Source organism: Campylobacter sp. CFSAN093249 (assembly GCF_011067895.1).
In the GTDB taxonomy this organism is placed as follows: Bacteria; Campylobacterota; Campylobacteria; order Campylobacterales; family Campylobacteraceae; genus Campylobacter_D; species Campylobacter_D jejuni.
This window is the reverse complement of record NZ_JAAMWM010000004.1, coordinates 230,007-287,677: the sequence shown is the minus strand read 5'-3', so window position 1 is coordinate 287,677 and position 57,671 is coordinate 230,007. Positions and strand designations below refer to the sequence as shown.

The window sequence follows — 57,671 nt, the reverse complement described above, 5'->3', positions numbered from 1 at the left end:
AGTTACTGATTTTTCTAATGGAGATTCCTATAAATTACATGCTTATGATACTATTAAAGGCGGAGCTTATTTGGTAGATCAAGACGCGGCTTTAAAATTTTGCGAATTAGCTGGAAAGGCTATTTTTAATATGGATTTTATAGGAACCTTGTTTTCAAGAAATGAGCAAGGTGGAGTAGCTCAGCGTTTAATGGGAGGAGCTTCTAAGAAACGCTGTAACTATTCTGCAGATAAAACAGGTCATATTTTAATGCATTCTTGTTTAGATGATGCTATTAGTAGTGGTGTGAAATTTTTAATGGATCATGAACTTTTGGATATAGGTGTTGTGGATGGAAAATGCGAGGGTGTCGTTTTAAGAGATATACAAAGCGGTGGAATTTATCCTGTGTTATGCAAAGCTTTGGTGATTGCTACAGGGGGATACACAAGGATATTTTATAATAGAACTTCAACTCCTTTTATTGCCACAGGAGATGGTGTGGCAGCTGCTCTTAGAGCAGGACTTGGTTTTGAAGATCCTGAGATGATACAATTTCACCCAACAGGAGTTGCAAATGGTGGAACTCTTATTACAGAAGCGGCGCGCGGTGAAGGGGGATATCTTTTAAATAATCGTGGTGAGCGTTTTATGAAAAATTACCATGAAAAAATGGAGCTTGCACCGCGAGATGTGGTTGCGCGTGCCATAGAAACAGAAATTCGTGAAGGTAGAGGTTATGGCGAGGGACTTGGAGCTTATGTTTTGTGCGATGTACGCCACTTAGGAAAAGAAAAAATTTTAAAAGATTTACCAAAAATTCGTCACACTGCAATGCTTTTTGAAAATATTGATTTAGTAGATACTCCTGTACCTATCCGTCCAACGGCGCATTATTCTATGGGTGGAATTGAAGTGGCTAAATTTGAAGATATGAGTACTAAAATTGCTGGAATTTATGTAGGTGGAGAAGCTTCTTGCATTTCTATACATGGAGCTAATAGACTAGGGGGAAATTCTTTAGCCGATGCAGTTGTAACAGGGCATTTAGCAGGCATTGGTGCGACAAATTATGCTAAAGATGCAAGTTTTGGAAAAGGGACAAAAACTCATGAACTTGCTCAAAAATGGCAGGTTAGATTTAAAGAAATTACAAATAATGGCGGAAATGGTCAAGAAATGTATGAATTGCGAGAAGAGCTAGGAAGTCAAAATTGGGATAATATGGGGATTTTTAGAACTCAAGAAAAACTCGATCTTCTAGCAAAAAATTTAGAAGATATACAAGCAAGATATGAAAAAATTCGTATTCCAAATCCTAATGAAGTGATGAATACTGCTTTTACAGATTATGTAGAGCTTGGCAATTTGATTTTACTTTCTCGCTGTGCTTGTTTAGCAGCTAGAAATAGACTTGAAAGTCGTGGGGCTCATACTAGAGAAGATTATCCAAAGCGAGATGATAAAAATTTCTTAAAACATAGCATTGTAAATTTAGAAAATGATGAATTAAAACTTAGTTATAAAGATGTCGTGGTAACTGAGTTTTCACTTGATGGAAGGAGAGTACAATGAAAATCATCATAGATCGTTTTAATGGCAAGGAAAAATATGAACAAAGTTATGATATTGATGATAAGGATATACAAGGAAAAACTCTGCTCTCTCTTTTGCTTTTTATTAAAAAAACAAAAGATATTACTTTAAATTTTACCGCCTCTTGTCAATCTGCGATTTGTGGGGCTTGTGCAGTTCGTGTGAATGGGCATTCTTATCTTGCTTGTGATACTAAAATGCAAGATTTGTTAAAAGAATATGATAATCCTTTAAGTATACGCATTTCTCCGCTTGGAAATTTTAGAGTAATTTCTGATTTAATTGTGGATTGGGAGCCTTCTATAGAAAATTTAAGAAAAATTCGTCCTGCCATGGTGGCAAAAAATGAATTTTCAGCGGAAAAGGGCTGTAAACAAAGTCAAGAAGAATTTGATCGTATTAGCAAGCAATGGGATTGTATTTTATGTGGTAGCTGTGCTTCAGAGTGTAATAAATTAGAAGCAGATAGTAGCGATTATATGCAACCTTTTGTTTTTACTCATGCTTGGCGTGCAGCGGCAGACTCTCGAGGTAAGGATCCTATGTTGCATGTAAAACCCAGCGTAATGAATGGACTTTGGCTTTGTGTTCATTGTCAAGAGTGTGCTGATCGTTGTCCAAAGGGTATAAGTTCAGTAAGCGATATAGCAAATTTAAGAGTGATGGCGATTAAAAAAGGTTTAAATGAAGGCTTAGGGCCTGATCATGCTGAAGCTTTTTATAAAGATTTAGTTGAAGGTTCAGGACGCTTGAATGAAATTTATCTTGCTTTGCGTTCTGAGGGTGTTATAGGTTCTATGGGTAAAACAGATATAGCTTTTAAACTTATGCGCGCAGGAAAAATGAATCCTATGCATGTTTTTGGCGAGAATGAAATAGAAGGGCATAAAGATTTGGTTAAAATGATAAAGGCAGCACAAGAAGCTGCTGTTAAGGAGTAAAATATGCAAAAAGAATACGCTTTTTTTCCAGGTTGTGTTTTATCTCAAGCTGCAAAAGAATCTAAAATTTCACTTGAAGCTATTGCACCTATTTTGGGTTGGAAGTTGAATGAAATTAAGGGATGGAGTTGTTGTGGGGCTTCTCAAGCGCAGTGTGTTGATCCTATTGCGACTTTGGTAGCTAATGCAAGAAATATTGCTTTAGCGGAAGAGATGAAAATGCCAATACTTACAACTTGTAGTACTTGTATGCTAACTTTAACTAAAGCAAAAAATACTCTTGATAAGGGTGCAAAAGAACGCATCAATACTTTTTTAGCACAAGGTGGAATGAAATATCAAGGTTCAACGCCTATTACAAGTCTTTTGTGGGAGCTTTATGAGGATTTGGATAATTTAAAAAGTAAGGTGAAAAAGCCGCTTTCAAATTTAAAAGTAGCTTTATTTTATGGTTGCCATAGTTTAAGACCTGAAGATACTTTCGGTAAAAAAGAAAGTTCAACCAATCCAAAAAGTTTTGAAAGTGTAGTAGAAGTTTTAGGGGCTAAAATAGTTCCTTTTGAAAAACGCCTTGATTGTTGTGGTTTTCATGCTTCTTATCCTGCAGAAAAATCTGTGAAAAAAATGTCTAGTCAAATTGTCAATAATGCAAGTGAAAATCAAGCTGATTGTGTTGTAACACCTTGTCCACTTTGTCAAATGCAGCTTGATATCTATCAAGAAAGATTTCAAGATTATACTAATTCTAAAGCAAGATTGCCTATTATTCATTTATCACAATTAGTAGGACTTGCATTAGGACTTTCTAAAGAAACGGTTGGTTTAGATTATAATATTATTGATGCAAGTAAAATTGCATAAAAACATGGGCAAAAAGCCCATGTTTAAAGATTTAATTCCATTCTTAAAGAATGCTCCCAAAAAGCCACTTCCAAGCGTGTTACAGTATGAAAAATTTCGCTGAGTTTTTGGAATTTTTGTGCACTAACACTTGAAGTATAAGAATTAACAAAATCTTCAAATTCTTTAGCTTTATTTTGAAAATTTTCACTTCCATAGGTCAAAATCCATTCCTTGTAAGGATGATCTTTTAAATTTTCATTTTTTAAACGATTTATAATTTCAGCACCTATTTTTGCATAACCTATAGCGCAAGCACTAAGAGCAACTAACATATCTAAAAAATCTCCATTTTCACCTACGCTTAACATATAACGCGAATAGGCTATATTGACTAAACTTTCATCTTTTATATCGAGTTCATCTGCATTAATGCCAAGAGATAAAATTGCACGATGAAGCTCCATTTCTCCTTCAACTATATAATTTTGAAATTTCATAGCAAAACGAAGTTCTTTTGCGGTATTTGAGTTAAGTGCTAACCTTGCGTAGCATTTTGCGTAATTAAGCAAATAAATATAATCTTGCTTGAGATAAAAAAGAAAATTTTCTTGCTTTAGGCTTTTATCTTCTAATTTTTTAACAAAATCATGATGTAGATAAGCATCCCAAATTTTTTGATTTTCTTTGATTAAATTAGAGAAAAGCATCATTTTTCCTTTATGTTTTAATATTTTATTTTCAAGTATAATGAAAAACTATAAATATTTTAAGCTTTTTATAGTAAAATACGCTTTATTTTAATTTTTTGAAGGAGAACAAATGGCAACATTTGATGATGTAAAAGCAGTAGTAGTAGAGCAATTAAGTATTGATGCAGATGCAGTTAAAATGGAATCAAAAATTATTGAAGATTTAGGTGCTGATTCTTTAGATGTTGTAGAGCTTATTATGGCTTTAGAAGAAAAATTTGAAGTAGAAATTCCAGATAGTGATGCTGAAAAATTAATTAAAATTGAAGATGTTGTAAATTATATTGACAATCTAAAAAAATAATTTTTTTTCTTGCAAGGAGCTTATTCTTGAAAAGAGTTGTAGTTACAGGTATTGGTATGATCAATGCCCTTGGTTTAGATAAAGAAAGTTCATTTAAAGCAATTTGCAATGGAGAAAGCGGAGTAAATAAAATTACTCTTTTTGATGCTACGGACTTTCCTGTTCAAATTGCAGCTGAAGTTAAAAATTTTGATCCATTAGAGGTTGTTGATGGCAAAGAAGTAAAAAAAATTGACCGTTTCATACAACTTGGAATTAAAGCAGCAAGAGAAGCAATGCAGGATGCTGGATTTAGTGAAGAATTAGATAAAGAAGAATTTGGCATTGTTTCGGCTTCTGGTATTGGAGGTTTGCCTAACATAGAAAAAAATTCCATTATTTGTTCCGAGCGAGGTCCGCGTAAAATTTCCCCTTTTTTCATACCTTCAGCACTTGTAAATATGTTAGGAGGTTTGATTTCTATAGAGCATGGACTTAAAGGGCCAAATATTTCTTGTGTTACAGCTTGCGCAGCAGGAACTCATGCTATAGGAGAAGCTTATAAAAGTATAGCTTTGGGAAATGCTAAAAAGATGTTAGTCATAGGTGCAGAAGCTGCGATTTGTCCTGTAGGTATAGGTGGTTTTGCTTCAATGAAAGCTTTATCAACTAGAAATGAAGATCCACAGCATGCTTCAAGACCATTTGACAAAGAAAGAGATGGTTTTGTCATGGGAGAAGGTGCTGGAGCTTTAGTTTTTGAGGAATATGAAGAGGCTAAAAAACGCGGTGCTACGATTTATGCTGAATTAATTGGATTTGGAGAAAGTGCAGATGCGCATCATATTACTTCACCAACTTTAGATGGGCCTTTAAGAGCTATGAAAAAAGCTTTAAATATGGCAGGGAATCCAAAGGTAGATTATATCAATGCACATGGAACTTCAACCCCTGTAAATGACAAAAATGAAACAGCAGCAATTAAAGAGCTTTTTGGCAATAATATCCCGCTTATAAGTTCCACCAAAGGACAAACAGGTCATTGCTTGGGTGCTGCAGGTGCAATTGAAGCAGTTGTTAGTGTTATGGCTTTAAGAGATGGGGTAGTTCCACCTACAATCAATCAGCTTGTAAAAGATGATGAATGTGATCTTGATTATATTCCAAATATATCAAGAAAAGTAGATTTAAAAGTGGTGATGAGTAATTCTTTTGGTTTTGGTGGCACAAATGGCTGTGTTGTATTTAAAAAAGTAGATTAATATGGCTTCTTATTTAGATTTTGAAAAAAATATTCAGCAAATTGACGAGGACATTATCAATGCTCAGATTAAAGGAGATACTGAAGCTGTATCGATTTTAAAGAAAAATCTTGAAAAAGAAATTTCTAAAACTTATAAGAATTTAAGTGATTTTCAGCGTTTGCAATTAGCGCGTCATCCAGATCGCCCTTATGCTCTTGACTATATTGAACTTATTTTAAATGACGCTCACGAAATACATGGTGATCGTGCCTTTAGAGATGATCCTGCTATTGTTTGTTTTATGGGTTATTTAGGAGAGAAAAAAATAATTGTAATTGGTGAGCAAAAAGGACGTGGAACAAAAGATAAAATCGCTAGAAATTTTGGGATGCCACATCCTGAAGGATATCGCAAAGCCTTAAGAGTAGCAGGACTTGCAGAGAAATTTCAAATTCCTATTTTATTTTTGATAGATACTCCAGGTGCTTATCCTGGAATAGGTGCTGAAGAAAGAGGACAAAGTGAAGCTATCGCTAGAAATTTATATGAATTAAGTGATTTGAAAATACCGACCATTGCTATAGTTATCGGAGAAGGCGGTAGTGGCGGGGCGTTAGCTATAGGGGTTGCAGATAAACTTGCAATGATGAAAAATTCTGTTTTTTCAGTAATTTCTCCTGAAGGTTGTGCTGCAATACTTTGGAATGATCCTGCAAAAAGTGAAGCTGCAACCAAGGCTATGAAGGTAACGGCTGATGATTTAAAATCTCAAGGTTTAATTGATGATGTTATAGATGAGCCTACAAATGGTGCACATCGCAATAAAGAGGCTGCAGCAGTAGCTATTGCTGATTATGTAAAAAAATCTCTAAATGAACTTGAAAATATTGATGTACGAGAACTTTCTGCAAATCGTATGCAGAAAATTTTAAAGCTTGGAGCCTATCAAGAGGCTTAGGCTTTTACTTCGCTTTTTTAAATAATTTTATTATTTATAATTGTTATCAAAATTAAGTTAATTAAAAGTATTCTTTTTTTATACTTCAAAAATGATTTTAAATATCAAAATAATTATTTTTAAAGGAATTAATTTGACTCAAATCAAAAATATAAAATTTAAAAAAAGTTTACTGTGTTTTTTAATTTTATCTGGAGCTTTGTTAAAAGCAGAAGAAAAATATCAACTTAATGATGTTGTGGTTAGTGCTAGTGGTTTTGAACAAGATTTGGTTGATGCGCCTGCTAGTATTTCTATCATTGCAAAAGAAGAGCTTGAAAAAAAGCCAATTAAGGATATAGGAGAGGCTATAGGAGATATTCCAGGTGTAGATGTGACTATGAATAAAACAGGCACTTATGATTTTAGCATACGAGGTTTTGGTAGTTCTTATACTCTAGTTTTAATTGATGGAAAACGTCAAAGTGTTGCAAATGGGTTTTATGATAATGGTTTTAGTGGCAGTGAGTCAGGATATCTGCCACCTTTGTCTATGATAGAGCGTATTGAGGTTATATGTGGTCCAGTTTCTACACTTTATGGCAGTGATGCTGTAGGCGGTGTGATAAATATTATCACTAAGAAAAATCCTGATAAAATCGAAGCAAATATAGAATTTAATACTCTTTTACAACAGCACTCTAATCACTATGGCAATGCGGGCGGTTTTAATGCTTATGTAGCAACCCCTTTGATTGAAGATACATTATCAATTTCTGCAAGGTTGAAGCATTATGATAAGGCAGCTTCTGATTTAAAATGGCCTACACCGGTTTGGAATAGTAGTCAACAAAGACCTGATAATTATCAAATTGCTAGTCATAGCCCAGGTGCTTTTACTAGCTTGGGTTTTGGTTCTAGGCTTAATTGGACAGTAGATGATAAAAATAATATATATTTTGATATAGAACGATATATTAATGAAATTTCAGTGAATTCTACAAGTAGTAGGGCTATTAAAAGTGAAAGACAACTTTTTAAGGATAATATTGTTTTAAATCATGATGGTAACTATGATTTTGGTTCAACTAACTCATATTTACAATATGGTAGCACTAAGGATAAGGAGCTGCATAGCCAAATTTGGGTAGGAGAAGGTAAGGTTGTTTTACCTTGGAATTTAGGTCAATACGGTAATTTAGTAAATACCTTTGGTGCAAGGATTGATTATGAGATATTAAAAAATGATCAAGCAAGCGCAGGTAGTCAAATAAGAGGTAAAAATCTTGATCAAACCACGGTTGCACTTTATGGGGAAATGAGTATTTTATAACCGATGATTTGATTTTTACTACAGGTTTGCGTTATATTTATAGCGATTTGTTTGATTCTGAATTTACGCCTAGGGTTTATTTGGTTTATCACTTAAATGATAATATAGCCTTGAAAGAAGGTGTTTCAAAAGGCTATAAAACTCCTGCTGCCAAGCAGTTGACAAATGGATATTATAATTATGCCAATAATAATGCTTATTTTGGAAACCCTGACTTAAAACCAGAAGAAAGTATAAATTATGAATTGGGTGTTGATTTTATGGTATTTGATTTTGCACATTATTCTATTACAGGATTTATTACTGATTTTACAAATCAAATCAGTAGTGAAGATTTAACAGGTATGCAAAATGATATTAATTGTAGCAATGGCATTGTTTGTAAGCGTCCTATTAATCTTGGAAAAACGCAGACTAAAGGTATAGAATTTGCATTTAATACCAAAACTTACAATGGCTTTAGCCTAAATTCAAGTTATACTTTTATGGATAATCGCTACAAAGATGGTCAAAAAAATTGGTTTGGTGGTGATAGAATAGAAAATTTACCAAGACATATAGCAATGTTAAAATTAAACTATGAGCGAGGTAAATTTAGTTCCTATATAAAAACACGAGCAAGACTTGATACTATAGCTAAAGCAAAAGGTGGCGGTAATGGTAGTCTGCCATGGCAAAAATATAAGCCTTTTTATATAGTAGATTTAGGGATAAATTATAAAATCAATAAGCAATCTAGCTTAAGTTTTGCAGTGCAAAATCTTTTTGATAAAAATTTCTTTGATCCGCAAGTTACAAGATGGGATGGGGCTAATCCTGCTGGATATGCAAATCGCTATCAAGATTATACAGAAGGAAGAAGTTTTTGGTTAAGTTATAAATATGATTTTTAATTTTTTAAGGCTTTAATCACCTTTATATTTTCAAAAAAGCAAAAATAAAGTACAATGTGAAAAATAAATAAAAGGTTTTATTATGGCGTTTAAAAATTTAAAAGAACTTTCTTTTGAAAAATCAAATTATATTAAGCCTAAGAGATTTGCTTATGAAAGTAATGGTAGGCTTTGCACTTGGGATTTTATAGAATCTAAAGATAGTGTTTCAGTGCTTTTGTATCATAAAGAATTAGAAAGTTTTATTTTTGTACGCCAATTTCGTATACCACTTTGGTATCATCAAATGCATGATAAAGATTATGTAAAAGATGATGATATGGGCTATACTATAGAGCTTTGTTCTGGGCTTGTGGATAAAAAATTATCTTTAGAGGAAATAGCAAAAGAAGAATGTATAGAAGAACTAGGATATGCTCCTAAAAATTTAGAAAAAATAGGAGATTTTTATACAGGGTTTGGTTCAGGTGTAAGCAAGCAAAGCTTTTATTTCGTAGAAGTTGATGAAAAAGATAAAATTTCTTCTGGAGGTGGAGTTGATGATGAAGAGATTGAAGCTGTTTATGTTAAGGTGCAGGATTTTGAAAAAAAATGTAAAAATATGATAAGAACGCCTTTGCTTGATTTTGCTTATATGTGGTTTTTAAAGGAAAAGTGGGGAAAATTAAAGATTATTTAGGTTAAACCTTAAAAAGGTTCAACCTAGGATTTTAATGATCTGACTCATCAAGCATTTCTTTAAATACATTGAAAAGATCAAGCGATGCATTTTCAGCAACTTCGCATTTATTAATTATGCTGTGTTGAGTAATATCTTTGCTAATATCTTCTGTATTTGCTATTGTTATAGCATTATTCATATTTTCATGAACTTTTTCATGTGGCTCGTTAATTTTTAAGAAGCTTTTATTTTGCCCAAATCTTTCTTTTCCTGTGCTAGCAAGCCATTTTCCTAAGCGACAAGATGTATGATCGGCTAATTGCTTTCCTGATTTGGAAAAAATTTCTTTATAACCATTTAATTTAAAAGCTATATGATCTAGTTTTGCTAAAGATACGAAAGCTTCTGAAGCGATACCAACTGCATTTGAATTAGTAGAATGCGCTTCATTTACTAAGTGAGTAAATTTTTCGGAAAAACTCATAATATGAGCATTAGAATCTATAGAAATTTTTTCAACTTGCTCACTTTGAGTATACATTTCATTTGCATTTTGCTTTAGAAGGTTGATATTCATTTCAACTTCTGTGGTTGCTTTTTGTGTTTTTTCAGCTAGTTTTCTTACTTCATCGGCAACAACAGCAAAACCACGCCCATGTTCACCTGCGCGTGCAGCTTCTATGGCAGCGTTAAGAGCTAAAAGATTGGTTTGATCGGAAACATCTTTAATTAGATTAATTACATTAGTAATTTCATCTACACTTCTATGCAATGTTCCTGCAACATCTCTTGTTTTATTGGCTGATTCTGTAATATTTCCCAAAGAGGCATTGATAGAATTAGCAATATGGTTAAGTTCATCCATTTCAGCAAGAGAAGTTTTAGAATAGCTAGAGATAACTTCTGCCTTATTTACATTTTCTAACATATCGCCTTGAATAATAGTAATATTTTTTAAAACCCCAGTTAATAAAACATTTAAAAGATCTGTTTTAAGTTTAGACTCTAAAGCCGCTTGTTCTAATGATGTAATTTTATTTTTTAATTCTAAATTTTCCGATTGAAATTTTTCAATTTTATGTGTAAGATTTTTATTTTCTTCTTCAAGTTTTTGAAGATCAGAATGGTTTATTTTACTTCCAAACATTGTTTTGCCTTATTTTTTATAATTTGCTAGATATTGGCTAAGTTCATCTTTTACATGAAGCTTTTCTTTTTTTAAAGTTGAAATTTCCATGCTGCTAAGAGAAGTTCTACCTTCTTCTGCATCTTTAATCATGTCATCAAGTTCATTATGACGATCAAATAGTTTATCAAAATGAGCATCTTTACCTTTTAGCTCTGACATTAATTCTCTATATTCATGTAGCATAAACTCTCCTTGTATTAGTGAAATTTAAAATTCATTTAACAAGGTATTTTACACTATTAAAAGATATTTTTGGCTTAAAAAATAATAAAATTAATAATAATTTTTAAATGTGTGTTATATAAGTGATTTATTAAAGTTTATTTTTAAATTGGAAATTTTAAAATTGAGGAATAAATCCTCAAAATTATTTAGAATTTTGTTTTTTTAGAGTTCTCAGAGTAGAAGCTGCGATTCTCATTTTTCTCGTGGTGCCATCTTCTAAAGTTACACGAACTGTTCTGAGATTAGGTAAAAAGCGTCTTTTTGTTTTATTGTTAGCATGGCTGACATTATTACCCACCATTGGACCCTTGCCTGTGATTTGACATACTCTTGCCATTTTCTTGTCCTTATGAAAATTTTTAAATGAAGATTCTATCAAAATTAAGCTTAAAATATTCCATAATTTATAGTTTTTTTAATATATAAGTCGATAAAATATTATTTATCACATTTATATATAGTTTAAGGTTTTGATCATGTATGTAGCTCCAAGTTTATTGTCTGCAAATTTTTTGAAATTAGAAGAAGAAGTTAAAGCTATTGAAGCTGCAGGTGCAGATCTTTTGCATATTGATGTAATGGACGGACACTTTGTTCCAAATTTGACTTTCGGACCTTGCGTGATCGAAAAAATTTCAACTATTAGTAAGTTGCCATTAGATGTGCATTTAATGGTTAAAGATGTAAGTAAATTTATAGATCTTTTTATCCCTTTGAAACCAAAATTCATTTCTTTTCATATGGAAAGCGAAGTTCATCCTATAAGGCTTTGTGAATATATAAGAAGTCAAGGAATCCATCCTGCTATTGTTTTAAATCCACATACTCCTATTGATTCTATTAAACACATGCTAGAATTTGTAGATATGGTGCTTTTAATGAGTGTTAATCCTGGATTTGGTGGACAAAAATTTTTACCTTTGGTACATGAAAAAATCAAAGAATTACGCCAAATGATTGATAAAAAAAATGCTAAAGTTTTTATAGAGGTTGATGGTGGTGTTAATGGTTTAAATGCTAGCGATTTAGAGGAATCCGGAGCTGATATTTTGGTGGCTGGAAGTTATATTTTTTCTTCCAATGATTATAAAACTGCAATTTCATCTTTAAAGCTTGAATTTTGAGTTTACAGCAAATTGATCAGATTATTTCTATATTAAACAAGCAAAGCAAGCCTTATGATTGGGTGATGCAAGAGTTTGCCAAAGTTGAAGAATTAAAAAATTTTGATTTAGATTTGGAAACTTTTGAGCTTTTGGGTTTGGGCTTAACTTTGAATAAAGATAATATTTTTATCCTTAAAACACGCACAACAAAAATTAAAGATGAAATTTTTTGTATAGTAGATATAGAAAGTACTGGCAGTGTAAGTAAGGGGGAAATTTTAGAAATTGGAGCAGTAAAAATTCAAAATTCTAAAGAAATTGGACGCTTTCAAAGTTTTGTTAAAGTAAAAGAAATTCCAGAAAATATAACCGAACTTACGGGTATTACTTATGAGATGGTGGAAAATGCTCCAAGTTTAACAAAGGTTTTAAGTGATTTTAGGCTTTTTTTAAAAGACAGTATTTTTGTAGCACATAATGTGCGTTTTGATTATAGTTTTATTTCTAAGGCTTTAAATGAGTGTGGTTTTGGCATTTTACTTAATCGTCGTATTTGTACTATAGAATTTGCACAATGTTGTATAGAAAGTCCAAAATATAAACTAGAGGTTTTGAAAGAATTTCTGGGCGTGGAAAATACGCATCATAGGGCTTTAGACGATGCTTTGGCAGCTGCTGAAATTTTTAAATATTGCCTTGGAAAACTTCCCTATCATATAAAAACTACAGAAGAACTTATAAATTTTACAAAGACTGCCACGCATAAAGCAAAAATAAATATTTAAAGAGTATAATTAAGACATAAATGACGGGAGCTTGTGTAACAGGCTGAGAGTAAGCTAAAAGCTTAGACCGAACCGGATCTGGATAATGCCAGCGTCGGGAAGATTTATAAATTTCAATACTTTAAAAATTTATACTCACCCTTCATTTATCCAAATTTTTTAAAGGATAAATTTATGAAAACTCAAATGAATTATGCGAAAGAAGGTATTTTTACTAAAGAAATGCAGATTGTTGCACAAAAAGAAAATTTAAGTAAAGATTTTTTGCTTGAAAATATTGCTTGCGGTAAAATTATTATCCCTGCAAATATTAATCATAAAAGTCTTGATCCAAATGGTATAGGTTTTGGACTGCGTACTAAGGTTAATGTAAATTTAGGAGTTTCAAATGATTGCGTTGATTATAGCGAGGAAATGAAAAAAGTAGAGCTTGCTCATAAATTTGGCATAGAAGCGATTATGGACTTAAGCAATTATGGCAAAACAAGTCGTTTTAGAGACGAGCTTGTTAATGTTTCAAAAGCTATGATAGGAACAGTTCCTGTATATGATGCAGTAGGATTTTTAGAAAAAGATTTAAAACAAATTGGTGCTAAAGACTTTTTAGATGTTGTATATCATCATGCTAAAAGTGGGGTTGATTTTATGACAATTCATGCAGGTATTAATTCTCGCGCAGCGCATATTTTTAAACAAAGTAAAAGACTTACAAATATAGTTTCAAGAGGAGGCTCTGTACTTTATGCTTGGATGATGATGAAAGATGCTGAAAATCCTTTTTTTGAGTATTATGATGATTTGCTTGACATTTGTTTAAAATACGATGTAACTTTATCTTTGGGCGATGCTTTGCGTCCTGGCTCTACTCACGATGCAAGTGATGGGGCACAAATTTCAGAACTTATAGAATTATCACTCCTTACTCAAAGGGCTTGGGATGTTGGGATTCAAGTAATGATAGAAGGTCCAGGGCATATGGCTATTAATGAAATAGAGGCAAATATGCAATTAGAAAAGCGTTTATGTAAAGGAGCGCCTTTTTATGTCTTAGGACCTTTGGTAATAGATATTGGCGCAGGGTATGATCATATTAGTGGTGCTATTGGAGGAGCTGTGGCTGCAGCTAGCGGTGCTGATATGCTGTGTTATGTAACACCTGCTGAACACTTAAGACTTCCAAATTTAGAAGATGTTAGAGAGGGTATAGTTGCGACTAAAATTGCAGCTCATGCAGGAGATATAGCTAAACTTCCAAAAGAAAGAGCAAGAGATGATGAGATGAGTAAGGCTAGGCAAGAGATAGATTGGGAGAAAATGTTTAAACTTGCTATTGATGGAGAAAAGGCCAAAAAAATGTTTAATGAGCGTCGTCCTGATGATTTAAACTCATGTTCTATGTGTGGAAAAATGTGTGCAATGAATACTATGAATCAAATTTTAAAAGGCGAAGATGTGAGTTTAGCTTGAATAAACTTTGAGAGTAAGATCTATAGAGATACCTTGCTCTCCTGCTTTAAGATTAAGTGGATAATCAAGCTTGATTAAGTTATTATAGTTTTTTAGAGCATCAATAAAATCATAAAGCCTTCTAGGATTGTTCATTGTCGCTTTAATGGCTAAGCGGTTTTTTAGATATTTTTCTTGTTTTTCGGGCTTAGTTTCTTGAATTTTTACATTTTGAAAATATTTTTGTAAAAAAATATCAAAATTTCCTATATTAAAATTTTGCTCAAATTGCTCTAAACTTTTGTTGTTTTCGCTTCTTAGAGTTGATATTTTATCTTCACTAAAGTCAAATTTTAATTTAGCGGCTTTTAAGATAGCAAGTTGTGAATTTTCTCTAAGATTTGCTTGTTTATAATTTTTTAATGTCGGTAAAAGTAAAAATAAGATCAAGGCTGTGCAAACGCTTATAAAACTTAACGCGCAAATGATAAGCTTTAATAAATCAATTTCTTCTAGACTTTTATCTTTCATCTGCAACTCCTGGAATTTGTTTACTAATACTAACAAAACGATACCACCCATTATCTAAGCGATAATAGGTTGTATAGCTTTGATCAAAGATGCTTTTTAAAGGGGTTTCTAAAAGTAGAGTAAACATTTCTCTTGTAGGAGTGACTCCGATAAGTTTTAAGGAATATTCGTCTTGTTCAACACTTTCAAGAGTAATATTATCAGTTTTTACAATAATATCAAATAGATTTTTTAAGCTTTCTTTAACAATTTGATTTTGAGTGTTAAAATTTTTCGCTATTTGGCTTTGATCAAATAAAATTTCATAAAGCATTTCATTTTGCTTAGTTTGATTTTGAAGCACTATAACTTGTTGTTTTTCATCATCGATAGAGCTATTGATTAATGCAATTTTTATTGTATATGTAAAATATACTAGCAAGATAAATAATATACTAAAACCAAAAAGTCCTAGCCAAATTTTATCAAAGAGTGTGAAAATAGGTTTTTTTCTTGGCTGTATGAAGCTATAAGTCATTTAAGCTCCTTTTGCATCAATTCTATCATAAGATCTAAGGTGTTGATTTGTTTCGTTTTTATCTCTAAAAAAGTTTCACTTTCTAAAAAATCAATAGCACTTATGTTAATATCTGATTCACTATATAATAAAATACCATTGATAAATACCCCAGCATATTTATCATCATTATAAAATTTTTCAATGCTCGTAATAATATAACGGCATAGTTCCATATCATTGCTAAATTGATTTAATTCATCAAGATTAAAATTATCATTATTATTCAAAGTTTCAAGATTATTTTCTTGATCAAGTAGATCAAATTTATTATTTAAGGCTTCATTGAAGTTATCTAGGGTAACTTCAGTATCATTGTTGTTGTTTTCAATTTCTTGATTATCTTCTGATGGAAGTTCAAGCTCTAAACCTAATTCTTGCTCAAATATTTTAAAATCACCGTATAAGATAGTATTGCCTTTAGCAACAATAATTGCCAAAAGATGTCCTTGCTTAAATCCATAAAGTAAAATTTGGTCATCAGGCTGTTTTTCTTTTTGTATATTGTAGTAAAGAAGAGCAAAAGGGGAATATAAAAAATCTAAACCTCTATATTCTTCAAAAAGCTCGCTATAATATTCCACATGTTCGGTAGCCGTATAAACAAGGCCATTATTAAACAAAATATGCTGTAAGCTGATTTTTCCTATATTAAAGTGCTCACAATCTTGAATATTTGTACTAGGTATTAATCCTTGTTCTTTGGCATCTAAAAATAAAGCAGTGTGGTAAAATAAGAAATGCTTGCTTAAATTTTTTATGTATTCTAGTAAATTTTCGCTTTTATCAAAAGTTTTTTCATTGCTACTGATTAGTTTATTTCCTCTATAAATAGAAGCTTTTACAATATTTTTTTTATCTTCTAAAATAATACTAATAAAAAGTTGTGGAAATATTTTTTTAAGTAAAAATAACATTTCATTCCTTAAATTGATCAGCTAAGCTAATTTTATCAAATTGTTTCATTAGAAATTCTTTAGCTTTTTCTTTATCTAAAGATAAAATATCCAAAGGTTCACTTAGACTATAAGTAATCTTACTAAAAGGTTTTGGCAAGATCATCTTATCCCAACTTTTAAATTTCCAAAAACGATTTGCTTCATAGTTTAAAATTCTTATCTTTAGTTCTTTTTTTTGAGCCAAAATGATAGAACCATCTGAAATACTATGATAAGGCCCTCGTGGACCATCGGGCGTGATAACTATATCGTCATTTTGTTCTAAAACTTTAAATGCAGCTCTAAGTGCACTGCTAGCACCCCTTGAAGTGCTTCCTCTTACAGTATCAAGACCGAAAAGCTTGATGATTTTTGCAATTTGTTCTCCATCTTTATGGTGGGAGATCATGACATAGGCTTTTTTATTTTTTTGTCTATAATGTCTAAACGCAAAAGGCATGAGTGCTAATTTTCCATGCCAAAAAAGTATCACACCAGCTTTACGGTCAACTTTTTCACCTTTATAGTGCTTTTTACAGCTTAAAAAAATAAGCCATTGCAAGATGAAAATTATATATGTTAAGCAATGGATTTTAAACGATTTCCCCATATAAAACCATACGCTTTGCATTAGTTATTTTTACTTCTTTAAATTGCCCTAAAAGTTCTTCGCTACCTTCAACTTGAACTAAAAAATTATTATCTGTTCTTCCAGCAATGCTATTGCCTGCTCTTAATTCTTCAAATAAAACTTTAAAAGTTTTATTTTCTTGTTTTTTTACAATTTCATCTAAAATTTCACTATGACGATTTTGTAAGGTGCTAAGTCTTCTTGAAGCTGTTTCTTCATCGATTTGATTAGGCATGGTTGCGGCTTTTGTTAAAGGGCGTTTGGAGTATTTAAAAGAAAAAATTTGTTCAAAACGCACTTTTTCCAAAACATCCATAGTTTCTTCAAAATCTTTTTCACTTTCCCCTGGAAAAGCTACAATAATGTCTGTAGAAATGCTAACATTTGGACAAAGTTCTCTAAGTTTTAAAGCTCTATTTAAATACCATTCTTTAGTATAGCCACGCTTCATAGCTTTTAAAATTTCACTTGAGCCGCTTTGTAAAGGCATGTGCATGGATTTGCAAACTTTTGGATTATTGGCAAAAACTTCTAAAAATTTATCATCCATATGCAAAGGATGTGGACTTGTAAAGCGAATGCGTTCTAAATCTTCTATGGTGCTAAGTTCTTCTAAAAGATCTGAAAAGTCCATTTTTTTATGCTCGTTTCTAAATCTTTTGCCGTAGTTATTGACATTTTGTCCTAGCAAAAAAATCTCTTTAGCACCTTTTTCAACAGCTTTTTGAGCTTCTTTGTAGATAATGTTAAAAGGTATGGAAATTTCATCTCCTCTAGTATGTGGCACTATACAATAAGTGCAGTGTTTATCACAACCTATGGAGATATTAATATAGGATTTATAAATACTATTTCTAAAATCTGCAAAAGCAAATTCACTTTCATCATAGTCTATGTCCACGCCCATAAATTTTGGAGTTTTTATAGCTTGAGTGATTTTGGAAATATTTCTTGCTCCTAGAACAAAATCCACATAAGGAGCACGTTTGAAAATTTCATTTCCTAAATGTGATGCAGTACATCCACAAACTCCTATTTTAGCACCTTCTTTTTTAACTTTTTCAAAACCACCTACTTCTGAGAAAAGTTTATGCACAGGTTTTTCACGCACTGAACAGGTATTGATAAGAATAAGATCTGCTTCTTTGATATCTTCTGTTAGTGCGTAATTTTCTTTTTGTGTTAATTCTGCGATCATATGCTCAGAATCTCTAACATTCATCGCACAACCTAAAGTTTGGATAAAAAGTTTTTTAGCACTCAAAGAATATGTACCTCATACATAAAATCATTATCATCAAGTCCGTATTTTACGGTTCTATGATAAATGCTTACTCCTTTTTTTTCAAAATGATTTACAAGGGCAATGAGTTGTTTGTGTGTATTATCTTTATCAAAATAAAAAAACTTTTGTCCTTCTTTTTCTATAGCCTCTTCGATTTTTTCTAGGCTAATATTTTTAGGTTTTTCATTAATCAAAGTTCTTGCCAATTTTAATTCCATAGCTAAATCCTTAAGAATTTTCATTTTAATCTATAATTTTAGCAAATTTTACTTTTAATTAAACTTATTAAGGATATAATTTTTATCTACATTTTTAAATTTCCCACAAAAAAGGTTTTATAAAATATGGAAAAGATAGCAGATATTATCGAATCTATTGCTAATGAAAAAAATTTAAACTTAGAGAATGTAAGAGAAAAGGTAGCTACCGCTTTAATCAATACTGCAAAAAGAATTTATGGACAAGAATATGAGTTTTTTGTGGATCCTAAAAATTTAAATCTTTATCAAAAAATTACCATAGTAGCAGATAATGACGAGAGATTGCAAAATAAAAGTGAGAGTTTTATCGCGTTAAGTAAGGCAAAATCAGAAGCTCCAGATGTTGAAATAGGAGATGAATTAACCTATGAATGTTCTTTGGAAAATTTAGGAAGAACTGCGGTAAATACCTTGCATAAAGAACTTGAATATCATATACAAAAATTATTAGAACAAACTATTTTTGAAAAATATAAAAACAAAGTAGGGCAAATGGTTTTTGGTACAGTTGTTAGAGTGGATAATGAAGAAAATACTTTTATTGAAATAGATGAATTAAGAGCTTTTTTACCGAGAAAAAATCGCATTAAAGGGGAAAAATTTAAAATAGGTGATGTGGTAAAAGCTGTGATACGCCGTGTTTATACAGATAAAGGTATTAAAATCGAACTTAGTCGTACAAGTCCTAAATTTTTAGAATGTTTACTTGAAGCTGAGGTTCCAGAAATCAAAGATGGTTATGTCAATATTATAGGATGTGCTAGAATTCCAGGTGAAAGAGCAAAAATCATTCTTCAGGCCAATGGAGCAAATATCGATCCTGTAGGTGCTACAGTAGGTGTTAAAGGTGTAAGAATTAATGCAGTAAGCAAAGAGCTTCATAATGAAAATATTGATTGTATAGAATTTACAAATGAGAGTGAAATTTTAATTTCTCGTGCCTTGGCTCCCGCTATTGTAAATTCTGTAAAAATTGAAGATAAAAAAGCTATTGTAAGTTTAAATAGCGAACAAAAAAGCAAAGCCATAGGAAAAAATGGTATTAATATTCGCCTTGCTTCTATGTTAAGTGGTTATGAAATAGAGCTCAATGAATTAAGCTCATCGCAGCTAAATAATGCCATCAGCAATGAAGAAGCAATGAAAAATCTTCAAGATTTGTTTAAAATTTAAAATATTTGTGAATTTTCACAAATATTTTTTATAAAACCACTTCCAATAAAATGCCGCAAAGATAAAAATCATACCCAATAAGCCTGTAATTAGTTCTAAACTCAAGCCTATTTCAAATAAAAAGCCCATAAGCATTGAAATAATAGCGCTAAAACTAAGATAAATCATATCTGTATAAGCGATCACTCTACCATGATATGCTTTGTCAGCATTTTTTTGTATCATAGTGTAGGTGTAAGCCCAAAGTGCTGAGGTAAAAAAACCTGCACCGATTAAACCTAAAAAAGAAATATAAAAATTAAATTGAGTTAAAGCCCAAAGTATAATACCAAAACCTTGGCCAAGATACATGTAAAATAAATTTTTATTATTAATAAATTTACTTAAAACCATAGGTCCTATAGCTAAAGAACAAGCACGTACCGCATTTAAAAACCCTATTACTAAAGCAGCAGATAAAACTTCTTTATATTGATGTTGCGCTAAAAGCGTAACCAAGGTTTCATAAGCAGTTAAACCTATAAAAGCGTGAAGCAAGATAAGATGAAAAATTATCTTATTGTTTAAAACATAGAAAAATCCTTCTTTTATCATGGTAAAAAAGCGACTTTGTGTTTTTTGATGAAAATCAGGAATGCTTAATCTTGCTAAAAAAGAAATGCCTATGAGTATAAGTATACAGTCAAATAGAAAAGCGGTTTTAACTCCTAGAAAATAAATAAAAATTCCCGCACTTGCCATACCTGCTGTATAAGAAATCGCCCAAATGACACTGTGCATTTCATTAGCGAGTTTAAGTTCTTGAGGAGTTAAAATTTTGGCCAATAAACTCATTTCAGCTTGAAAATAAATCGAAGCAACACAAAGTCTTATGAAAATTAAAATAAATAAAAGCCAAAGCATACTAAGACTTGTGACAAAAATAAGACAAAAAATAGAAATTAATTCTATGCTAATCATGCTGAGTAAAAGTTTTTTAGGTTTATTTTTCTCTACTATGACGCCATTAATAGGAGCAAGTAAAACTCCAGGTAAAAAAGCAAGCATAGCACTTGTAGCTGTTGCCCAAGTAGGAGCATTAAGCTCAACCAAAAGGGTAAAAACTCCTGTTTGAGAAAACCATGCTCCAAAATATACTATAAACTGAACCGAAGCTAATATTCTGATATTTTTATTATTTTTTAATAGTTCAATGTAATTCATAAGCGAAACTATAGCATAATTTATATTTTAAATGCTATAATTATTTTAATTATGTAAAAAACAAGGAAAAATTTTGAAAAGACTGGATAAAAAAGAAGCTTTAGATTTATTACACCATGCAAGTTTAACAGAACTTGGAGAAATGGCTTATAAAAGAAAATTAGAACTTCATCCTGAAAAAATCACCACTTTTGTTGTAGATAGAAATATTAATTATACCAATGTTTGTTGTATTGATTGTTCTTTTTGCGCTTTTTATCGCCATCATAAAGAAGATGATGCTTATATTTTAAGCTTTGAAGAGATAGGCAAAAAGATAGAAGAGCTTGAAGCTATCGGGGGTACGCAAATTCTTTTTCAAGGCGGGGTGCACCCAAAATTAAAAATAGAATGGTATGAAGAATTAGTTTCTTGGATAAAAGAACATTATCCAAATATCACTGTACATGGTTTTTCAGCGGTTGAGATCGCTTATATCGCAAAGGCATCTAAAATTTCAATTACTGAAGTACTTCAAAGACTACAAGCTAAAGGTTTATTTTCTATACCAGGAGCAGGTGCTGAGGTGCTAAGCGATAGGGTGCGTGATATTATCGCACCAAATAAATGTGATACAGCTACTTGGTTAGAAGTACATCGCCAAGCTCATAAAATCGGTATGAAAAGTACAGCTACTATGATGTTTGGAACGGTTGAAAATGATAAAGAAATCATCGATCATTTTGAGTATTTGAGAAAATTGCAAGATGAAACAGGGGGATTTAGAGCTTTTATTTTATGGAGCTTTCAAAGTGATAATACTGCTTTAATCCAAAAACATCCAGAGATTATGAAACAAAGTTCTAACAAGTATTTAAGACTTTTAGCTTTAGCAAGACTTTATTTAGATAATTTTAAAAATTTGCAAAGTTCTTGGGTAACTCAAGGCTCGCTTATAGGTCAACTTGCTTTAAAATTTGGGGCCAATGATTTAGGCTCAACCATGATGGAAGAAAATGTAGTAAGTGCCGCAGGAGCAAGTTATAGAATGAATCAAGATGAGATGATAAGGCTGATTAGAAGTTTAGGCGAAAATCCAGCTAAACGCAATACCGCTTATGAAATTTTAGAAAGGTTTTAATGCAGTATTTAGAGAGTAGGGGTATTAAAATCCCTTTTATTTTTGAAAAAAATTCTGATTTTCCTATTGTTGTTTTAAAGCTTGTTTTTAGAAATTGTGCTAGAAGTTATGATGAAATAGCAGGCTTAGCTAAGATGTTTTCACGTATTTTAAATGAAGGCGTGGATGATAAATTTTTTAAGGATTTAGAATTTAGAGCGATAAATTTAGAGGCAAGTAGTGGTTTTGAAAGTTTGGAAATCAATCTTTCTTGCTTGAAAGAAAATTTTGATTTTGCTTTAAAGAGTTTAGAAAAATTGCTTTTAAAACCAAGAATAGAAGAAAAAATTTTGCAAAAATTAAAAATCAATGCCTTAGGTGAACTTGCGAGTAAAAATAGTGATTTTGATTATTTAGCAAAAAATTTACTCAATGCTCAAATTTTTAAATGTAAAGAATTTCAAAGTCCAAACGATGGAGATGAAAAAAGTATAGAAACTTTGTCTTTAAAAGATTTACAAAATTTTTATAAAAATTTTATTCATCTTAGTGATTTGGTTGTGATTTTAGGAGGAGATTTAGAAGAAAAACAAGCCAAGGAAGATCTTTTAAAACTCTTATCAAAACTTCAAATAGGCAAAAAAAATACTCCAAAAAAATATGAGTTAAGCAAAAACATCAAAGATGAAATTTTGCTACGCCCAGAAAGTGAACAAGCTTATATTTATTTTGCTACACCTTTTTTTGCTGATTTTAAAGATAAGGATTTATATCTTGCAAAAATTGCATTATTTGTTCTAGGGCAAGGAGGATTTGGTTCAAGGATTATGGAAGAAATTCGTGTTAAAAGAGGTCTTGCATACTCAGCTTATGCTATGCTTGATATGAATATGTCTTTTTCTAGAGTTTTTGGATATTTACAAACTAAAAATGAAAGCGCTAAAGAAGCTAAAAAAATCGTAAAAGAGCTTTTTGAAGATTTTATAAAAAATGGCATGACTCAAAATGAACTTGATCAAGCTAAAAATTTTCTCATAGGATCAACTCCTTTGCGTTATGAAAGCTTAAGCAAGCGTTTATCTATGTCTTTTAACGAATTTTATCAAGGTTTAAATTTGGGATATTATAAAGAAGAGTTAAAACTTATGGAAAAGGTTAAACTTGAAACCATGAATGCTTATATTAAAAAACATCAAGAGCTTTTAAATATAAGTTTTGCAAGCATACAAAATGAAAATTAAAGAAAGTGATTTTGAATTTTTTAAAAAATTAAAAATTAGAAGTGCTATTGATTTAGCGCTTCTTTTACCTAAAAAAATTGAAAATTTAAATCCAAGTAAAAATCCTAAAGAAAATGAAATTTGCACCCAAAAAATCACTATAAAAAGCGTTAGTTCAAGAAAAAATCAACTTTTTGGTTTAGGTTTTTGTGAGGAATGGCAAGAAAATATTTCTTTTGTGTTTTTTCATCCTAGAGCTTGGCATTTTGGTATTTGTAAGGTAGGAAAAGAGCTTATTTTTAATGCTAAACTCTCGCATTTTAATCACACTTGGCAATTTAACAATCCTAAAATTTTAACTTCTTTTGAGGGTTTTAGTCCAAAGTATCAAATTTTAGGTTTAAAAGATACAAAAATTGCTGCTTTTATACATAAATATCTTAATTATGAAAATTTAAAAGAAAGTGGCATAGAGGATAAATATATACATTTTCTTTTAAATTTGCATGCTTATGATGAAAAAAGTTTTTTTATGTTTGAAAATTTGCAAAATTTTAGCAAAGATTTAAAATATATAGAAATATATAATTTTTTAAAGCGTTTAAAAGCTAAAAAAACGCATTTTAAAGCTCATCAAATCAATGTTTTTAATATAGCCAATTGGCTTAAAGATTTGCCTTTTTCTCTTACTAAAGATCAGCTTAATGCCTTAAAAGACATAGAAAAAGATTTACACTCAAAAGAAGCCAAAAGGCGTGTGATTATGGGTGATGTAGGGTGTGGTAAAACCTTGGTTTTACTTGGTGCGGCTTTGATGGTTTATCCTAAGCAAGCTATTTTAATGGCACCTACTAGTATTTTAGCGTATCAGCTTTATGAAGAGGCTAAGAAATTTTTACCTGATTTTATGAATATTTTGTTTATTAAAGGGGGTAAAAAAGAAAAAGATTTAGAACAAAATATCCAAAAAGCAAATCTTGTTATAGGCACTCATGCTTTAATTCATTTAGAAAGCCATAATGCCGTACTTGTAATGATAGATGAACAACATCGTTTTGGCTCGGCTCAGCGTGAGAAAATTCATTCTTTAAGTAAACAAGAATTTGCCCCTCATTTTATACAGTTTTCGGCTACGCCTATTCCAAGAACTTTAAGCATGATACAATCTGAACTTTTAAATTTTAGTTTCATTAAACAAATGCCTTTTAAAAAAGATATCACAACTTATTGTATACAAAATGAAGGCTTTTCTAAGCTTAGCGAGAAGATCAAAGAAGAAATCGCTAAAAATCATCAAATTATCATTATTTATCCCTTAGTGAGTGCTAGTGATAATATTCCTTATCTTTCTTTAGAGCAGGCTAAAGAATATTGGCAGAGTCACTATGAAAAAGTTTTTGTAACTCATGGGAAAGATAAACAAAAAGATGAAATTTTAGAGCGTTTTAGAGATGAGGGAAATATTTTACTAAGCACTACAGTAGTGGAAGTGGGCATTTCTTTGCCAAGATTGAGTATGATAGTGATTGTAGGAGCGGAACGTTTAGGACTTGCTACCTTGCATCAACTTCGTGGTCGTGTAGGTCGTGTAGGGCTTAAAAGCACTTGTTATCTTTATACTAAACTTAAAGAAATTCCAAGTCGTTTAAAAGAATTTGCTAGCACTTTAGATGGGTTTAAAATAGCAGAGCTTGATCTTAAAAACCGTTTGAGTGGAGATTTGCTCGATGGTTTTATGCAACATGGAAATGAGTTTAAATTTTTTGATTTTTCTAAGGATGAGGAGATTTTAGAAAAGGTAAAAAAAGATTTGGCAAAAAAAATGCCAAATTAATGTCCACCATACTTATAAAGCATATTTTGAAAATGTGAAGCTATCATTTGTGCACGCTGTAAAATAACTGTTTTCATTTCTTCATTATAAACTATATTTAAACTTTCTTCAAAAAGTCCTAGCCAAACTTCAAAAAATTCTTGAGGAAAAGGAGGTAGATCTAGATGCTTTTTTAAGGGTTGCCCATTATAATCACCTTCGCCTAAAAGCATGCCTGTCCAAAAATTTCCTATTTTTGCTTTATGTTCTTTCCACTCTTCATCACTTGTTCCAATAGCATTGTTAAAAATAGGACCTAAATCCTTATCTTTTCTAACTTTTTCATAAAATATTTCCATGAGTTTTGCTATGCTTTCTTGATTAATTGTTTCAAATTTCATATAAGCCTTTCTTGAATGTTAATTTTATGGCGTTAATATAGCAAAAATAAGATAAATTAAATTTAACATAAGTTAAGAATGGAAAATATTATATAATGAAAGATTATTTAGAACTTTTATCTAGTGTAGGAAAATTAAAAAAATTTCAAAAAAATAGTATTTTATTTTATGAAGGCGAAGAGGCTAAAAAATTTTTTATTTTACTCAAGGGAAAAATACGCATTTATAAAAGTACATCAAGTGATAAAGAAATTACTTTGCATTATTTTAATCCTCCAAATTTTATAGCAGAAATGCCTGCTTTTAAAAAATTAAATTATCCTGCTAATGCCATCTTTGAAGAAGATGGAGAAATTTTGGAAATTGATTTTATTAATTTTCAAAATTTATGCAGTGAAAATAAAGAATTCAATTTTTTACTTATCAGCTCACTTTTTGATAAAATCAAAATTTTAGAAAAGAAATTATCTCAAAATGCATTAGATTTAAGAACGAGATTGTTAAAGTATCTTTTGGAAAATGAAAAAAAATTAGATACAATTTCGCAAAAACAAATCGCAATTGATTTAAATGTTAGAGCGCAATCTTTATCTCGAATGTTAAAAGAGCTTAAAATTTCAGAACTTATTGATACAAAAAAAGGTAAAATTGAAATTTTAAATAAAGATATGATTATAAAAGAACTTTGGTAAAATTAAGGTAGAGAATGGATTTTGATTTTATATTAGCTCAAGCTCCCGCTTTTTTAACAGCTGCTTGGCTTACGATAAAACTAAGCTTTTTTGGAATTATTTTTTCTTTAATAATAGGCTTGTTTTGCATTTTAATGAGTTATTTTAAAATAAAAATTTTAGAAAATATTTGCAAGCTTTATATAGAGTTTTCAAGAAATACGCCTTTATTAATTCAACTTTTTTTCTTATATTATGCTTTGCCTAAATTTAATATACATTTAGAGCAAATTCCACCGCTCAATTTAATTTGTTTAAGCGTAGAAGAAACTTTAAGACCTTCTTTTGCTTGTGCTATAGTAGGACTTAGTTTTTTAGGGGGTTCTTATATGGCTGAGAGTTTAAGGGCGGGATTTGAAGCCATAAGAAAACAGCAGTTTGAAGCAGGACTTTCTTTGGGTTTTTCAAAATTTGGAAATTTGCGTTATGTGATTTTGCCGCAAGCTTTGGCTATTTCTATGCCAAGTATTAGTGCTAATATTATATTTTTAATCAAAGAAACTTCAGTTGTTAGCATTATTGCCTTGCCAGATTTGGTGAATTTAATGAAGAGTTTAAATTCCTTAACCTATAAGACAGATGAGCTATTGTTTTTGTTGTTTATGGGATATTTGTGCATTATTTTGCCTTTGTCTTTTATTTTGCTAAAGTTTGAAAAAAGGTTGCTTTATGCTTGAACTTTTAAATACCGATACGCTTTTAAGACTCTGGCAAGGGCTTTTTGTCACTCTTGAAATTTCATTTATCAGCACTATTATTACTTCGATAGGCGGGTTGTTTTTGGGAATTTTAATGAGTTTTAAAAATACCTATATCTATGCTTTTTGTCGTTTAGGTTTAGAATTTGTGCGTGTTATGCCACTTTTAGTATGGTTTTTTGTGGTGTATTTTGGTTTTCCTAGATGGTTTGGGTGGGATTTGAGTTCTGTAAGTGTAGCTATTATTGTTTTTAGCATTTGGGGTTGTTTTGAGATGATGGATTTGGTGCGTGTTTCCTTACAGAGTATTCCAAAACATCAGTATGAAAGTGCATCATCTTTAGGTTTAAATACGGTGCAAAGTTTTGCTTATGTTATTATTCCACAAGCTATGCGTCGTTTAACTCCTATGAGCATGAATTTACTTACTCGCATGATCAAAAGTACAACCTTTGCTTATTTAATCGGCGCGGTAGAGCTTGTAAAAGTAGGGCAACAAATTATAGAATTTCATAATAGAAATGATTTTGCACCTTTTATTATTTATGGTTTGATTTTTTTTATCTTTTTTATACTTTGTTATCCTATCACTTTATATTCAAGAAAATTAGAGAAAAAATGGAGCTAAAATGAGTATACTAAAAATAGAAAATTTACAAAAGTATTATGGTTCGCATCATGCTTTAAAAGATATTAATTTAGAAGTTAAGGATAAGGAAGTTGTGGTGATTTTGGGTCCTAGTGGGTGCGGAAAATCTACGCTTTTGCGTTGTATTAATGGGCTTGAAGAGATTGCAAGTGGTAATATTTATATTGATAATGAAAAAATAGATAAAGATTTCAAAGAATGGCCAAGAATGCGTCAAAAAGTTGGTATGGTTTTTCAATCTTATGAGCTTTTTGAGCATTTAAGTGTTGAAGAAAATATACTTTTAGGGCCTATGAAAGTGCAAAAAAGAAAGAAAGATGAGGTTTTGCAAGAGGCTAAAATTTGGCTTGAAAAGGTGGGGCTTTTGCATAAAATTCATGCTTATCCAAGAGAACTTAGCGGAGGACAAAAACAAAGAATTGCTATAGTAAGAAGTTTATGCATGAATCCTGAGTTAATGCTTTTTGATGAGGTTACAGCAGCGCTGGATCCTGAGATTGTCAGAGAAGTTTTAGAAGTGATGTTAAATCTTGCAAAAGAGGGTATGACTATGCTTATTGTTACTCATGAAATGGGTTTTGCTAAAGCTGTAGCAGATAAAATTATTTTTATGGATGAAGGAAAAATCATCGAAGAAAATGATCCTAAAAGTTTTTTTAAAAATCCAAAAAGCGAAAGAGCAAAGAAATTTTTAAATTTATTTGATTACCATAAATAGATAAAAATAATATTGGTTTATGATAATAAAATTTACAAGACTAAAATTTTATAGAAAAACTAAAAAAGTCTTGACAAAATTTTTTTTTTGAGTTATAATCTTACTTTTATTTTTGCTGGTTTAGCTCAGTTGGTAGAGCAGCTGCCTTGTAAGCAGCAGGTCGGGGGTTCAAGTCCCTTAACCAGCTCCATTTATTTTTAGCAGTGTTTGACCAGAATATTGAAAAAGCAATATTTTTATGGTGAGTTACTCAAGTGGCCAACGAGGGCAGACTGTAAATCTGCTGGCTTTCGCCTTCCGTGGTTCGAATCCACGACTCACCACCATGCTTTGCGGGAGTAGCTCAGTTGGCTAGAGCATCAGCCTTCCAAGCTGAGGGTCGCGGGTTCGAGTCCCGTTTCCCGCTCCAATAATTTAAAAGAACTGGGAGCTGTATTTTAAAACCTTTAACTTACAGTATATATCCCAAAGAGTTTTTGTTGTCTGTTATTGTGTATAATTTTTCTGAGCGCTCGTATGGCTCAGAGGTAGAGCACTCCCTTGGTAAGGGAGAGGTCGCGGGTTCAATTCCCGCTATGAGCTCCATGAATTGAAAAAATTATATAGATATAAGACTTGCTTTGCTCAATTTATTTTTTATACGGAGGAAAAAAATGGCTAAAGAAAAATTTTCACGTAATAAGCCACACGTAAATATTGGTACTATTGGTCATGTTGACCATGGTAAAACTACTTTAACAGCTGCTATTTCTGCTGTTCTTTCTAGAAGAGGTTTAGCAGAGCTTAAAGATTATGATAATATCGATAATGCTCCAGAAGAAAAAGAGCGTGGTATTACTATTGCTACTTCTCATATTGAATATGAAACAGACAATCGTCACTATGCACACGTTGACTGCCCAGGTCACGCAGATTATGTTAAAAACATGATTACAGGTGCTGCACAAATGGATGGAGCGATCTTGGTTGTTTCTGCTGCAGATGGCCCTATGCCACAAACTAGAGAGCACATTCTTCTTTCTCGTCAAGTAGGCGTTCCATATATTGTTGTTTTTATGAATAAAGCAGATATGGTTGATGATGCTGAACTTTTAGAGTTAGTTGAAATGGAAATTAGAGAATTATTAAGCTCTTATGATTTCCCAGGCGATGATACACCTATTATTTCTGGTTCTGCTTTAAAAGCTCTTGAAGAAGCTAAAGCTGGACAAGATGGTGAATGGTCAGCAAAAATTATGGATCTTATGGCTGCAGTTGATAGCTATATTCCAACTCCAACTCGTGATACTGAAAAAGACTTCTTGATGCCAATTGAAGACGTTTTCTCAATTTCAGGTCGTGGTACTGTTGTTACAGGTAGAATTGAAAAAGGTGTTGTAAAAGTAGGTGATACTATCGAAATCGTTGGTATTAAAGATACTCAAACAACAACTGTAACAGGTGTTGAAATGTTCAGAAAAGAAATGGATCAAGGCGAAGCAGGAGATAATGTAGGTGTTCTTCTTCGTGGTACTAAAAAAGAAGAAGTTATCCGTGGTATGGTTCTTGCTAAACCAAAATCAATTACTCCACACACTGACTTCGAAGCTGAAGTTTATATCTTAAATAAAGATGAAGGTGGTAGACATACTCCATTCTTTAACAACTATAGACCACAGTTTTATGTAAGAACAACTGATGTTACAGGTTCGATTAAATTAGCTGATGGTGTTGAAATGGTTATGCCAGGTGAAAATGTGAGAATTACTGTAAGCTTGATCGCTCCAGTAGCACTTGAAGAAGGAACTCGTTTTGCTATTCGTGAAGGTGGTAAAACTGTTGGTTCAGGTGTTGTTTCTAAAATTATTAAATAATTTAATAAAGCCAAGTTAAAAGCTTGGCTTTAATTTTTTAAGGAAAATTGAAATGAGAATTAAAGTTGGTTTAAAGTGTGAAGAATGTGGTGATATTAATTATAGCACCTATAAAAATAGTAAAAATACTACTGAAAAATTAGAATTAAAAAAATATTGCCCAAGATTAAAAAAACATACACTTCACAAAGAAGTTAAGCTAAAAAGTTAAGCTTGCGCCCTTAGGGCAATAGCTCCAACGGTAGAGCGCCGGATTCCAAATCCGATGGTTGGGGGTTCGAATCCCTCTTGCCCTGCCATAATTAAGGTTTAAATAAATGGAAAAATTAATAACTTATTTTAAATTATCAAAAGCCGAATTAAGGAAAGTAATTTTTCCTTTAAAAGAACAGGTAAGAAATGCCTATATTACAGTTTTTATGGTTGTTGCGGTGATTTCTTTGTTTTTGGCGTTAGTGGATTGGCTTATGTCCTCTATTGTTTCTGCGATCGTATAAGGAGAGTAAATGAGTACTCATAAATGGTATGCAATTCAAACTTATGCTGGCAGTGAAATGGCAGTTAAAAGAGCCATTGAAAATTTAGTAAAAGATAACGGAATTGAAGAACAACTTAAAGAAATTGTTGTTCCAACTGAAGATGTTATTGAATTTAAGAATGGAAAGGAGAAGATTAGCGAAAGAAGTTTGTATTCAGGATATGTTTTTGCACTTCTTGATTTAAATACAGAGCTTTGGCATCGCATTCAATCTCTTCCAAAGGTTGGTCGTTTTATTGGAGAATCCAAAAAGCCAACCCCTTTAACAGAAAAAGATATTAATTTGATTTTGGAAAAAGTTCACAATCGTGCAGCGCCTAAACCAAAGATTTCTTTTGAAGAAGGGGAAAATGTGAGAATCACAGAAGGGCCATTTGCAAACTTTACTGCAATTGTAGAAGAGTATGATATGGTTCGTGGTTTATTAAAATTAAATGTTTCTATTTTTGGACGTTCAACTCCAGTGGAGATCTTATATTCTCAAGTTGAGAAAATAATTTAATTTATATCAAATAAGGAGATTTGTTATGGCTAAAAAAGTCGTAGGCGAAATTAAATTGCAAATTGCTGCCACAAAAGCAAACCCATCACCACCTGTTGGTCCTGCTTTGGGTCAGCAAGGTGTTAATATTATGGAGTTTTGTAAGGCTTTTAATGAAAGAACAAAAGATATGGCAGGTTTTAATATCCCTGTTGTTATCACTGTTTATGCAGATAAAAGTTTTACTTTTATTACAAAACAACCGCCAGCTACGGATTTGATCAAAAAAGCAGCTGGAATTTCTAAAGGTACGGATAATCCACTTAAAAATAAGGTGGGTAAGTTAACTCGTGCTCAAGTTTTAGAAATAGTAGATAAGAAAATTGCAGATTTAAATACTAAAGATAGAGATCAAGCTGCTAAAATTATTGCAGGTTCAGCTCGTTCTATGGGTGTTGAAATCGTAGATTAATCCTTTCACCGCCAAGGTAAAAGGCGGTAGCACTTTAAAATGCGGAGAAAATAAATGGCTAAGATAGCAAAAAGATTAAAAGAATTATCACAAAAAATTGATTCAAATAAAGAGTATGCTTTAAGCGATGCAATTGATACAATAAAGACTTTAAAGTCTGCTAAATTTGATGAGACTGTAGAAATTGCTTTAAAACTTAATGTTGATCCAAGACATGCAGATCAAATGGTAAGAGGATCTGTTGTTTTACCTGCTGGAACGGGTAAAAAAGTTCGTGTTGCTGTAATTGCAAAAGACGCAAAAGCTGATGAAGCAAAAAATGCTGGTGCAGATATTGTGGGTAGCGATGATTTAGTAGAAGAAATTCAAAAAGGTAATATGAATTTTGATGTTTTGATTGCTACTCCAAATTTAATGGGACTTGTTGGTAAAGTTGGTAGAATTTTAGGGCCAAAAGGTTTAATGCCAAATCCTAAAACTGGAACAGTGACTATGGATGTTGCTCAAGCAGTTAATAATGCAAAAAGTGGTCAGGTAAATTTCCGTGTTGATAAGCAAGGAAATATCCATGCAGGTCTTGGTAAAGTAAGTTTTTCCAAAGAACAATTATGGGATAATGTTAGCACTTTTGTAAAGGCAATTAACAAACATAAACCTGCTGCAGCTAAAGGTAGATATATTAAAAATGCGGCTTTATCTTTGACAATGAGCCCTTCTGTAAAGCTTGAAACACAAGAATTGCTTGATATGAAATAAGAGTTGCTTTTTTGCAACTCTTTTGTTTTAAAATAAACATTTGAAAAAATTTTTGATTTTTTGAGATGTTTATTTTAGATTGAAGATAGTCGAGGCGTAAGCTTAATTGGATTTCCACTCTACTTGAAATCTCAATCGGAAAGGAGAAAATGTGACTAGAAGCGAAAAAGTTGAGATTATTGCTAAACTTGAAGAAGGTTTTAAAGCTAGTGAAGCTATTGTAGTTTGTAATTACAGAGGTCTTAGCACAAAAAAACTAGAAGAGCTTAGAAATAATGCAAGAGAAAACAATGTAAAAGTTCAAATTGTTAAAAATACTTTGGCTAACATTGCTCTTAACAATTCCGGTAAAACAGGTCTAGTTCTTAAAGATACAAATATTTATCTTTGGGGTGAAGATCAGCTAGGTGTTTCAAAAGTAGCTGCTAAATTTGAAGAAAATAACGATAAATTTGAAATCAAAACAGCTCATATTGAAGGCGAAGTTGCAGATGTTGCTAAGGTTAAAGCTCTTGCTAAAATGCCTTCACGCAATGAGTTGCTTGCTATGCTTTTGCAAGTTTGGAATGCGCCAATTACCAATTTCACAATAGGTTTAAATGCGCTTAAAAATAAAAAAGAATCTGAATAAATTAAATAAAAGGATAAAAAATGGCAATCTCTAAAGAAGATGTATTAGAATATATTTCAAATTTAAGTGTTCTTGAGTTATCAGAACTTGTAAAAGAGTTTGAAGAAAAATTTGGTGTGTCTGCTGCTCCTGTAATGATAGCTGGTGGTGCTGCAGCTGGTGGTGCTGCAGCTGCTGCTGAAGAAAAAACTGAATTTGATATCGTTTTAACTGATGGCGGTGCTAAAAAGATTGAAGTTATTAAAATCGTTCGTGCTCTTACAGGCCTTGGTCTTAAAGAAGCAAAAGATGCAGTTGAGCAAACTCCTTCAACTCTAAAAGAGGGTGTGGCTAAAGCTGAAGCTGAGGAAGCTAAAAAACAACTTGAAGAAGCTGGTGCTAAAGTAGAACTTAAGTAATTTTAAGCTTTAAAGTTAGAAGAAGATTTGCCAAGGCAAGTCTTCTTTTTTTATTTTTACCTAATTTTTAGGTCTTCTTTTTTAAATTTACAAAATTTACCATGAGGTATGTGCGATATGTTAGATAATAAATTAGGAAATCGTTTAAGAGTAGACTTCTCAAACATTTCAAAACAAATAGAAATCCCAAATCTTCTACAATTACAAAAAAAGAGTTTTGATTATTTTTTAAATCTTGATAATGGTGAAAGTGGTATAGAAAAAGTTTTTAAATCAATTTTTCCTATTCATGATCCGCAAAATAGATTGAGTCTTGAATATGTTAGTAGTGAAATAGGCAAGCCAAAATATACCATTCGCGAATGCATGGAAAGAGGTTTGACTTATTCTGTAAATTTAAAAATGAAAATCCGTCTTACTCTGCATGAAAAAGATGAAAAAACAGGGGAAAAAGTTGGCGTAAAAGATATTAAAGAACAAGAAATTTATATCCGCGAAATTCCTTTAATGACAGATCGTGTATCTTTTATCATTAATGGGGTTGAGAGGGTGGTTGTAAATCAATTACATAGAAGTCCTGGTGTTATTTTTAAAGAAGAAGAAAGTTCAACGGTTGCAAATAAGCTTGTTTATACAGCACAAATTATTCCTGATCGTGGTTCGTGGCTTTATTTTGAATACGATGCCAAAGATGTTTTGTATGTAAGAATCAATAAGCGTAGAAAAGTTCCTGTAACTATGCTTTTTAGAGCTTTAGGGTATAAAAAACAAGATATTATTAAGTTGTTTTATCCTATTCAGACTATACATGTGAAAAAAGATAAATTTTTAACAGAATTTAATCCAAATGATTTTATGGATAGAATAGAATATGATATTAAAGATGAAAAAGGAAAAATCGTTCATCAAGCTGGAAAAAGACTTACAAAGAAAAAAGCAGAACAGCTTATTAAAGACGGTTTAAAATGGATAGAATATCCTGTAGAAATTTTACTTAATCGTTATTTAGCAAATCCTATTATTGATAAAGAAAGTGGAGAGGTTTTATTTGATTCTTTAACTTTGTTAGATGAGAGTAAGCTTGCTAAGATTAAAGAGCAAAAAAGTTTTGATATAGCAAATGACTTGGCTAATGGCGTTGATGCAGCGATTATTAACTCCTTTGCTCAAGATGGAGAAACTCTAAAACTTCTTAAACAAAGTGAAAATATCGATGATGAAAATGATTTAGCTGCGATTAGAATTTACAAAGTTATGCGCCCAGGTGAACCTGTGGTAAAAGATGCAGCGAAGGCTTTTGTAAATGATTTATTCTTCAATCCTGAAAGATACGATCTTACTAAGGTAGGTCGTATGAAAATGAACCATAAGTTAGGTCTTGAAGTGCCTGAGTATGTTACTGTTTTGACTAATGAAGATATTATTAAAACTGCAAAATATTTAATTAAAGTAAAAAATGGTAAAGGACATATTGATGATAGAGATCATTTAGGAAATCGTCGTATCCGTTCTATAGGTGAACTTTTAGCCAATGAACTTCATTTAGGTCTTGCAAAAATGCAAAAGGCGATCAGAGATAAATTTACTTCTTTAAATGCGGATCTTGATAAAGTAATGCCTTATGATTTAATCAATCCTAAAATGATTACTACAACTATCATTGAATTTTTTACAGGAGGTCAGCTTTCGCAATTTATGGATCAAACCAACCCTTTAAGCGAGGTTACTCATAAGCGTCGTTTGTCAGCGCTTGGTGAAGGTGGACTTGTAAAAGAAAGAGCAGGTTTTGAAGTGCGTGATGTTCACGCGACACATTATGGTAGAATTTGTCCAGTTGAAACACCTGAAGGTCAAAATATTGGTTTGATTAACACTCTTTCTACTTATGCAAAAGTAAATGAACTTGGCTTTGTTGAAGCGCCATATAGAAAAGTTGTAAATGGTAAAGTGACTAATGAAGTTGTTTATCTTACAGCGACACAAGAAGAAGGCTTGTTTATCGCACCAGCTTCAACTAAGGTTGATGCTAAAGGCAATATAGTAGAAGAATTTGTTGAGGCTAGGCAAGATGGTGAAACTATACTTGCAAGACGCGAAGAAGTGCAATTAATCGATCTTTGCTCAGGTATGGTTGTTGGAGTTGCAGCTTCTTTGATTCCGTTTTTAGAGCACGATGATGCAAACAGAGCGCTAATGGGTTCAAACATGCAACGTCAAGCTGTGCCACTTCTTACTGCTTCAGCTCCGATAGTAGGAACAGGTATGGAACAAATTATTGCGCGTGATGCTTGGGAAGCTGTTAAAGCAAAGCGTGGCGGTGTGGTTGAGAAAGTGGATAATAAAAGCATTTTCATTTTAGGTGAAGATGATAAAGGTCCATTTATTGACCATTACACTATGGAGAAAAATTTAAGAACCAATCAAAATACAAATTATATTCAACACCCTATTGTTAAAAAAGGTGATATCGTAAAAGCAGGACAAATTATCGCAGATGGTCCTTCTATGGATCAAGGCGAACTTGCTATAGGTAAAAATGCTTTAATCGCTTTTATGCCTTGGAATGGTTATAACTATGAGGATGCTATAGTTGTAAGTGAGAGAATTATTCGTGAAGATACTTTTACAAGCGTGCACATTTATGAAAAAGAAATTGAAGCAAGAGAACTAAAAGACGGTATAGAAGAAATTACCAAAGATATTCCAAATGTAAAAGAAGAAGATGTTGCACATCTTGATGAGAGCGGTATTGCAAAAATTGGTACCCATATTAAACCAGGTATGATTTTGGTGGGTAAGGTTTCTCCAAAAGGTGAGGTTAAACCAACTCCTGAAGAAAGACTTTTAAGAGCGATTTTTGGAGAAAAAGCAGGACATGTTGTGAATAAATCCCTTTATGCAACCGCTTCTTTAGAGGGTGTTGTTGTGGATGTTAAAATTTTCACTAAAAAAGGCTATGAAAAAGATGATCGCGCAATAAAATCTTATGATAAAGAAAAAATGGCTTTAGAAAAAGAGCATCATGATAGACTTTTGATGATGGATAGAGAAGAAATGCTTCGTGTTTGTGCTCTTCTTTCCAAAGCCCCTTTAAATAGCGATCAAAAAATTGGAGATAAAAATTATAAAAAAGGACAAACTGCAGATATTAGCGAACTTGAAAAAATCAATCGTTTTACTTTAACAACTTTGATTAAAGCTTATTCTAAAGAGATTCAAAAAGAATACGATGATTTAAAAAATCATTTCCAAAATGAGAAGAAAAAATTAAAAGCAGAACACGATGAAAAGCTTGAAATTTTAGAAAAAGATGATATTTTACCAAGTGGGGTAATTAAGCTTGTTAAAGTTTATATTGCTACAAAAAGAAAGCTTAAAGTCGGTGATAAAATGGCAGGACGTCATGGAAATAAAGGTATAGTTTCAACTATAGTTCCTGAAGTAGATATGCCTTATTTGCCAAATGGTAAGAGTGTGGATATTGCGCTTAATCCACTTGGCGTTCCAAGTCGTATGAATATAGGTCAAATTTTAGAAAGTCATTTAGGTTTAGTTGGACTTAGACTTGGGGATCAAATTCAAGAAATTTTTGATAGAAAGCAAAAAGATTTTCTTAAAGAGTTAAGAGCGAAAATGCTTGAAATTTGTTCTATTCCAAGACTTGCAAACGAAAAAGAATTTATTAAAAGCTTAAGCGATGAAGAGCTTTTAAACTATGCTAGAGACTGGAGTAAAGGAGTTAAATTTTCTACTCCTGTTTTTGAAGGTGTAAATATAGAAGAATTTAGCAAGCTTTTTAAAATGGCTAAGATAGATATGGATGGCAAAACAGAACTTTACGATGGACGAACAGGGGAAAAAATTGCAGAGCGTGTTCATGTAGGATGTATGTATATGCTAAAACTCCATCACTTGGTTGATGAAAAAGTTCATGCAAGAAGTACAGGACCTTATAGCTTGGTTACCCAACAACCTGTGGGTGGTAAAGCACTCTTTGGGGGACAAAGATTTGGAGAAATGGAAGTTTGGGCACTTGAAGCTTATGGAGCAGCTCACACTTTAAGAGAAATGTTAACCATAAAATCAGATGATGTAGAAGGTAGATTTAGTGCCTATAAAGCATTGACAAAAGGTGAAAATGTTCCAGCAACAGGAATTCCTGAAACATTTTTTGTATTAACCAATGAGCTTAAATCTCTTGCTTTAGATGTTGAGATTTTTGATAAGGATGAAGATAATGAGTAAATTTAAAGTAATAGAAATTAAAGAAGATGCAAGACCTAGAGATTTTGAAGCATTTCAACTAAGACTTGCAAGTCCTGAAAAAATCAAATCATGGTCTTATGGAGAAGTAAAAAAACCAGAAACTATTAATTATAGAACCTTAAAGCCTGAAAGAGATGGGCTTTTTTGTGCAAAGATTTTTGGACCTATAAGAGATTATGAGTGTCTTTGTGGTAAATACAAAAAAATGCGTTTTAAAGGCGTTAAGTGTGAAAAATGTGGTGTTGAAGTAGCAAATTCAAAAGTGCGTCGTTCTAGAATGGGGCATATCGAGCTTGTAACTCCTGTGGCTCATATTTGGTATGTTAATTCTCTTCCAAGTCGTATAGGAACGCTTTTGGGTGTTAAGATGAAAGATCTTGAGCGCGTGCTTTATTATGAAGCTTATATTGTTGAAAACCCAGGTGATGCTTTCTATGATAATGAAAGTACTAAAAAAGTGGAATATTGCGATGTTTTGAACGAAGAGCAATATCAAAATTTAATGCAACGCTATGAAAATAGCGGCTTTAAAGCAAGAATGGGTGGAGAAGTTGTTCGTGATTTACTTGCAAATTTAGATCTTGTAGCGCTTTTAAATCAGCTTAAAGAAGAAATGGGGGCTACAAATTCAGAGGCTAAGAAAAAAACTATCATTAAACGCTTAAAAGTTGTAGAAAATTTCTTAAATTCAAATTTAAACGCCAATACCGATAGCGACGAAGCTGTACCAAATCGTCCTGAATGGATGATGATTACAAATCTTCCAGTTTTACCGCCAGATTTGCGTCCTTTAGTGGCTTTAGATGGTGGGAAATTTGCAGTTTCTGATGTGAATGACTTATATCGTCGTGTTATCAATAGAAATACACGTCTTAAAAAACTTATGGAACTTGATGCACCTGAAATCATTATTAGAAATGAAAAAAGAATGCTTCAAGAGGCTGTTGATGCGCTTTTTGACAACGGTCGTCGTGCTAATGCTGTAAAAGGAGCAAATAAACGCCCATTGAAATCTTTAAGTGAAATCATCAAAGGGAAACAAGGACGTTTTAGACAAAATCTACTAGGTAAAAGGGTGGATTTCTCAGGTCGTAGCGTTATTGTTGTAGGTCCAAAACTTAGAATGGATCAATGCGGTTTACCTAAAAAAATGGCTTTAGAGCTTTTTAAGCCACATCTTTTAGCTAAGCTTGAAGAAAAAGGTTATGCAACCACAGTAAAACAAGCTAAAAAAATGATAGAAAATAAAACCAATGAAGTTTGGGAATGTTTAGAAGAGGTAGTAAAGGGACATCCTGTTATGCTAAACCGTGCACCTACTTTGCATAAGCTTTCTATCCAAGCTTTTCATCCTGTTTTAGTGGAAGGTAAGGCTATACAACTTCATCCTTTGGTTTGTGCAGCATTTAACGCAGACTTTGATGGGGATCAAATGGCAGTGCATGTACCGCTTTCTCAAGAGGCTATTGCAGAATGTAAAGTGCTTATGCTTTCATCAATGAATATTCTTTTACCAGCAAGCGGTAAGTCTGTAACCGTTCCATCGCAAGATATGGTTTTAGGAATTTATTATCTTTCGTTGGAAAAAGCAGGTGCTAAAGGTTCGCATAAAATTTGTACAGGCATTGATGAAGTGATGATGGCACTTGAAAGCAAGTGCTTGGATATTCATGCAAGCATACAAACTATGGTAGATGGTAGAAAGATTACCACTACAGCAGGAAGATTGATTGTTAAATCCATCTTGCCTGATTTTGTGCCTGAAAATAGTTGGAATAAAGTCTTAAAGAAAAAAGACATTGCTGCGCTTGTAGATTATGTTTATAAACAAGGTGGTTTAGAGATTACAGCAAGTTTCTTAGATAGACTTAAAAATTTAGGTTTTGAATATGCAACTAAAGCAGGTATTTCAATTTCGATTGCAGATATTATTGTTCCTAATGATAAACAAAAAGCTATCGATGAAGCAAAAAAACAAGTAAGAGAAATTCAAAATTCTTATAATCTCGGTTTGATTACTTCAGGGGAAAGATACAATAAAATCATTGATATTTGGAAAAGTACAAACAATGTTCTTTCAAAAGAAATGATGAAGCTTGTAGAAAAAGATAAAGAAGGTTTTAACTCTATTTATATGATGGCAGATTCTGGTGCTAGGGGTAGTGCAGCTCAAATTTCTCAGCTTGCTGCGATGAGAGGACTTATGACCAAACCTGATGGTTCTATTATCGAAACGCCTATTATTTCAAATTTCCGTGAAGGGCTAAATGTTCTTGAATACTTTATTTCAACTCACGGTGCTAGAAAAGGTCTTGCAGATACCGCTCTTAAAACAGCAAATGCGGGTTATTTGACAAGAAAACTCATCGATGTTGCACAAAATGTAAAAATTACCATTGAAGATTGTGGAACACATGAGGGTGTTGAAATCAATGAAATTACCGCAGATAGTTCTATTATAGAAACTTTAGAAGAAAGAATTTTAGGCAGGGTTTTAGCTGAGGATGTGATTGATCCTATTACAAATTCTGTGCTTTTTGCGGAAGGTACTTTAATGGATGAGGAAAAAGCAAAAATTCTTGGCGAAAGCGGTATAAAAAGTGTCAATATCCGCACTCCTATTACCTGCAAAGCTAAAAAAGGAATTTGTGCAAAATGTTATGGTATCAATCTTGGTGAAGGTAAATTAGTAAAACCAGGCGAAGCAGTGGGAATTATTTCCGCTCAATCTATCGGTGAACCAGGAACGCAGCTAACTCTAAGAACTTTCCATAGCGGGGGAACTGCAAGTACGGATTTACAAGATAGACAAGTAAGCGCACAAAAAGAAGGTTTTATAAGATTTTATAATCTTAAAACTTATAAAAACAAAGAAGGTAAAAATATCGTAGCAAATCGTAGAAATGCGGCGGTTTTACTTGTGGAGCCAAAAATCAAAACTCCATTTAAAGGTGTGATTAATATAGAAAATATTCATGAAGATGTGATTGTTTCTATTAAAGATAAAAAACAAGAAGTAAAATATATATTAAGAAAATACGATCTTGCTAAACCAAATGAATTAGCAGGTGTAAGTGGCAGTATAGATGGAAAACTTTATTTGCCATATCAAAGCGGCATGCAAGTAGAAGAAAATGAAAGTATCATAGAAGTGATTAAAGAGGGTTGGAATGTACCAAATCGTATTCCTTTTGCGAGTGAAATTTTAGTAGAAGATGGCGAGCCTGTAGTTCAAAATATCAAAGCAGGCGAAAAAGGAACACTCAAATTTTACATCCTTAAAGGCGATGGTTTAGATAGAGTAAAAAATGTTAAAAAAGGTGATATTGTTAAAGAAAAAGGATTCTTTGTAGTGATTGCTGATGAAAATGATAGAGAAGCAAAAAGACACTATATCCCAAGAGAATCTAAGATAGAATTTAACGATAGTGAAAAAATCGATGACGCAAATACTATCATTGCAAGTGCTCCTAAAAAAGAAAGAAAAGTGATTGCAGAATGGGATGCTTATAATAATACTATCATTGCAGAAATTGATGGTGTTGTAAGCTTTGAGGATATTGAAGCAGGTTATAGTGCTGATGAGCAAATTGATGAAGCTACAGGTAAGCGTTCTTTAGTAATTAATGAGTATTTACCTAGCGGAGTTAGACCAACTTTGGTAATTGCAGGAAAAGGTGATAAAGCTGTGCGTTATCACCTTGAACCAAAAACCGTTATTTTTGTTCATGATGGCGATAAAATTGCTCAAGCAGATATTTTAGCAAAAACTCCAAAAGCAGCAGCTAAATCAAAGGATATTACAGGAGGTCTTCCAAGAGTTTCTGAACTTTTTGAAGCAAGAAAACCAAAAAATGCGGCTGTGATTGCAGAAATTGATGGTGTTGTTCGTTTTGATAAGCCTTTGCGTTCTAAAGAAAGAATTATTATCCAAGCAGAAGATGGAACAAGTGCTGAGTATTTAATTGATAAATCAAAACATATTCAAGTAAGAGATGGAGAGTTTATTCATGCAGGTGAAAAACTTACAGATGGAGTTGTTTCGAGTCATGATGTGCTTAAAATTTTAGGTGAAAAAGCCTTGCATTATTATTTGATTTCTGAAATTCAGCAAGTTTATCGCGGACAAGGTGTTGTGATTTCTGATAAACATATAGAAGTTATCGTTTCTCAAATGCTAAGACAAGTAAAAGTTGTAGATAGTGGACATACGAAATTTATTGAAGGTGATTTGGTTTCAAGACGTAAATTCCGTGAAGAAAATGAAAGAATCATTAGAATGGGTGGAGAACCAGCTATTGCCGAACCTGTGCTTTTAGGTGTAACAAGAGCAGCGATTGGAAGTGATAGTGTGATTTCTGCGGCTTCATTCCAAGAAACTACCAAAGTTTTAACTGAAGCAAGTATAGCAGGTAAATTTGACTACTTAGAAGATTTAAAAGAAAATGTTATTCTAGGTAGAATGATTCCTGTTGGAACAGGGCTTTATGGCGAACAAAATTTAAAACTTAAAGAACAAGAATAAAACTCTATTTTATAGCCCTTCGGGGCTATATTAATACAGTGTATCTAAATCATTAAAATAAATTTTTAAAACTTTTTCTATTTTATTTTTTTCTTCTAGAAGTATTTTTTTATTTTTTTCTCTAAAAGCTTTATTAGAGCAATAAATTAGATAAGATATACTAATGGCAGCAATTATTTTATTTTTATGTTCTATGCCTATAGCCATACATTCAATTTGAGGATTCATTTCTCCAATTTCTATGGCAATTTTTTCTTTTTTAATTTGTTTGATTTGTTGATAGAGTTCATTTATATTATTTAAGGTGTTTTCTGTAATTTTATCAAAATTTTTAGGATAAAGTTTTTCTAATTCCTTTTTATTTTTATTTGATAGTAAGGCTTTGCCTAAAGATGTTGCATAAGCAGGATACGAAGTGCCTATAAAAGATTTTAATTGTACTGTATTATTGGCATCAATTTTTTCTAAATAAAGCACATTTCCATCTTTTAAAATTCCCATTTGACAAGTTTGATTGGTTAAATTTCTTATATTTTTCATATGCTTTTTGATTATTTCAAAAATATTATTTTCATTTTTTATATTACATCCTAATTCTATAATCTTAAAATCCAAATAATAACTTTTATTTTTTAAATCACATTTGATATATTTTTTTTCTTGAAGAGTTTGTAAAATAGGCCAAAGAGTTCCAGCAGGAATGTTTAATTTTTTAGCTATAGCACTTAAGGTAAGCTTTTCTTTTGCAAGTAATTCTAGAATATTTAACACTCTAAGAGTGGGCTGATGCATATTGTCTTTATCCTTGTTTTATTTTTATAAATTTTAGCATATTTTTTACTTTTAGTAACATAAAATCATAATTTTTATTATTTATTAATTTTAATATTTTTTTGTAAAAATTGGCAGTTAATAAGAATAAAATACGAATTTTTACCAAGTTAACAGCTTGATTTTTTTACAAATATTTTGTTATATTTTTTGTATATAAATATATTTTTGTATATACGAAAGGAAAAAAATGGGAATTTTAAAAGGAACTTTACCGGCTTTACTTACTCCATATAAAGATGATGGAAGTATCAATGAAAAAGAATTTATTCGCTATTGTGAATTTGGTATTTCTAAAGGCTTGAACGGATTGTTTTGTAATGGAAGTGCAGGGAATTCTCAAGCTTTGAGCGTGGAAGAGCAAGTTAAGTTAATGAAACTCACCAAAAAGGCTACAAAAAATAATATACCTATCATCACGGGTATTACCTCGACAATTTATGAAAACACTTTTATTTTGGCGCAAAAAGCTTATGAATTAGGTCTTGATGCCTTATTACTTGCTATGCCTTATTATTATAAATTGAGTGAAGATGCACTTTTTGAATATGTAAAATATTTAGCTTCTGAAGTGAAACTTCCCTTATATGTTTATAATATACCTCTTTTTGCACCAGCACTAAGCTTAAAATTTATAGAAAAGGTTTCAAAGCTTGATAATGTTGTGGGTATAAAAGATAGTAGCGGAGATGCTTTGCTTTTAAATCATATTTTAGATGTAGTACCTAGTAATTTTGATGTTTTTGTAGGAAGAGAAGAATTTTATGTAGGTGCATTATTAGCAGGTGCAAAAGGTTCTATGACTAGCATAGGTGGAGTTTTTCCAGAACTTATGAGCGAAATTTACAAATCAATCAATGAAAAAAATATAGGCAGAGCTTTGCTAATACAAAAAAGTTTATTAAAGGCCATAAGATTTGGTATGAGCATAGCTTTTCCTATGGGTTTTGCTTTGCTTTTAAAGGCCAGAGGATTTGAATTTGTAAATGCTAGTATTCATCCTTTATCACCTGCTACAAAAGAAGAATTAAACACTCGCTTTGATGAAGCAAAAGAGCTTATTAAAACTATAGAAAAAGAAACAGGTATAAAACTATGAAAGGATATATTATAGTCAATGAAAAAGATAATGTTGCCACAGCTTTGCGTGACTTTAAAAAAGGCGAAAAAGTGACAAATATTGAGCTTTTAAATGATATTGCAAGCGGACATAAATTTGCACTAAAGGATATAAAAAAAGATGAAATTATTATCAAATACGCAGAAGCTATAGCTAGTGCAAGTTGCGATATTAGTACAGGGGAATGGGTGCATATCCATAATACTGCGGGAATTAGAGGTCGTGGAGATAAGGAATGAAAATGAAAAAGATAATGGGTTATAGAAGGGAAGATGGAAAATTTGGCTTAAGAAATAAAGTTATTATCATACCAAGTGTACATTGTGCTAATAAAGTGTGTGAAAATATAGCTAGAAAATGTAATGGAGCAGTTTATATCAACCATCAGCATGGTTGCTCCCAGCTTGAATTTGATGCTTTACAAACTAGAGATGTTTTAATAGGTCATGGGAGCAATGCCAATGTTTTTGGTGTTTTAATTATAGGGCTTGGTTGTGAGGTAATACAAGCCAAAGCAGTAGCAGAAAAAATCAAAGAAGCAACGCCTTATAAAAAGGTTGAATATTTAGTGATACAAGAATGTGGTGGTAGTAAAAATACCATTGAAAATGGTATCAAAATAGTCAATGAAATGCTTGAAAGTGCTGCAAAATTACAAAAAAGTGAAGGAGATTTCAGTGATTTGATTTTAGGCACAGAATGCGGTGGAAGTGATAGCTATAGCGGACTTAGTGCTAATCCTGCTTTAGGAAGTTTGAGTGATTTTGTAATCGATGAGGGTGGTGCGGTAATTTTAGCAGAAACTACAGAACTTATAGGTTGTGAAGCCATACTAGCTAAGAGAGCAAAAAACGATGAAATAGCTAAAAAGGTATATGATAAGATTTTAGCTTATGAGAATTTAGTCAAATCTTTTCATGCTGATATTCGAGGAGCAAATCCTAGCCCAGGAAATATGGCAGGCGGGCTTAGTACTATAGAGGAAAAATCTTTAGGCTGTGTTTATAAGGCAGGAACTAGAACCTTAATGGATGTGATTGATTATGCTAAGCCTGTAGTTTCTAAAGGTTTAACTTTTATGAATACACCAGGCAATGATATAGAACAACTTAGTGCTATGGTTGCAGGTGGAGCAAATATTTGTGTTTTTACTACAGGTCGTGGCACTCCAACGGGTTCTGCTATCGTACCTACTATCAAAATGAGTTCTAATACTTTTTGTTATGAAAATATGAATGATGCTATTGATATTAACGCAGGAAGCATTATAGATGGGGTAAAAACAAAAGAAGAAGTGCGTGATGAGCTTATAGAATTAATCGTGCGAATTTCAGATGGAGAATTGGTAAAAGCAGAGCTTAACGAGCAAAATGATTTTTCAGTTTGGAGACTTGCTACAACTTGTTAAAGGGTAAAGTGATGAAACATGCAAATTCAATAAAGTTAGAGTTAGTATGTAAAAAAATATCTTGGCGTATTTTGCCTTTGATTGTTTTGATGTTTTGTCTTTCTATGCTTGATAGGACAAATATTAGCTTTGTGAAATCTCATATAGAAATTGATGCAGGCATCGGTGAGGCTGCTTATGCTTTGGGTGCTGGAATATTTTTTATAGGTTATGCCATTTTTGAAGTGCCTTCAAATTTATTTTTGCATAAATTAGGAGCAAAAATTTGGTTGAGCCGTATAATGATCACTTGGGGTCTTGTAACTATGGCAATGATTTTTATACAAGGAGAAATAAGTTTTTATGTATTAAGATTTTTATTGGGTTTAACTGAAGCAGGTTTTAGTCCAGGCATTATTTTATACCTTAGTTATTTTTTCCCAGCTATATATCGATCTAAGGCTTATGAAATTTATCAAATGGGAGTTCCAATTGCTTTTGTTTTTGGTTCTTTAATTAGCGGTTTTATACTTGATTATACACCAAATATATATTTTAAAAATTGGCAATGGATGTTTTTAATAGAAGGAGGTATTACCGTTTTAGTAGGTATTTTTTGTTTATTTTATCTTGATTCACATCCAAAAGATGCAAAATGGTTAGATATAAAAGAAAAAGATATTTTGCTAAAATATATTGAAATTTCCAATACTAAAGCTAAGGATTATTCTATAAAAGATATTTTTAAAAGTATTTTGGTGTGGAAATTTGTATTTGTTTATTTTTGTATTCAATTAAGTGTTTATGGAGTGCTTTTTTATTTACCAAGTAAAATTGCCCAAATATTGCAAATAAATGTAGGTTTTGAAGTTGGACTTTTAAATGCCATACCTTGGATTTTTGTTTTTATCGCCTTGCCAATATTTACCTCATTGGCTGATAAAAAACATTCTTGGAATTTACATGCGATTTTATTTTTACTGCTAGCAAGTTTGAGCATGATAGCTTCAACTTTTGTTACAAATTTGGCGGCATTTTTATTTTTTATTAGCTTGGCTGCTATAGGTTTTATAGTCATTCAGCCTATATTTTGGAATTTGCCAACTCAAGTTTTAAAAGGAAAAGGAGCCGCGGCTGCTATTGCTCTTATAGGATCCTTGGGAAATTTAGGAGGTTTTGTAGCTCCTACTTTAAAAACATATATAGAAAATCATTTTGGAGTTGAGTTTGGACTTATAGTGTTAGCATTGATAGCAATTTTAGGTGTATTGGTATTAATACATTTAAAAATAACTTTAAATTTAGATAAAGGAGAATAAATGGATTTAAAAATTAAAAATAAGGTTTGTATTATTACAGGAGGGGCTAAAGGTATTGGGTATGGTATTGCTAAATTATGGGCAAGCGAAGGCGGAATTCCTGTAATTTTTTCAAGATCTATGCCTAAAGAGCACGATAAAGAATTAAAAAAATTATCTAGTGAGTATGAATTTTATGAAATTGATTTAAAAAATTATGAGCAAATTGAAAAGCTTGTAAAAAAAGTTGCTATCAAACATGGTGGAATCTATGCTCTTGTAAATAATGCAGGTACAAATGATAATTTACATATTGAAAATACAAGTACTCAAGATTTGATAAAATCTTATGAAAATAATCTTTTTCATTATTATACTATGACCAAAGAATGTTTGCCTTACATTAAAAAAGAACAAGGCAGTATTTTAAATATAGTGAGTAAAACAGGCATCACAGGACAAGGAAGAACTTCAGCTTATGCTTCGGCCAAAGCGGCTCAAATGGGTTTTACTAGAGAATGGGCTTGTGCTTTTGCTAAGGATAATGTTAGGGTAAATGCTATAGCTCCTGCTGAAGTTATGACTCCTCTTTATGAAAAATGGCTGCAAAATTTTCCTAATCCTAAAGAGCAATATGAAAAAATCGCAAAAGCTATACCTTTAGGCCATCGTTTTACTACCATAGAGGAAATTGCAAATACAGCGGTTTTTACACTTAGTCCCCTTGCTTCACATACTACAGGGCAAATTTTAATGCCAGATGGAGGTTATGTGCATTTAGATAGAGCATTAAATTGGGATGAAAACTAAGGAGTAAAAAATGACTGATTCTAAAAATATAAAAATAGCTATTGTTTTGGTAACTTCTCTTTTCTTTTTATGGGGAGTAAGCTATGGACTTATTGATGTGATGAATAAAAATTTTCAAAATCATCTTCATATTAGCCAGCATGAAAGTGGTTTTTTACAGTTTGCTTATTTTGGTGCTTATTTTATCATAGCCTTACCCGCAGGTTATATAGCCAATAGATTTTCTTATAAAATGGGAATCATTTTTGGCTTAGCTCTTTATGCCATAGGAGCTTTGCTTATTATACCTGCTACAAATTTGGCTTCTTTTCATTTGTTTTTGTTTGCGTTTTTTATTTTAGCTTGTGGTATTGGTTCTTTAGAAACTAGTGCAAATCCCTACATGACAAAGCTTGGTGATGAAAAAAATGCGAGTTTTAGAATCAATGCTGCGCAAAGTTTTAATGGTTTGGGGCAATTTGTAGGACCTATTATAGGCGGAGCTTTATTTTTATCTATTACTAAACAAGAAGAGGGTGCGAGTAAAGAGCAAATCGAGGCTGCATTGGTAGCTAATATGGGAAATGTCCAGCTTGTTTATATAGGAATTGCTGTCATTGTTATTTTGATTTTAATTGCTTTTGTTGCAAATAAGCTTCCAGAAGGAAGTGCGGTAAGTGATGATTATAAGCAAAAAGATGATTCTAAGCCCATATATGTTTTTAAACACAGACATTTTAACTTAGGGCTTTTAGCGCAGTTTTTGTATATAGCCAATCAAGTTGCAGCAGGAGCTTTTTTTATCAATTATGTTGTAGAACATAATGAAGGTTTAAAAGATGCGCAAGGTGCTTATTATTTTTCTATAGCTTTGGTTGCATTTATGCTAGGGCGCATTGTTTCTACTCCTTTGATGAAGATAATCAAAGGTGAAAAAATTTTAGGATTTTATTCTCTAATCAATGTGCTTATATGCTTTAGCTTGTATTTTGCTAGCGGGTTTTTTAGCATAGTGCTTTTAATAGCTTTATTTTTCTTTATGTCTATTTCTTTTCCTACTATTTTTGCGGTAGCAACAAAAAATTTACCTTTAAATCAAGTAAAACTAGGCGGTTCTTTGCTTGTGATGAGCATAGTAGGTGGAGCAATTATGCCTATAATTATAGGTTTTATTAATGATCATTATGGTACAGGCGCTGGGTATTTAGCAATGGCACCTTTGTTTTTATATGTGGCTTGGTATGGCTTTATAGGCTCAAAAGTGAGAAAAAATGCAAAAGATTTTTGATGCTCATCTACACCTTTGGGATTTGGAAAAAATACCTATTTCATGGATAAAAGACGATGAAAAATTAGAGCAAAATTATGATTTTTTTAGGATGAAACAAGAATATAAAGAATTTGAATTTATAGGTGCTATGTATGTTGAGGTTAATAGTGATGATTTAGAAAAGGAAGCTTTGTTTGCTTTGGAGCAAAAAAAGCTTCATAATCTTTTGTTTTGTTTAGCGGATTTTAAGCATAAAGAAGAGCTTAGTTCTTTTAGGGAAGTAATGCACACGAGCAAAAAAGGAGCTAAAAGACTATTTGAAGCAGACTTTGAAGAAAAAATAGAAATTTTAAAAACTTTCAATATACCTTTTGAGGCTTGTATTAAAAATGAAGAGCTTGGTTTTTTAGAAAAATTTTTAAGTAAAAATCCAAATTTAAAAGTGGTTTTAAATCATCTAGGAAGTCCAAAAATAAATCGTTTAAATGAATACAAAAAAGATTTAAGTTTTTTGAAAAAATTTCAAAATTTATATATCAAGCTTTCTATTCCTGATGGTTTTTCGCAAGAAACTCCTAAGGAATTTATTTTTGAGCTTTTTGCTTTTTTAAAAGAAAATTTTAGTGAGAATAAATTTATATTTGGGAGCAATTATCCAGTGGCAAAGATAACTCCAGCTAAGTGGGCCAAGCTTATTATAGAGAGTAAAATTTTTGATGATCTAGATAAAATATTTTACAAAAATGCTTTATTAATTTATAAAGGAGGATGAATGCAAAGATACGGTCAAATCATAAAAATAAAAAAAGAAAAAATAGAAGAATACAAAGAGCTTCACACAAAGCCTTATGAAGGGGTTTGTGAGATGATTAAGGAATGCAATATACAAAATTATTCCATTTATTTGTTTGGGGAATATTTATTTGCATATTTTGAATATATAGGTGCTGATTTTGAAGCAGACATGGCTAAAATGGCAAGAGATGAAAGCACACAAAAATGGTGGAAAGTAACAGATCCTTGTCAAATATCTTTAGGCTATGCAGGACAAAAATGGCTAAATATGGAAGAAGTATTTCACTTAGACTAAAAAAGGAGAAAAAATGACAACTTATTTAAATTATATTGATGGAAAGTTTATCCCACATAATGGAGAATTTATCGAAGTTTTAAATCCAGCTACCAAAGAAGTGATTTCAAGAGTAGCTAGCGCTTCTTTAGAAGATACTAAAAGAGCGATTGAAGCAGCCAAAAAAGCACAAAAAGTTTGGGAGGCTAAACCAGCGATTGAAAGAGCAAATCATTTAAAAGAAATAGCTAGTTTAATACGCAAAAATGCTAATTTCTTAACCGAAGTTTTAATGCAAGAGCAAGGAAAAACCAGAGTTTTGGCTAGCATAGAGATTAATTTTACAGCAGATTATATGGATTATACGGCCGAATGGGCTAGAAGATATGAGGGTGAAATCATACAAAGTGATAGAGCTAATGAACATATATATTTATATAAAAGTGCTATTGGGGTAATTGGTGGAATTTTACCTTGGAATTTTCCATTTTTCTTAATCGCAAGGAAGATGGCACCTGCTTTACTAACAGGAAATACTATTGTTATAAAGCCAAGCAGTGAAACTCCAAACAATGCTTTTGAATTTGCAAAGCTTGTTTCGCAAAGTTCTTTGCCAAAAGGTGTATTTAATTTGGTTGCAGGTAAAGGCAGTGTAGTAGGACATGAATTATCAAGCAATGAAAATATAGGTATGGTAAGTCTTACTGGAAGTGTTGAAGCAGGGATTAGAGTAATGGAAGCTGCGGCTAAAAATATCATTAAAGTTTCTTTGGAGCTTGGTGGAAAAGCACCGGCTATAGTGTGCAAAGATGCGGATATTGATTTGGCAGTAGAGGCGATTAAGGCAAGTAGAATTTGTAATAACGGACAAGTTTGCAATTGTGCTGAAAGAGCTTATGTGCATACAAGTGTTTATGATGAATTTGTAGATAAATTTGTAAAAGCCATGAGTAAGGTAAGCGTTGGAAATACTTTAAAGGGTGATTTTGATATGGGACCGCTTGTCAATCAAACAGGGGTTGATAATGCTTTAGCAATGCTTCAAAGAGCCACGGATAAAGGAGCAGTTGTAGAATGTGGTGGAAAAATCACCGATACAAGTGGATATTATTTTCCTGCAAGCGTTCTTACTAATGTTAAACACGAAGATGAGATCATGCAAAAAGAAATTTTTGCTCCGATTTTACCTATTGCTAAATTTGATACACTTGATGAAGCTATTGATATGGCAAATGATTGTGAATATGGTCTTACAAGTTCTATTTATACACAAAATTTAGATATAGCAATGAGAGCTAGCAGAGAAATTAAATTTGGTGAAACTTATATTAATCGTGAAAATTTTGAGGCTATGCAAGGTTTTCATGCAGGCTTTAGAAAAAGTGGCATAGGCGGAGCTGATGGAAAACATGGTCTTGAAGAATATTTAGCTACCCATGTGGTATATTTGCAGTATAATACTAATAAACAATGATTTTTATCCTATCTAAATTTTTAGATAGGAGTTATTATAATCTTGGAATCAAGTATGATGCTTTATAACTATGGATTAAACACTTTTTTAGTAATTTCTTAAAATCAATTTTGGAATTTTTCATTTTATCTAAAATGAGTAAGATTATTTTTATAAGTAAAACAATAATTAAAAATTAGTTTATGTTTTATAAATATTAATGTAAATTATGTAGGTTTATTTTATAAAAATTTTTAAAAGCATTTAAATTATTTCTAGTTTATATTTTTGTAAGTAAATTTTAGATATCATCCAAAGTTTATTACATTTTTAAAGAAAGGAATTATTGTGCCTACCATAAATCAATTGGTTAGAAAAGAGCGCAAAAAAGTTTTAGAAAAATCTAAATCTCCAGCGCTTAAAAATTGTCCACAAAGAAGGGGAGTTTGCACTAGGGTTTATACTACAACACCTAAAAAACCAAACTCAGCGTTAAGAAAAGTTGCCAAAGTAAGACTTACTAGTGGCTTTGAAGTGATCAGCTATATCGGCGGTGAAGGTCATAACTTGCAAGAACACAGCATTGTTTTAGTGCGTGGTGGTAGGGTAAAAGACTTACCAGGGGTTAAATATCACATCGTTCGTGGTGCTCTTGATACAGCAGGTGTTGCAAAAAGAACAGTTTCTCGTTCTAAATATGGTGCTAAACGTCCTAAAGCAGGCGCTGCAAAATAATCATTCATACAGACAAATCCGTTAGATTTGATTTTGTTTGAGTAAAATTTAAAATTTGAAGGAAAAATAATGAGAAGAAGAAAAGCTCCGGTAAGAGAAGTCTTGCCTGATCCGATTTATGGTAATAAAGTAATCACAAAATTTATTAATTCTTTAATGTATGATGGTAAAAAAAGCACAGCTACAACAATTATGTATGGTGCTTTGGAAGCTATTGATAAAAAAGGTGGCGAGAAAAAAGGTATTGATATTTTTAATGATGCGATTGAAAATATTAAGCCTTTATTAGAAGTAAAATCTCGTCGTGTAGGTGGTGCAACTTATCAAGTTCCAGTTGAAGTTCGTCCTGCTAGACAACAAGCTTTGGCGATTCGTTGGATTATTTCTTTTGCAAGAAAAAGAAGCGAAAGAACTATGATTGATAAACTTGCAGCTGAGCTTTTAGATGCAGCAAATAGCAAAGGTGCTTCATTTAAGAAGAAAGAAGATACTTATAAAATGGCTGAAGCAAATAAAGCATTTGCTCACTATCGTTGGTAAGAAGGAGTGTGTATGTCAAGAAGTACTCCTTTAAAAAAAGTTAGAAATATCGGTATTGCTGCTCACATTGATGCGGGTAAAACGACTACATCTGAAAGAATTCTTTTCTTTACAGGTATGAGTCATAAAATCGGTGAAGTTCATGATGGTGCTGCAACTATGGACTGGATGGAACAAGAGAAAGAGCGCGGGATTACTATCACTTCTGCGGCTACAACTTGTTTTTGGAAAGATCATCAAATCAATCTTATTGACACTCCAGGCCACGTGGATTTTACAATTGAAGTTGAAAGATCTATGCGTGTTCTTGATGGTGCTGTTGCGGTATTTTGTTCAGTGGGTGGGGTGCAGCCTCAAAGTGAAACAGTTTGGAGACAAGCAAATAAATATGGTGTTCCAAGAATAGTATTTGTAAACAAAATGGATAGAATTGGTGCAAATTTCTACAATGTAGAAGATCAAATTCGCAACCGTTTAAAAGCTAATCCAGTTCCACTTCAAATTCCAATCGGTGCTGAGGATAATTTTAAAGGCGTAATCGATCTTGTAACTATGAAAGCTTTAGTTTGGGAAGATGATACTAAGCCAACGGATTATGTAGAAAAAGAAATTCCGGCTGAACTTAAAGAAAAGGCAGAAGAATATCGCACAAAAATGATAGAAGCAGTTTCTGAAACTTCAGATGAGTTGATGGAAAAATATTTAGGCGGAGAAGAATTAAGCCTTGAAGAGATTAAAACAGGGATTAAAGCAGGATGTTTAAGTCTTTCTATCGTTCCTATGCTTTGCGGTACAGCGTTTAAAAATAAAGGGGTTCAACCTTTACTTGATGCTGTTGTGGCTTATTTACCAGCTCCTGATGAAGTGGCAAATATCAAGGGTGAATATGAAGATGGCACAGAAGTTTCTGTAAAATCAACTGATGATGGCGAGTTTGCAGGACTTGCATTTAAAATTATGACAGATCCATTTGTAGGACAACTTACTTTCGTGCGTGTTTATCGCGGTTGTTTAGAAAGTGGTTCTTATGCTTATAACTCAACTAAAGATAAAAAAGAAAGAATTGGTCGTTTGTTAAAAATGCACTCTAACAAAAGAGAAGAGATTAAAGTGCTTTACGCAGGCGAAATTGGTGCTGTTGTAGGACTTAAAGATACTTTAACAGGGGATACTCTTGTAAGTGAAAAAGATAAGGTAATCCTTGAAAGAATGGATTTTCCAGATCCAGTTATTTCTGTTGCAGTTGAGCCAAAAACTAAAGCAGATCAAGAAAAAATGTCTATTGCTTTAAATAAATTAGCACAAGAAGATCCAAGTTTTAGAGTTTCTACAGATGAAGAAAGTGGCCAAACTATCATTTCAGGTATGGGTGAGTTACACCTTGAAATTATCGTTGATAGAATGCTTCGTGAATTTAAAGTTGAAGCTGAAGTAGGTCAACCACAAGTTGCTTATCGCGAAACTATTAGAAAAACTGTTGAACAAGAATACAAATACGCTAAACAATCAGGTGGTCGTGGTCAGTATGGACATGTATTCTTACGCCTTGAACCACTTGAGCCAGGTAGTGGATATGAATTTGTTAATGATATCAAAGGTGGAGTAATTCCAAAAGAATACATTCCTGCAGTTGATAAAGGTGTTCAAGAAGCATTACAAAATGGTGTTTTAGCAGGTTATCCTGTGGAAGATGTTAAAGTAACTGTTTATGATGGAAGTTATCACGAGGTGGATTCATCTGAGATGGCGTTTAAACTTGCTGCTTCTATGGGCTTTAAAGAAGGTGCTAGAAAAGCAGGTGCTGTGATCTTAGAGCCTATGATGAAAGTTGAAGTAGAAACTCCTGAAGATTACATGGGTGATGTTATTGGAGATCTTAACAAACGCCGTGGTCAAGTAAATAGCATGGATGAGCGTGGTGGAAATAAAATCATCACAGCATTTTGTCCTTTGGCTGAAATGTTTGGTTATTCTACTGATCTTAGAAGTCAAACTCAAGGTCGTGCGACTTATTCTATGGAATTTGATCACTATGATGAAGTTCCTAAAAATGTTGCGGATGAAATCATCAAAAAAAGAAACGGTTAAATTTTTAGCGGGATTTTTCCCGCTTTCTGTCCTCGTAGCTCAGCAGGATAGAGCGCAAAATTCCTAATTTTGAGGCCGTGAGTTCGAATCTCGCCGTGGACACCATTTTATGGGGTGTTATTATGATAAAAATTGCTTTTTTTATAACTTTTGTAATTTCTTTTTTGGCAGCACAAAGCCCAGTAAATTTTAAAGAAGATAATAATATAACAAAAGAACGAAATATATTTAAAGAACAATCTCCAAAACGCATTAAAATTCCAACGCATTAAAATATATGTCAGATCTGATTACGCTAGCACAATTATCACAAGGGTATCGTTACAATAGTGATTCTTTAATTTTAGCTGATTTTATTTTAAAACAAGGAATTAAAGGCGCTGTTTTTGATGTAGGTGCGGGCTGTGGTATCATAGGTATTTTACTTAAAAAAAATATTGCAAATTTAAGTTTATCTTTGATTGATATTCAAAAAGAAAATATAAAATTGATTGAAAAAAATTTAAAATCCAACAAAATACAAGGCGATATTTTTCATGATGATTTTAATCAATTTCAAATCATAAAAAAATTTGACTTCATAGTCTGCAATCCTCCATTTTATAGACAAGGAGCTTACAAGAGTGAAGATCAGCATAAAGCTATAAGTAAATTTCAGGAATTTTTACCCTTGCATAGCTTTTTAGCTAAAACAAATTCTATGCTTAAGCCAAATGGTGCTTTGTATTTTTGCTATGAAGCTTTAGCTTTAGATGAAATTTGTTTTATTTTAAAAGATATGAAAATGAAAATAACAAAGCTTTGCTTTGTACATACACATCAAAACAAAAAAGCAAGACTTGTTTTGATACAGGTAAAAAAAGGTTCAAAATCGCCTTGTGAGATTTTACCTCCTTTTTTTGTATATGAAAATGAAATTTTAAGCAAACAAATGCAAGAAATTCACTTAAGATTTAGGTTAAAAAGTTATGATATTTGATAAAAATTTTTCTTATGCTTTTGATGAAAATGCTTGTGAGAAATGCGGTGGAAAGTGTTGCACTGGAGAAAGTGGCAATATTTTTGCGAGCAAGGAAGAATTAGAAGCATTAAGAAAGCATTTAAATTTAGAAAGCAAAGAATTTGCTGAAAAATACTTGAGAAAAGTGGGCTTTAAAATGAGTTTTAAGGAAGTCGAATGTGAAGATGGTTTTGCTTGCATTTTTTTTGATACTCAAAAAAGAAATTGTAGTATCTACGATTTTCGTCCAAAACAATGCAGAACTTTTCCATTTTGGGAATATTTTAAAACACATCAAAAGGAATTAGAAAAAGAATGTATAGGTATTTGTTATTTGTCTTAGCAGCCTTTTTTTTGGCAGCTTGTGGAAGTTCAAAAATCAATGTTGTTTATCCTGATTATACAAAATATAAAAGCAATGATTTTGATTTAAGGGTTATGAAGGCTTATAATTATGAGTATTATAAACAATACAAAGAAGCCAGAGATGAATTTTTAAGTCTTTATCAAGATTATAATAATACTAATTTTTTAGAAAATGCATTTTTACTTACTTTAGCAAACAATCTTGACAAGCAAGCAGAGTTAGATAATCTAGCAAAGCCTTATTTAAATCAAAATGACAATCTTAAGCGACTTAGTGCTCTTTATGCTTTAAATTCAAATGATATCAACAATGCTCAAAAACTTATGAAAGAGCTTTTAACAAAAAAGGATAGTGATCCTAGAAATTTAGAGCTTTATGGTGATATTTTGGTTAAAAAAAATGATTTAAAAAATGCTACAAAATACTATAGATCTGCTTATAATCAAGTGCAAAATGAAGAAATTTTATTTAAACTCATAGGAATTTATGCGATTTTGAATGATACTTTAAATATTAAAAATGTTTTAGAATTTTCAAGAAAAACCAATGGTTGCACTCTCAAAACTTGCGTCTTGCTTGCTAAAATTTATTTTGATGAAAAAAATATCGAAGCTTTAAAAAGTATATATAAAGAGCTTTATCAACTTACCAAAAATAAAAGTTTTGTATTGGCTTTAGTTGAGCTTTTAAATTCTCAAGGCAAAACAGAAGAAGCTTTAAAAATTTCTTTGCAGTATGATTTAGATGATGACATTAAACTCGCTTTGTATCAGAATTTAAAACGCTTTGATGATGCTAAAAAAATGAGTTTAGCTCTTTATCATAAAACAAAAAATAAAGAATATCTTCTACGAGCGGCAGTTTTTGAATTTGAAGCTGCAAATGAAGCTAAAAAAATCACTCCAAAAGTAATTGATTCTGTAAAAGAAAAATTCGAACAGGCTATCGATAAAGATAGCAATGCTTTGTATTTAAACTACTATGGATATTTGCTTATAGATTATGATTTAGATGTTAAAAAAGGTATAGAGCTTGTGAAACTTGCCTTAGAAAAAGATCCACAGAATTTGTATTATTTAGATTCTTTAGCTTGGGGGTATTATAAACTAGGCGATTGTAAGCAAGCATGGGAAATTTTAAAACAAACATTAGATGATAAAGAATTTGCAAATTCTGATGAGAGCAAAGCTCATATAAAAGCGATAAAGGCGTGTATAAAACCATGATATTGGATAAAATTTTTGAAAAAACAAAAGAAGATTTAAAAGAACGCAAACTAAAACTTCCTTATGATATGTTAGGGCGTTCTTTAGCTTCAAATCCTTTCTTTCCAAAAGATGTGATTAAGGCTTTAAAAAGAGTAGAAAAAGAAGTTAAAATCATAGCAGAAGTAAAAAAAGCAAGCCCTAGCAAGGGAGTCATTAGAGAAGACTTTGATCCTTTGAGTATCGCTTTAAATTATGAGAAGAACAAAGCTGCGGCGATTTCTGTTTTAACTGAGCCGCATTTTTTTAAAGGTTCTTTAGAATACTTAAGTCTTATACGCCGTTATACGCAAATTCCTTTACTTAGAAAAGATTTTATCTTTGATGAGTATCAAATTTTAGAAGCTTTGGTTTATGGGGCGGATTTTGTATTATTAATCGCTAAAATGCTAAGCATGAAAGAGCTTAAAAAACTGCTTGAG

Annotated in this window: 57 protein-coding genes, 6 tRNA genes, 2 pseudogenes and 1 riboswitch (2 of these 66 cut by a window edge); of the genes and pseudogenes, 52 read left to right on the top strand and 13 right to left on the bottom strand. The window is 31.9% G+C overall.

The features are described from left to right. The 3 genes in view from sdhA to sdhE are tightly spaced (at most 3 nt apart) and all read left to right on the top strand, a layout consistent with a single transcriptional unit that may run on beyond the window. Window positions 1-1,555, top strand: the 3' portion of a protein-coding gene (sdhA, locus tag FBF10_RS03795; protein ID WP_052789867.1) for an 8-methylmenaquinol:fumarate reductase flavoprotein subunit. It extends 281 nt beyond the left edge of the window; the window shows 1,555 of its 1,836 coding nt (coding positions 282-1,836); the start codon falls outside the window, past its left edge; the stop codon is at window positions 1,553-1,555. Further along, window positions 1,552-2,517, top strand: a complete 966-nt coding sequence (gene sdhB, locus FBF10_RS03790) for an 8-methylmenaquinol:fumarate reductase iron-sulfur subunit (RefSeq protein WP_002859008.1) — start codon at window positions 1,552-1,554, stop codon at window positions 2,515-2,517. The genes sdhA and sdhB overlap by 4 nt, the downstream gene beginning before the upstream one ends. Window positions 2,518-2,520: 3 nt before the next feature. Beyond that, the gene (gene sdhE / locus FBF10_RS03785; RefSeq protein WP_002888165.1) at window positions 2,521-3,378 is read left to right on the top strand and encodes an 8-methylmenaquinol:fumarate reductase membrane anchor subunit; all 858 of its coding nucleotides are present in this window, start codon (window positions 2,521-2,523) and stop codon (window positions 3,376-3,378) included. A gap of 23 nt (window positions 3,379-3,401) precedes the next feature. On the opposite strand, the gene tenA is transcribed toward sdhE, so the two are convergent. Continuing rightward, a complete protein-coding gene (tenA, locus tag FBF10_RS03780; protein WP_002859010.1) occupies window positions 3,402-4,070 on the bottom strand; it encodes a thiaminase II in 669 nt (222 codons plus the stop codon). Between the two features lie 109 nt (window positions 4,071-4,179). On the opposite strand from tenA, the gene acpP reads away from it, so the two are divergent. The 5 genes and pseudogenes from acpP (at window position 4,180) to FBF10_RS03755 (ending at window position 9,478) form a co-directional block, all read left to right on the top strand. After that, window positions 4,180-4,413, top strand: a complete 234-nt coding sequence (gene acpP / locus FBF10_RS03775; RefSeq protein ID WP_002854831.1) for an acyl carrier protein — start codon at window positions 4,180-4,182, stop codon at window positions 4,411-4,413. Window positions 4,414-4,439: 26 nt separating this feature from the next. Beyond that, on the top strand, window positions 4,440-5,654 hold the full coding sequence (locus tag FBF10_RS03770) for a beta-ketoacyl-ACP synthase II (RefSeq protein ID WP_002869519.1): 1,215 nt from the start codon (window positions 4,440-4,442) through the stop codon (window positions 5,652-5,654). 1 nt (window position 5,655) lies between these two features. Then, the gene (gene accA / locus FBF10_RS03765; RefSeq protein WP_002858530.1) at window positions 5,656-6,594 is read left to right on the top strand and encodes an acetyl-CoA carboxylase carboxyl transferase subunit alpha; all 939 of its coding nucleotides are present in this window, start codon (window positions 5,656-5,658) and stop codon (window positions 6,592-6,594) included. A 142-nt stretch (window positions 6,595-6,736) separates the two neighbouring features. After that, window positions 6,737-8,799, top strand: a pseudogene (locus FBF10_RS03760) (TonB-dependent receptor). Window positions 8,800-8,881: 82 nt separating this feature from the next. Continuing rightward, a complete protein-coding gene (locus FBF10_RS03755; protein WP_002855131.1) occupies window positions 8,882-9,478 on the top strand; it encodes an NUDIX domain-containing protein in 597 nt (198 codons plus the stop codon). A 31-nt stretch (window positions 9,479-9,509) separates the two neighbouring features. Here FBF10_RS03755 and FBF10_RS03750 read toward each other — a convergent pair whose 3' ends face one another. The 3 genes from FBF10_RS03750 to rpmB all read right to left on the bottom strand — a co-directional run bounded on the left by FBF10_RS03750 (window position 9,510) and on the right by rpmB (window position 11,211). Continuing rightward, window positions 9,510-10,607: a methyl-accepting chemotaxis protein gene (locus FBF10_RS03750; protein WP_002858516.1), complete on the bottom strand. Its 1,098-nt coding sequence runs from the start codon at window positions 10,605-10,607 to the stop codon at window positions 9,510-9,512. A gap of 9 nt (window positions 10,608-10,616) precedes the next feature. Continuing rightward, entirely contained in the window at window positions 10,617-10,832 is a 216-nt protein-coding gene (locus FBF10_RS03745) for a YdcH family protein (protein WP_002855201.1), read from the bottom strand. Window positions 10,833-11,016: 184 nt separating this feature from the next. Next, window positions 11,017-11,211: a 50S ribosomal protein L28 gene (gene rpmB / locus FBF10_RS03740; protein WP_002854974.1), complete on the bottom strand. Its 195-nt coding sequence runs from the start codon at window positions 11,209-11,211 to the stop codon at window positions 11,017-11,019. Between the two features lie 139 nt (window positions 11,212-11,350). Here rpmB and rpe point away from each other — a divergent pair, with 139 nt between their 5' ends. The 3 genes from rpe to thiC all read left to right on the top strand — a co-directional run bounded on the left by rpe (window position 11,351) and on the right by thiC (window position 14,232). Continuing rightward, entirely contained in the window at window positions 11,351-11,998 is a 648-nt protein-coding gene (gene rpe, locus FBF10_RS03735; RefSeq protein ID WP_002859889.1) for a ribulose-phosphate 3-epimerase, read from the top strand. Then, window positions 11,995-12,765: a 3'-5' exonuclease gene (locus FBF10_RS03730; protein ID WP_002859015.1), complete on the top strand. Its 771-nt coding sequence runs from the start codon at window positions 11,995-11,997 to the stop codon at window positions 12,763-12,765. Before rpe ends, FBF10_RS03730 begins: the two co-directional genes overlap by 4 nt. Window positions 12,766-12,778: 13 nt before the next feature. Beyond that, window positions 12,779-12,883: riboswitch (TPP riboswitch) on the top strand. 56 nt (window positions 12,884-12,939) lie between these two features. Then, entirely contained in the window at window positions 12,940-14,232 is a 1,293-nt protein-coding gene (gene thiC / locus FBF10_RS03725; RefSeq protein WP_002859891.1) for a phosphomethylpyrimidine synthase ThiC, read from the top strand. Here thiC and FBF10_RS03720 read toward each other — a convergent pair. The 6 genes from FBF10_RS03720 to FBF10_RS03695 are packed head-to-tail and all read right to left on the bottom strand — an operon-like array spanning window position 14,224 to window position 18,370. Beyond that, window positions 14,224-14,742, bottom strand: a complete 519-nt coding sequence (locus FBF10_RS03720) for a hypothetical protein (protein ID WP_002867617.1) — start codon at window positions 14,740-14,742, stop codon at window positions 14,224-14,226. The genes thiC and FBF10_RS03720 overlap by 9 nt on opposite strands. Then, window positions 14,732-15,259: a hypothetical protein gene (locus FBF10_RS03715; RefSeq protein WP_032584731.1), complete on the bottom strand. Its 528-nt coding sequence runs from the start codon at window positions 15,257-15,259 to the stop codon at window positions 14,732-14,734. Before FBF10_RS03715 ends, FBF10_RS03720 begins: the two co-directional genes overlap by 11 nt. After that, entirely contained in the window at window positions 15,256-16,215 is a 960-nt protein-coding gene (locus FBF10_RS03710; protein ID WP_002859019.1) for a hypothetical protein, read from the bottom strand. Before FBF10_RS03710 ends, FBF10_RS03715 begins: the two co-directional genes overlap by 4 nt. A 1-nt stretch (window position 16,216) precedes the next feature. Further along, entirely contained in the window at window positions 16,217-16,846 is a 630-nt protein-coding gene (locus tag FBF10_RS03705) for a lysophospholipid acyltransferase family protein (protein WP_002867614.1), read from the bottom strand. Then, window positions 16,830-18,131: a tRNA (N6-isopentenyl adenosine(37)-C2)-methylthiotransferase MiaB gene (gene miaB / locus FBF10_RS03700; RefSeq protein WP_002867613.1), complete on the bottom strand. Its 1,302-nt coding sequence runs from the start codon at window positions 18,129-18,131 to the stop codon at window positions 16,830-16,832. The genes FBF10_RS03705 and miaB overlap by 17 nt, the downstream gene beginning before the upstream one ends. Next, window positions 18,128-18,370, bottom strand: a complete 243-nt coding sequence (locus tag FBF10_RS03695) for an HP0268 family nuclease (RefSeq protein WP_002851103.1) — start codon at window positions 18,368-18,370, stop codon at window positions 18,128-18,130. The genes miaB and FBF10_RS03695 overlap by 4 nt, the downstream gene beginning before the upstream one ends. 126 nt (window positions 18,371-18,496) lie before the next feature. Here FBF10_RS03695 and nusA point away from each other — a divergent pair, with 126 nt between their 5' ends. Continuing rightward, window positions 18,497-19,585, top strand: coding sequence for a transcription termination factor NusA (gene nusA / locus FBF10_RS03690; RefSeq protein WP_002859895.1), 1,089 nt, complete (start codon window positions 18,497-18,499; stop codon window positions 19,583-19,585). A 15-nt stretch (window positions 19,586-19,600) separates the two neighbouring features. Here the strand turns inward: nusA and FBF10_RS03685 are convergent, their stop codons facing one another. Next, entirely contained in the window at window positions 19,601-20,788 is a 1,188-nt protein-coding gene (locus FBF10_RS03685; protein WP_002869525.1) for an MFS transporter, read from the bottom strand. Between the two features lie 73 nt (window positions 20,789-20,861). On the opposite strand from FBF10_RS03685, the gene FBF10_RS03680 reads away from it, so the two are divergent. The 3 genes from FBF10_RS03680 to recG are packed head-to-tail and all read left to right on the top strand — an operon-like array spanning window position 20,862 to window position 24,941. Further along, complete coding sequence (locus tag FBF10_RS03680) at window positions 20,862-21,908, top strand: dehypoxanthine futalosine cyclase (protein WP_002869526.1); 1,047 nt, start codon at window positions 20,862-20,864, stop codon at window positions 21,906-21,908. After that, entirely contained in the window at window positions 21,908-23,128 is a 1,221-nt protein-coding gene (locus FBF10_RS03675) for a pitrilysin family protein (protein ID WP_002869527.1), read from the top strand. The genes FBF10_RS03680 and FBF10_RS03675 overlap by 1 nt, the downstream gene beginning before the upstream one ends. Then, window positions 23,118-24,941, top strand: a complete 1,824-nt coding sequence (recG, locus tag FBF10_RS03670; RefSeq protein WP_057033265.1) for an ATP-dependent DNA helicase RecG — start codon at window positions 23,118-23,120, stop codon at window positions 24,939-24,941. The genes FBF10_RS03675 and recG overlap by 11 nt, the downstream gene beginning before the upstream one ends. Here the strand turns inward: recG and ctb are convergent. Further along, entirely contained in the window at window positions 24,938-25,321 is a 384-nt protein-coding gene (gene ctb, locus FBF10_RS03665; RefSeq protein ID WP_002872879.1) for a truncated hemoglobin Ctb, read from the bottom strand. The genes recG and ctb overlap by 4 nt on opposite strands. 95 nt (window positions 25,322-25,416) lie before the next feature. Between ctb and nssR the strand changes: the two genes are divergently transcribed. From nssR to rpoC, 19 genes and pseudogenes are all read left to right on the top strand, one after another. After that, a complete protein-coding gene (nssR, locus tag FBF10_RS03660; RefSeq protein WP_002884844.1) occupies window positions 25,417-26,013 on the top strand; it encodes a nitrosative stress-sensitive transcriptional regulator NssR in 597 nt (198 codons plus the stop codon). Window positions 26,014-26,027: 14 nt separating this feature from the next. Next, entirely contained in the window at window positions 26,028-26,729 is a 702-nt protein-coding gene (locus FBF10_RS03655; protein ID WP_002859900.1) for an amino acid ABC transporter permease, read from the top strand. Further along, on the top strand, window positions 26,722-27,378 hold the full coding sequence (locus FBF10_RS03650) for an amino acid ABC transporter permease (protein WP_002857607.1): 657 nt from the start codon (window positions 26,722-26,724) through the stop codon (window positions 27,376-27,378). Before FBF10_RS03655 ends, FBF10_RS03650 begins: the two co-directional genes overlap by 8 nt. A gap of 1 nt (window position 27,379) precedes the next feature. Then, window positions 27,380-28,140, top strand: a pseudogene (locus tag FBF10_RS03645) (amino acid ABC transporter ATP-binding protein). Between the two features lie 91 nt (window positions 28,141-28,231). After that, window positions 28,232-28,307 (top strand) — tRNA-Thr (locus tag FBF10_RS03640). A 50-nt stretch (window positions 28,308-28,357) separates the two neighbouring features. Next, window positions 28,358-28,443: transfer RNA gene (locus FBF10_RS03635), tRNA-Tyr, on the top strand. Window positions 28,444-28,449: 6 nt separating this feature from the next. After that, window positions 28,450-28,526, top strand: a tRNA-Gly gene (locus tag FBF10_RS03630). A gap of 101 nt (window positions 28,527-28,627) precedes the next feature. Next, window positions 28,628-28,702: transfer RNA gene (locus FBF10_RS03625), tRNA-Thr, on the top strand. 68 nt (window positions 28,703-28,770) lie between these two features. Further along, a complete protein-coding gene (tuf, locus tag FBF10_RS03620; protein WP_002855271.1) occupies window positions 28,771-29,970 on the top strand; it encodes an elongation factor Tu in 1,200 nt (399 codons plus the stop codon). 52 nt (window positions 29,971-30,022) lie between these two features. After that, window positions 30,023-30,181: a 50S ribosomal protein L33 gene (gene rpmG, locus FBF10_RS03615; protein ID WP_002793551.1), complete on the top strand. Its 159-nt coding sequence runs from the start codon at window positions 30,023-30,025 to the stop codon at window positions 30,179-30,181. Window positions 30,182-30,193: 12 nt separating this feature from the next. After that, window positions 30,194-30,269: transfer RNA gene (locus FBF10_RS03610), tRNA-Trp, on the top strand. Between the two features lie 18 nt (window positions 30,270-30,287). Further along, window positions 30,288-30,467, top strand: a complete 180-nt coding sequence (gene secE, locus FBF10_RS03605) for a preprotein translocase subunit SecE (protein ID WP_165433893.1) — start codon at window positions 30,288-30,290, stop codon at window positions 30,465-30,467. A 9-nt stretch (window positions 30,468-30,476) separates the two neighbouring features. Further along, complete coding sequence (nusG, locus tag FBF10_RS03600; protein ID WP_002851098.1) at window positions 30,477-31,010, top strand: transcription termination/antitermination protein NusG; 534 nt, start codon at window positions 30,477-30,479, stop codon at window positions 31,008-31,010. Between the two features lie 25 nt (window positions 31,011-31,035). Beyond that, complete coding sequence (rplK, locus tag FBF10_RS03595; protein WP_002779452.1) at window positions 31,036-31,461, top strand: 50S ribosomal protein L11; 426 nt, start codon at window positions 31,036-31,038, stop codon at window positions 31,459-31,461. 54 nt (window positions 31,462-31,515) lie between these two features. Next, entirely contained in the window at window positions 31,516-32,217 is a 702-nt protein-coding gene (gene rplA, locus FBF10_RS03590; protein ID WP_002854928.1) for a 50S ribosomal protein L1, read from the top strand. A 151-nt stretch (window positions 32,218-32,368) separates the two neighbouring features. Beyond that, complete coding sequence (gene rplJ, locus FBF10_RS03585) at window positions 32,369-32,848, top strand: 50S ribosomal protein L10 (protein ID WP_002857585.1); 480 nt, start codon at window positions 32,369-32,371, stop codon at window positions 32,846-32,848. A gap of 20 nt (window positions 32,849-32,868) precedes the next feature. Continuing rightward, a complete protein-coding gene (gene rplL, locus FBF10_RS03580; protein ID WP_002859903.1) occupies window positions 32,869-33,246 on the top strand; it encodes a 50S ribosomal protein L7/L12 in 378 nt (125 codons plus the stop codon). A 108-nt stretch (window positions 33,247-33,354) separates the two neighbouring features. After that, window positions 33,355-37,491 carry a DNA-directed RNA polymerase subunit beta gene (rpoB, locus tag FBF10_RS03575; protein WP_002859904.1) on the top strand — a complete coding sequence of 1,379 codons (4,137 nt, stop codon included), beginning with the start codon at window positions 33,355-33,357 and terminating at the stop codon, window positions 37,489-37,491. Further along, entirely contained in the window at window positions 37,484-42,037 is a 4,554-nt protein-coding gene (gene rpoC / locus FBF10_RS03570; RefSeq protein ID WP_002888155.1) for a DNA-directed RNA polymerase subunit beta', read from the top strand. The genes rpoB and rpoC overlap by 8 nt, the downstream gene beginning before the upstream one ends. A gap of 30 nt (window positions 42,038-42,067) precedes the next feature. Here rpoC and FBF10_RS03565 read toward each other — a convergent pair whose 3' ends face one another. Further along, on the bottom strand, window positions 42,068-42,829 hold the full coding sequence (locus FBF10_RS03565; protein WP_002793545.1) for an IclR family transcriptional regulator: 762 nt from the start codon (window positions 42,827-42,829) through the stop codon (window positions 42,068-42,070). A 229-nt stretch (window positions 42,830-43,058) separates the two neighbouring features. Here FBF10_RS03565 and FBF10_RS03560 point away from each other — a divergent pair, with 229 nt between their 5' ends. The 18 genes from FBF10_RS03560 to trpC all read left to right on the top strand — a co-directional run. Continuing rightward, window positions 43,059-43,967 carry a dihydrodipicolinate synthase family protein gene (locus FBF10_RS03560; RefSeq protein WP_002888153.1) on the top strand — a complete coding sequence of 303 codons (909 nt, stop codon included), beginning with the start codon at window positions 43,059-43,061 and terminating at the stop codon, window positions 43,965-43,967. Beyond that, window positions 43,964-44,227 carry a UxaA family hydrolase gene (locus tag FBF10_RS03555; protein ID WP_002888151.1) on the top strand — a complete coding sequence of 88 codons (264 nt, stop codon included), beginning with the start codon at window positions 43,964-43,966 and terminating at the stop codon, window positions 44,225-44,227. The genes FBF10_RS03560 and FBF10_RS03555 overlap by 4 nt, the downstream gene beginning before the upstream one ends. A 2-nt stretch (window positions 44,228-44,229) precedes the next feature. Then, window positions 44,230-45,396 carry a UxaA family hydrolase gene (locus FBF10_RS03550; RefSeq protein WP_002837600.1) on the top strand — a complete coding sequence of 389 codons (1,167 nt, stop codon included), beginning with the start codon at window positions 44,230-44,232 and terminating at the stop codon, window positions 45,394-45,396. Between the two features lie 11 nt (window positions 45,397-45,407). Further along, a complete protein-coding gene (locus FBF10_RS03545; RefSeq protein WP_057033309.1) occupies window positions 45,408-46,694 on the top strand; it encodes an MFS transporter in 1,287 nt (428 codons plus the stop codon). Continuing rightward, a complete protein-coding gene (locus tag FBF10_RS03540) occupies window positions 46,695-47,483 on the top strand; it encodes an SDR family oxidoreductase (protein WP_002825115.1) in 789 nt (262 codons plus the stop codon). Between the two features lie 10 nt (window positions 47,484-47,493). After that, window positions 47,494-48,750: an L-fucose:H+ symporter permease gene (gene fucP / locus FBF10_RS03535; RefSeq protein WP_002868189.1), complete on the top strand. Its 1,257-nt coding sequence runs from the start codon at window positions 47,494-47,496 to the stop codon at window positions 48,748-48,750. Next, on the top strand, window positions 48,734-49,504 hold the full coding sequence (locus tag FBF10_RS03530; protein WP_002837605.1) for an amidohydrolase: 771 nt from the start codon (window positions 48,734-48,736) through the stop codon (window positions 49,502-49,504). The genes fucP and FBF10_RS03530 overlap by 17 nt, the downstream gene beginning before the upstream one ends. Further along, window positions 49,505-49,822 carry an L-rhamnose mutarotase gene (locus FBF10_RS03525; protein ID WP_002837607.1) on the top strand — a complete coding sequence of 106 codons (318 nt, stop codon included), beginning with the start codon at window positions 49,505-49,507 and terminating at the stop codon, window positions 49,820-49,822. A 13-nt stretch (window positions 49,823-49,835) separates the two neighbouring features. Beyond that, window positions 49,836-51,275, top strand: a complete 1,440-nt coding sequence (gene aldA / locus FBF10_RS03520; protein WP_002859043.1) for an aldehyde dehydrogenase — start codon at window positions 49,836-49,838, stop codon at window positions 51,273-51,275. Between the two features lie 327 nt (window positions 51,276-51,602). Continuing rightward, complete coding sequence (rpsL, locus tag FBF10_RS03515; RefSeq protein WP_002782934.1) at window positions 51,603-51,989, top strand: 30S ribosomal protein S12; 387 nt, start codon at window positions 51,603-51,605, stop codon at window positions 51,987-51,989. A 69-nt stretch (window positions 51,990-52,058) separates the two neighbouring features. Then, entirely contained in the window at window positions 52,059-52,529 is a 471-nt protein-coding gene (rpsG, locus tag FBF10_RS03510; RefSeq protein ID WP_002779471.1) for a 30S ribosomal protein S7, read from the top strand. Between the two features lie 12 nt (window positions 52,530-52,541). Continuing rightward, a complete protein-coding gene (fusA, locus tag FBF10_RS03505) occupies window positions 52,542-54,617 on the top strand; it encodes an elongation factor G (protein WP_002797112.1) in 2,076 nt (691 codons plus the stop codon). Window positions 54,618-54,645: 28 nt separating this feature from the next. After that, window positions 54,646-54,722: transfer RNA gene (locus FBF10_RS03500), tRNA-Arg, on the top strand. Window positions 54,723-54,739: 17 nt separating this feature from the next. Continuing rightward, entirely contained in the window at window positions 54,740-54,889 is a 150-nt protein-coding gene (locus FBF10_RS03495) for a hypothetical protein (protein ID WP_002854981.1), read from the top strand. A 5-nt stretch (window positions 54,890-54,894) separates the two neighbouring features. Next, window positions 54,895-55,596: a tRNA1(Val) (adenine(37)-N6)-methyltransferase gene (locus FBF10_RS03490; protein WP_002854777.1), complete on the top strand. Its 702-nt coding sequence runs from the start codon at window positions 54,895-54,897 to the stop codon at window positions 55,594-55,596. Continuing rightward, the gene (locus FBF10_RS03485; RefSeq protein ID WP_002855009.1) at window positions 55,586-55,960 is read left to right on the top strand and encodes a YkgJ family cysteine cluster protein; all 375 of its coding nucleotides are present in this window, start codon (window positions 55,586-55,588) and stop codon (window positions 55,958-55,960) included. Before FBF10_RS03490 ends, FBF10_RS03485 begins: the two co-directional genes overlap by 11 nt. Beyond that, window positions 55,933-57,210: a lipoprotein gene (locus tag FBF10_RS03480; protein ID WP_002855132.1), complete on the top strand. Its 1,278-nt coding sequence runs from the start codon at window positions 55,933-55,935 to the stop codon at window positions 57,208-57,210. The genes FBF10_RS03485 and FBF10_RS03480 overlap by 28 nt, the downstream gene beginning before the upstream one ends. Continuing rightward, a protein-coding gene (gene trpC, locus FBF10_RS03475; protein ID WP_002854779.1) for an indole-3-glycerol phosphate synthase TrpC crosses the window boundary here: on the top strand, window positions 57,207-57,671 show its 5' portion. 312 nt of this gene lie beyond the right edge of the window; only the first 465 of its 777 coding nucleotides appear in the window; its start codon is at window positions 57,207-57,209; its stop codon lies off the right edge, out of view. Before FBF10_RS03480 ends, trpC begins: the two co-directional genes overlap by 4 nt.

Coding starts and splice junctions, on each gene's coding strand:
- fusA (WP_002797112.1), top strand. CDS start 52,542: ATGTCAAGAAGTACTCCTTTAAAAAAAGTTAGAAATATCGGTATTGCT.
- FBF10_RS03755 (WP_002855131.1), top strand. CDS start 8,882: ATGGCGTTTAAAAATTTAAAAGAACTTTCTTTTGAAAAATCAAATTAT.
- FBF10_RS03695 (WP_002851103.1), bottom strand. CDS start 18,370: ATGGAATTAAAATTGGCAAGAACTTTGATTAATGAAAAACCTAAAAAT.
- FBF10_RS03675 (WP_002869527.1), top strand. CDS start 21,908: ATGCAGTATTTAGAGAGTAGGGGTATTAAAATCCCTTTTATTTTTGAA.
- FBF10_RS03720 (WP_002867617.1), bottom strand. CDS start 14,742: ATGAAAGATAAAAGTCTAGAAGAAATTGATTTATTAAAGCTTATCATT.
- FBF10_RS03525 (WP_002837607.1), top strand. CDS start 49,505: ATGCAAAGATACGGTCAAATCATAAAAATAAAAAAAGAAAAAATAGAA.
- FBF10_RS03715 (WP_032584731.1), bottom strand. CDS start 15,259: ATGACTTATAGCTTCATACAGCCAAGAAAAAAACCTATTTTCACACTC.
- nssR (WP_002884844.1), top strand. CDS start 25,417: ATGAAAGATTATTTAGAACTTTTATCTAGTGTAGGAAAATTAAAAAAA.
- rpoB (WP_002859904.1), top strand. CDS start 33,355: ATGTGCGATATGTTAGATAATAAATTAGGAAATCGTTTAAGAGTAGAC.
- fucP (WP_002868189.1), top strand. CDS start 47,494: ATGACTGATTCTAAAAATATAAAAATAGCTATTGTTTTGGTAACTTCT.
- rplA (WP_002854928.1), top strand. CDS start 31,516: ATGGCTAAGATAGCAAAAAGATTAAAAGAATTATCACAAAAAATTGAT.
- FBF10_RS03565 (WP_002793545.1), bottom strand. CDS start 42,829: ATGCATCAGCCCACTCTTAGAGTGTTAAATATTCTAGAATTACTTGCA.
- FBF10_RS03705 (WP_002867614.1), bottom strand. CDS start 16,846: ATGGGGAAATCGTTTAAAATCCATTGCTTAACATATATAATTTTCATC.
- nusA (WP_002859895.1), top strand. CDS start 18,497: ATGGAAAAGATAGCAGATATTATCGAATCTATTGCTAATGAAAAAAAT.
- FBF10_RS03550 (WP_002837600.1), top strand. CDS start 44,230: ATGAAAAAGATAATGGGTTATAGAAGGGAAGATGGAAAATTTGGCTTA.
- sdhB (WP_002859008.1), top strand. CDS start 1,552: ATGAAAATCATCATAGATCGTTTTAATGGCAAGGAAAAATATGAACAA.
- FBF10_RS03650 (WP_002857607.1), top strand. CDS start 26,722: ATGCTTGAACTTTTAAATACCGATACGCTTTTAAGACTCTGGCAAGGG.
- ctb (WP_002872879.1), bottom strand. CDS start 25,321: ATGAAATTTGAAACAATTAATCAAGAAAGCATAGCAAAACTCATGGAA.
- aldA (WP_002859043.1), top strand. CDS start 49,836: ATGACAACTTATTTAAATTATATTGATGGAAAGTTTATCCCACATAAT.
- FBF10_RS03495 (WP_002854981.1), top strand. CDS start 54,740: ATGATAAAAATTGCTTTTTTTATAACTTTTGTAATTTCTTTTTTGGCA.
- accA (WP_002858530.1), top strand. CDS start 5,656: ATGGCTTCTTATTTAGATTTTGAAAAAAATATTCAGCAAATTGACGAG.
- FBF10_RS03490 (WP_002854777.1), top strand. CDS start 54,895: ATGTCAGATCTGATTACGCTAGCACAATTATCACAAGGGTATCGTTAC.
- rpe (WP_002859889.1), top strand. CDS start 11,351: ATGTATGTAGCTCCAAGTTTATTGTCTGCAAATTTTTTGAAATTAGAA.
- rplL (WP_002859903.1), top strand. CDS start 32,869: ATGGCAATCTCTAAAGAAGATGTATTAGAATATATTTCAAATTTAAGT.
- FBF10_RS03540 (WP_002825115.1), top strand. CDS start 46,695: ATGGATTTAAAAATTAAAAATAAGGTTTGTATTATTACAGGAGGGGCT.
- thiC (WP_002859891.1), top strand. CDS start 12,940: ATGAAAACTCAAATGAATTATGCGAAAGAAGGTATTTTTACTAAAGAA.
- rpmB (WP_002854974.1), bottom strand. CDS start 11,211: ATGGCAAGAGTATGTCAAATCACAGGCAAGGGTCCAATGGTGGGTAAT.
- rpoC (WP_002888155.1), top strand. CDS start 37,484: ATGAGTAAATTTAAAGTAATAGAAATTAAAGAAGATGCAAGACCTAGA.
- nusG (WP_002851098.1), top strand. CDS start 30,477: ATGAGTACTCATAAATGGTATGCAATTCAAACTTATGCTGGCAGTGAA.
- FBF10_RS03485 (WP_002855009.1), top strand. CDS start 55,586: ATGATATTTGATAAAAATTTTTCTTATGCTTTTGATGAAAATGCTTGT.
- FBF10_RS03530 (WP_002837605.1), top strand. CDS start 48,734: ATGCAAAAGATTTTTGATGCTCATCTACACCTTTGGGATTTGGAAAAA.
- FBF10_RS03745 (WP_002855201.1), bottom strand. CDS start 10,832: ATGCTACATGAATATAGAGAATTAATGTCAGAGCTAAAAGGTAAAGAT.
- tuf (WP_002855271.1), top strand. CDS start 28,771: ATGGCTAAAGAAAAATTTTCACGTAATAAGCCACACGTAAATATTGGT.
- FBF10_RS03545 (WP_057033309.1), top strand. CDS start 45,408: ATGAAACATGCAAATTCAATAAAGTTAGAGTTAGTATGTAAAAAAATA.
- FBF10_RS03560 (WP_002888153.1), top strand. CDS start 43,059: ATGGGAATTTTAAAAGGAACTTTACCGGCTTTACTTACTCCATATAAA.
- FBF10_RS03710 (WP_002859019.1), bottom strand. CDS start 16,215: ATGTTATTTTTACTTAAAAAAATATTTCCACAACTTTTTATTAGTATT.
- secE (WP_165433893.1), top strand. CDS start 30,288: ATGGAAAAATTAATAACTTATTTTAAATTATCAAAAGCCGAATTAAGG.
- rpsG (WP_002779471.1), top strand. CDS start 52,059: ATGAGAAGAAGAAAAGCTCCGGTAAGAGAAGTCTTGCCTGATCCGATT.
- acpP (WP_002854831.1), top strand. CDS start 4,180: ATGGCAACATTTGATGATGTAAAAGCAGTAGTAGTAGAGCAATTAAGT.
- tenA (WP_002859010.1), bottom strand. CDS start 4,070: ATGATGCTTTTCTCTAATTTAATCAAAGAAAATCAAAAAATTTGGGAT.
- FBF10_RS03685 (WP_002869525.1), bottom strand. CDS start 20,788: ATGAATTACATTGAACTATTAAAAAATAATAAAAATATCAGAATATTA.
- recG (WP_057033265.1), top strand. CDS start 23,118: ATGAAAATTAAAGAAAGTGATTTTGAATTTTTTAAAAAATTAAAAATT.
- rplK (WP_002779452.1), top strand. CDS start 31,036: ATGGCTAAAAAAGTCGTAGGCGAAATTAAATTGCAAATTGCTGCCACA.
- FBF10_RS03750 (WP_002858516.1), bottom strand. CDS start 10,607: ATGTTTGGAAGTAAAATAAACCATTCTGATCTTCAAAAACTTGAAGAA.
- sdhE (WP_002888165.1), top strand. CDS start 2,521: ATGCAAAAAGAATACGCTTTTTTTCCAGGTTGTGTTTTATCTCAAGCT.
- FBF10_RS03480 (WP_002855132.1), top strand. CDS start 55,933: ATGTATAGGTATTTGTTATTTGTCTTAGCAGCCTTTTTTTTGGCAGCT.
- FBF10_RS03655 (WP_002859900.1), top strand. CDS start 26,028: ATGGATTTTGATTTTATATTAGCTCAAGCTCCCGCTTTTTTAACAGCT.
- FBF10_RS03555 (WP_002888151.1), top strand. CDS start 43,964: ATGAAAGGATATATTATAGTCAATGAAAAAGATAATGTTGCCACAGCT.
- rpmG (WP_002793551.1), top strand. CDS start 30,023: ATGAGAATTAAAGTTGGTTTAAAGTGTGAAGAATGTGGTGATATTAAT.